The 56,805-nt window shown below is 71.7% G+C and carries 51 protein-coding genes and 1 pseudogene (1 of these 52 only partly in view); 28 read left to right on the top strand and 24 right to left on the bottom strand.

What is annotated here, in order from left to right:
- Positions 1-142 carry the end of a glycosyltransferase family 4 protein gene (locus AB4091_RS17265; protein ID WP_442293234.1) on the top strand. The gene continues 920 nt to the left of window position 1, outside the view, so the window shows 142 of its 1,062 coding nt (coding positions 921-1,062); its start codon lies beyond the left edge, outside the window; the stop codon is at positions 140-142.
- Positions 143-144: 2 nt separating this feature from the next.
- On the opposite strand, the gene AB4091_RS17260 is transcribed toward AB4091_RS17265, so the two are convergent.
- Complete coding sequence (locus tag AB4091_RS17260) at positions 145-789, bottom strand: hypothetical protein (protein WP_442293232.1); 645 nt, start codon at positions 787-789, stop codon at positions 145-147.
- Between the two features lie 66 nt (positions 790-855).
- Between AB4091_RS17260 and AB4091_RS17255 the strand changes: the two genes are divergently transcribed.
- Together AB4091_RS17255 and AB4091_RS17250 are read left to right on the top strand one after the other, a co-directional pair.
- Positions 856-1,746, top strand: coding sequence for a nucleotidyltransferase family protein (locus AB4091_RS17255; RefSeq protein WP_442293230.1), 891 nt, complete (start codon positions 856-858; stop codon positions 1,744-1,746).
- Positions 1,743-2,051: a PqqD family peptide modification chaperone gene (locus AB4091_RS17250; RefSeq protein ID WP_442293228.1), complete on the top strand. Its 309-nt coding sequence runs from the start codon at positions 1,743-1,745 to the stop codon at positions 2,049-2,051. The genes AB4091_RS17255 and AB4091_RS17250 overlap by 4 nt, the downstream gene beginning before the upstream one ends.
- 54 nt (positions 2,052-2,105) lie before the next feature.
- On the opposite strand, the gene AB4091_RS17245 is transcribed toward AB4091_RS17250, so the two are convergent.
- A complete protein-coding gene (locus AB4091_RS17245; protein WP_442293226.1) occupies positions 2,106-3,518 on the bottom strand; it encodes a polysaccharide biosynthesis tyrosine autokinase in 1,413 nt (470 codons plus the stop codon).
- Between the two features lie 109 nt (positions 3,519-3,627).
- Here AB4091_RS17245 and AB4091_RS17240 point away from each other — a divergent pair, with 109 nt between their 5' ends.
- Genes AB4091_RS17240 through AB4091_RS17210 form a run of 7 tightly spaced genes read left to right on the top strand, consistent with a single transcriptional unit; the run spans position 3,628 to position 11,336 of the window.
- Positions 3,628-5,631, top strand: a complete 2,004-nt coding sequence (locus tag AB4091_RS17240) for a glycosyltransferase (RefSeq protein ID WP_442293224.1) — start codon at positions 3,628-3,630, stop codon at positions 5,629-5,631.
- The gene (locus tag AB4091_RS17235; protein WP_442293222.1) at positions 5,628-6,983 is read left to right on the top strand and encodes an O-antigen ligase family protein; all 1,356 of its coding nucleotides are present in this window, start codon (positions 5,628-5,630) and stop codon (positions 6,981-6,983) included. Before AB4091_RS17240 ends, AB4091_RS17235 begins: the two co-directional genes overlap by 4 nt.
- A complete protein-coding gene (locus AB4091_RS17230) occupies positions 6,980-8,134 on the top strand; it encodes a glycosyltransferase family 4 protein (RefSeq protein WP_442293220.1) in 1,155 nt (384 codons plus the stop codon). Before AB4091_RS17235 ends, AB4091_RS17230 begins: the two co-directional genes overlap by 4 nt.
- On the top strand, positions 8,131-9,150 hold the full coding sequence (locus tag AB4091_RS17225; RefSeq protein WP_442293218.1) for a glycosyltransferase family 4 protein: 1,020 nt from the start codon (positions 8,131-8,133) through the stop codon (positions 9,148-9,150). The genes AB4091_RS17230 and AB4091_RS17225 overlap by 4 nt, the downstream gene beginning before the upstream one ends.
- 1 nt (position 9,151) lies before the next feature.
- Positions 9,152-10,309, top strand: coding sequence for a glycosyltransferase (locus AB4091_RS17220; protein ID WP_442293216.1), 1,158 nt, complete (start codon positions 9,152-9,154; stop codon positions 10,307-10,309).
- Positions 10,306-11,061, top strand: coding sequence for a hypothetical protein (locus AB4091_RS17215; protein WP_442293214.1), 756 nt, complete (start codon positions 10,306-10,308; stop codon positions 11,059-11,061). Before AB4091_RS17220 ends, AB4091_RS17215 begins: the two co-directional genes overlap by 4 nt.
- Positions 11,058-11,336: a hypothetical protein gene (locus tag AB4091_RS17210; protein ID WP_442293212.1), complete on the top strand. Its 279-nt coding sequence runs from the start codon at positions 11,058-11,060 to the stop codon at positions 11,334-11,336. Before AB4091_RS17215 ends, AB4091_RS17210 begins: the two co-directional genes overlap by 4 nt.
- Here the strand turns inward: AB4091_RS17210 and AB4091_RS17205 are convergent.
- Positions 11,307-12,335, bottom strand: a complete 1,029-nt coding sequence (locus AB4091_RS17205) for a MauE/DoxX family redox-associated membrane protein (RefSeq protein ID WP_442293210.1) — start codon at positions 12,333-12,335, stop codon at positions 11,307-11,309. The genes AB4091_RS17210 and AB4091_RS17205 overlap by 30 nt on opposite strands.
- A gap of 235 nt (positions 12,336-12,570) precedes the next feature.
- On the opposite strand from AB4091_RS17205, the gene AB4091_RS17200 reads away from it, so the two are divergent.
- The 3 genes from AB4091_RS17200 (at position 12,571) to trpS (ending at position 15,178) form a co-directional block, all read left to right on the top strand.
- On the top strand, positions 12,571-13,116 hold the full coding sequence (locus tag AB4091_RS17200; RefSeq protein ID WP_442293208.1) for a hypothetical protein: 546 nt from the start codon (positions 12,571-12,573) through the stop codon (positions 13,114-13,116).
- Positions 13,117-13,231: 115 nt separating this feature from the next.
- Positions 13,232-14,056, top strand: coding sequence for an exodeoxyribonuclease III (locus AB4091_RS17195; RefSeq protein WP_442293206.1), 825 nt, complete (start codon positions 13,232-13,234; stop codon positions 14,054-14,056).
- Between the two features lie 72 nt (positions 14,057-14,128).
- Positions 14,129-15,178 carry a tryptophan--tRNA ligase gene (gene trpS, locus AB4091_RS17190; protein WP_442293204.1) on the top strand — a complete coding sequence of 350 codons (1,050 nt, stop codon included), beginning with the start codon at positions 14,129-14,131 and terminating at the stop codon, positions 15,176-15,178.
- 26 nt (positions 15,179-15,204) lie between these two features.
- On the opposite strand, the gene AB4091_RS17185 is transcribed toward trpS, so the two are convergent.
- Positions 15,205-16,413 (bottom strand): glycosyltransferase family 4 protein, encoded by a 1,209-nt coding sequence (locus tag AB4091_RS17185; protein WP_442293202.1) that lies wholly within the window; start codon positions 16,411-16,413, stop codon positions 15,205-15,207.
- A complete protein-coding gene (locus AB4091_RS17180) occupies positions 16,410-17,606 on the bottom strand; it encodes a glycosyltransferase family 4 protein (RefSeq protein WP_442293200.1) in 1,197 nt (398 codons plus the stop codon). Before AB4091_RS17180 ends, AB4091_RS17185 begins: the two co-directional genes overlap by 4 nt.
- Positions 17,607-17,736: 130 nt before the next feature.
- Between AB4091_RS17180 and AB4091_RS17175 the strand changes: the two genes are divergently transcribed.
- The 3 genes from AB4091_RS17175 to AB4091_RS17165 are packed head-to-tail and all read left to right on the top strand — an operon-like array spanning position 17,737 to position 20,269.
- On the top strand, positions 17,737-18,267 hold the full coding sequence (locus AB4091_RS17175; protein WP_442293198.1) for a 2'-5' RNA ligase family protein: 531 nt from the start codon (positions 17,737-17,739) through the stop codon (positions 18,265-18,267).
- 3 nt (positions 18,268-18,270) lie between these two features.
- Positions 18,271-19,380 carry a YihY/virulence factor BrkB family protein gene (locus AB4091_RS17170; RefSeq protein WP_442293196.1) on the top strand — a complete coding sequence of 370 codons (1,110 nt, stop codon included), beginning with the start codon at positions 18,271-18,273 and terminating at the stop codon, positions 19,378-19,380.
- 46 nt (positions 19,381-19,426) lie between these two features.
- A complete protein-coding gene (locus tag AB4091_RS17165; RefSeq protein WP_442293194.1) occupies positions 19,427-20,269 on the top strand; it encodes a class I SAM-dependent methyltransferase in 843 nt (280 codons plus the stop codon).
- A 22-nt stretch (positions 20,270-20,291) separates the two neighbouring features.
- On the opposite strand, the gene AB4091_RS17160 is transcribed toward AB4091_RS17165, so the two are convergent.
- The 5 genes from AB4091_RS17160 to AB4091_RS17140 all read right to left on the bottom strand — a co-directional run bounded on the left by AB4091_RS17160 (position 20,292) and on the right by AB4091_RS17140 (position 26,632).
- Positions 20,292-21,818 (bottom strand): D-alanyl-D-alanine carboxypeptidase family protein, encoded by a 1,527-nt coding sequence (locus AB4091_RS17160; RefSeq protein WP_442293192.1) that lies wholly within the window; start codon positions 21,816-21,818, stop codon positions 20,292-20,294.
- A gap of 12 nt (positions 21,819-21,830) precedes the next feature.
- The gene (locus tag AB4091_RS17155) at positions 21,831-23,030 is read right to left on the bottom strand and encodes a glycosyltransferase family 87 protein (protein WP_442293190.1); all 1,200 of its coding nucleotides are present in this window, start codon (positions 23,028-23,030) and stop codon (positions 21,831-21,833) included.
- 165 nt (positions 23,031-23,195) lie between these two features.
- Positions 23,196-23,942: a succinate dehydrogenase/fumarate reductase iron-sulfur subunit gene (locus AB4091_RS17150; protein WP_442293434.1), complete on the bottom strand. Its 747-nt coding sequence runs from the start codon at positions 23,940-23,942 to the stop codon at positions 23,196-23,198.
- A gap of 11 nt (positions 23,943-23,953) precedes the next feature.
- On the bottom strand, positions 23,954-25,975 hold the full coding sequence (locus tag AB4091_RS17145; protein WP_442293188.1) for a fumarate reductase/succinate dehydrogenase flavoprotein subunit: 2,022 nt from the start codon (positions 25,973-25,975) through the stop codon (positions 23,954-23,956).
- Between the two features lie 3 nt (positions 25,976-25,978).
- Complete coding sequence (locus AB4091_RS17140; protein WP_442293186.1) at positions 25,979-26,632, bottom strand: succinate dehydrogenase cytochrome b subunit; 654 nt, start codon at positions 26,630-26,632, stop codon at positions 25,979-25,981.
- Positions 26,633-26,928: 296 nt separating this feature from the next.
- Here AB4091_RS17140 and AB4091_RS17135 point away from each other — a divergent pair, with 296 nt between their 5' ends.
- Entirely contained in the window at positions 26,929-27,420 is a 492-nt protein-coding gene (locus tag AB4091_RS17135; RefSeq protein ID WP_442293184.1) for a DUF4234 domain-containing protein, read from the top strand.
- Between the two features lie 37 nt (positions 27,421-27,457).
- Here AB4091_RS17135 and AB4091_RS17130 read toward each other — a convergent pair whose 3' ends face one another.
- From AB4091_RS17130 to AB4091_RS17115, 4 genes are all read right to left on the bottom strand, one after another.
- Entirely contained in the window at positions 27,458-28,213 is a 756-nt protein-coding gene (locus AB4091_RS17130) for a succinate dehydrogenase/fumarate reductase iron-sulfur subunit (protein ID WP_442293182.1), read from the bottom strand.
- The gene (locus AB4091_RS17125; RefSeq protein ID WP_442293180.1) at positions 28,210-30,141 is read right to left on the bottom strand and encodes a fumarate reductase/succinate dehydrogenase flavoprotein subunit; all 1,932 of its coding nucleotides are present in this window, start codon (positions 30,139-30,141) and stop codon (positions 28,210-28,212) included. The genes AB4091_RS17130 and AB4091_RS17125 overlap by 4 nt, the downstream gene beginning before the upstream one ends.
- Positions 30,141-30,941 carry a hypothetical protein gene (locus tag AB4091_RS17120; RefSeq protein ID WP_442293178.1) on the bottom strand — a complete coding sequence of 267 codons (801 nt, stop codon included), beginning with the start codon at positions 30,939-30,941 and terminating at the stop codon, positions 30,141-30,143. Before AB4091_RS17120 ends, AB4091_RS17125 begins: the two co-directional genes overlap by 1 nt.
- Before the next feature lie 133 nt (positions 30,942-31,074).
- A complete protein-coding gene (locus AB4091_RS17115) occupies positions 31,075-32,274 on the bottom strand; it encodes a glycosyltransferase family 4 protein (protein WP_442293176.1) in 1,200 nt (399 codons plus the stop codon).
- A 106-nt stretch (positions 32,275-32,380) separates the two neighbouring features.
- Here AB4091_RS17115 and AB4091_RS17110 point away from each other — a divergent pair, with 106 nt between their 5' ends.
- Together AB4091_RS17110 and AB4091_RS17105 are read left to right on the top strand one after the other, a co-directional pair.
- Complete coding sequence (locus tag AB4091_RS17110; RefSeq protein WP_442293174.1) at positions 32,381-33,349, top strand: SDR family NAD(P)-dependent oxidoreductase; 969 nt, start codon at positions 32,381-32,383, stop codon at positions 33,347-33,349.
- Between the two features lie 130 nt (positions 33,350-33,479).
- Positions 33,480-33,635: pseudogene (locus AB4091_RS17105) on the top strand (class I SAM-dependent methyltransferase); the annotation flags it as partial.
- 153 nt (positions 33,636-33,788) lie between these two features.
- Here AB4091_RS17105 and AB4091_RS17100 read toward each other — a convergent pair.
- The 5 genes from AB4091_RS17100 to AB4091_RS17080 form a co-directional block, all read right to left on the bottom strand.
- Positions 33,789-34,604: a GNAT family N-acetyltransferase gene (locus AB4091_RS17100; protein WP_442293172.1), complete on the bottom strand. Its 816-nt coding sequence runs from the start codon at positions 34,602-34,604 to the stop codon at positions 33,789-33,791.
- 64 nt (positions 34,605-34,668) lie between these two features.
- The gene (locus AB4091_RS17095) at positions 34,669-36,204 is read right to left on the bottom strand and encodes a hypothetical protein (RefSeq protein WP_442293170.1); all 1,536 of its coding nucleotides are present in this window, start codon (positions 36,202-36,204) and stop codon (positions 34,669-34,671) included.
- Between the two features lie 70 nt (positions 36,205-36,274).
- Positions 36,275-37,363 (bottom strand): mannose-1-phosphate guanylyltransferase, encoded by a 1,089-nt coding sequence (locus AB4091_RS17090; RefSeq protein WP_442293168.1) that lies wholly within the window; start codon positions 37,361-37,363, stop codon positions 36,275-36,277.
- Between the two features lie 105 nt (positions 37,364-37,468).
- Complete coding sequence (locus tag AB4091_RS17085) at positions 37,469-39,070, bottom strand: ABC transporter permease (RefSeq protein ID WP_442293166.1); 1,602 nt, start codon at positions 39,068-39,070, stop codon at positions 37,469-37,471.
- Positions 39,067-40,020, bottom strand: a complete 954-nt coding sequence (locus AB4091_RS17080; RefSeq protein ID WP_442293164.1) for an ATP-binding cassette domain-containing protein — start codon at positions 40,018-40,020, stop codon at positions 39,067-39,069. Before AB4091_RS17080 ends, AB4091_RS17085 begins: the two co-directional genes overlap by 4 nt.
- A 53-nt stretch (positions 40,021-40,073) precedes the next feature.
- On the opposite strand from AB4091_RS17080, the gene AB4091_RS17075 reads away from it, so the two are divergent.
- Together AB4091_RS17075 and AB4091_RS17070 are read left to right on the top strand one after the other, a co-directional pair.
- The gene (locus AB4091_RS17075; protein ID WP_442293162.1) at positions 40,074-40,649 is read left to right on the top strand and encodes a GbsR/MarR family transcriptional regulator; all 576 of its coding nucleotides are present in this window, start codon (positions 40,074-40,076) and stop codon (positions 40,647-40,649) included.
- Positions 40,650-40,940: 291 nt separating this feature from the next.
- Positions 40,941-42,533, top strand: coding sequence for an acyl-CoA mutase large subunit family protein (locus AB4091_RS17070; RefSeq protein ID WP_442293160.1), 1,593 nt, complete (start codon positions 40,941-40,943; stop codon positions 42,531-42,533).
- Positions 42,534-42,579: 46 nt separating this feature from the next.
- On the opposite strand, the gene AB4091_RS17065 is transcribed toward AB4091_RS17070, so the two are convergent.
- From AB4091_RS17065 to AB4091_RS17045, 5 genes are all read right to left on the bottom strand, one after another.
- Positions 42,580-43,290 carry a hypothetical protein gene (locus tag AB4091_RS17065; protein WP_442293158.1) on the bottom strand — a complete coding sequence of 237 codons (711 nt, stop codon included), beginning with the start codon at positions 43,288-43,290 and terminating at the stop codon, positions 42,580-42,582.
- A complete protein-coding gene (locus tag AB4091_RS17060; RefSeq protein ID WP_442293156.1) occupies positions 43,287-45,227 on the bottom strand; it encodes a thiamine pyrophosphate-binding protein in 1,941 nt (646 codons plus the stop codon). Before AB4091_RS17060 ends, AB4091_RS17065 begins: the two co-directional genes overlap by 4 nt.
- Before the next feature lie 222 nt (positions 45,228-45,449).
- A complete protein-coding gene (locus tag AB4091_RS17055) occupies positions 45,450-46,328 on the bottom strand; it encodes a carbohydrate kinase family protein (protein ID WP_442293154.1) in 879 nt (292 codons plus the stop codon).
- The gene (locus AB4091_RS17050) at positions 46,325-47,287 is read right to left on the bottom strand and encodes a pseudouridine-5'-phosphate glycosidase (RefSeq protein ID WP_442293152.1); all 963 of its coding nucleotides are present in this window, start codon (positions 47,285-47,287) and stop codon (positions 46,325-46,327) included. The genes AB4091_RS17055 and AB4091_RS17050 overlap by 4 nt, the downstream gene beginning before the upstream one ends.
- Positions 47,288-47,314: 27 nt before the next feature.
- Complete coding sequence (locus AB4091_RS17045; protein ID WP_442293150.1) at positions 47,315-48,031, bottom strand: (2Fe-2S)-binding protein; 717 nt, start codon at positions 48,029-48,031, stop codon at positions 47,315-47,317.
- A 67-nt stretch (positions 48,032-48,098) separates the two neighbouring features.
- Between AB4091_RS17045 and AB4091_RS17040 the strand changes: the two genes are divergently transcribed.
- The 7 genes from AB4091_RS17040 (at position 48,099) to AB4091_RS17010 (ending at position 56,353) form a co-directional block, all read left to right on the top strand.
- Positions 48,099-49,358: an amidohydrolase gene (locus AB4091_RS17040; protein ID WP_442293148.1), complete on the top strand. Its 1,260-nt coding sequence runs from the start codon at positions 48,099-48,101 to the stop codon at positions 49,356-49,358.
- Between the two features lie 123 nt (positions 49,359-49,481).
- A complete protein-coding gene (locus AB4091_RS17035) occupies positions 49,482-50,546 on the top strand; it encodes a BMP family ABC transporter substrate-binding protein (protein WP_442293432.1) in 1,065 nt (354 codons plus the stop codon).
- A 159-nt stretch (positions 50,547-50,705) separates the two neighbouring features.
- A complete protein-coding gene (locus tag AB4091_RS17030; protein ID WP_442293146.1) occupies positions 50,706-51,896 on the top strand; it encodes an ABC transporter permease in 1,191 nt (396 codons plus the stop codon).
- A gap of 1 nt (position 51,897) precedes the next feature.
- Entirely contained in the window at positions 51,898-52,887 is a 990-nt protein-coding gene (locus AB4091_RS17025; RefSeq protein ID WP_442293144.1) for an ABC transporter permease, read from the top strand.
- Positions 52,884-54,461, top strand: a complete 1,578-nt coding sequence (locus AB4091_RS17020; RefSeq protein WP_442293142.1) for an ABC transporter ATP-binding protein — start codon at positions 52,884-52,886, stop codon at positions 54,459-54,461. The genes AB4091_RS17025 and AB4091_RS17020 overlap by 4 nt, the downstream gene beginning before the upstream one ends.
- Positions 54,462-54,635: 174 nt before the next feature.
- Positions 54,636-55,013 (top strand): cytidine deaminase, encoded by a 378-nt coding sequence (locus AB4091_RS17015; protein WP_442293430.1) that lies wholly within the window; start codon positions 54,636-54,638, stop codon positions 55,011-55,013.
- Between the two features lie 50 nt (positions 55,014-55,063).
- Positions 55,064-56,353 carry a thymidine phosphorylase gene (locus AB4091_RS17010; protein WP_442293140.1) on the top strand — a complete coding sequence of 430 codons (1,290 nt, stop codon included), beginning with the start codon at positions 55,064-55,066 and terminating at the stop codon, positions 56,351-56,353.
- The last annotated feature ends 452 nt before the right edge of the window (positions 56,354-56,805 follow it).

Raw genomic sequence — 56,805 nt, 5'->3', positions numbered from 1 at the left:
CGCAGACGGCGTGCTCGACGTGCTGGCCGGGGGGCCCGCGGTCGAGGCGATGGTCCGACGGGGACTCGAGCGAGCGAGGCGGTTCACCTGGGAGGCGAGCGCCGAGGGGCACGCCCGAGTGTGGCGTTCGGTGTGCGCCTGACGTCAGGTCGAGGGCGCCGGCTCGGGAGTCCTGCGGCTCGGCTCGTCCACGCTCGGTGCGAGGTTCGGGCTGTCGCCGCCGAGCAGGGCGAAGGTTGCCGCGGCCACGACGGCCACGAGCAGGGCGCTGCCGACGACGTCGCGAGGCTGGTGGGCGTGCCACGACACGTTGCCGAGAGCGACCAGGAAGCCCAGCACCCCGAGTCCGACGAGCCAGCGTCGGCTCACCGGCCGTGGCCAGACCACGCCCAACCCCACGAGCAGCCCGATGCCCGCCGCCGCGTGGTGCGAGGGAAAGGCGTCCGTGCCCGTCCCGAGCACGTTCTGCAGCGGCAGACCCAGGGCCGCGACCGTCGCCGCGGAGGGGATGAACGTGGCTGCGACGGCGCGACGCCAGGCTCCGCGCGCGAGCGCCAGCAGGGCGAGGGCGATGACGACCGGAGTGAGCACCACGATGACCAGGGGGCGGGCCGCATCGCTCAGGAGCAGGCGCAGGCCCTCGGGCAGCTCGTTGAGCACCCAGGAGTCGACGGCGCCGTCGAGTGCGACCCCCCAGCCGGTGCGGATGCTGAGGAGGCCGGTGACGGCGAAGGCGCACGCACTCGCAGCAGCGGCCAGCGCCCACCGGAGGCGATCACGTCGCAGCATCGGCGCCTCCACCTGGGCTGTTAGGGTGCGATCGACCAGTCCCTCTGCAGTCTAAAGGGGTTCGCGATGGCAGCCCAGGAGACGACAGAGGACTCCGCCGCCCCGGCGACGGTGCCTCTCGAGGTCCGCATCGGGTTCGCCCACGCCTCCGCGCAGTGGGTCGCAGACCGCCTCGGCCTCGATCTGCTCCACGTCAAGGGCGCCGCACTCGATCCGACCCTCGTGCCGGGCCGCGGCTACTCCGACGCTGACGTGCTCGCTCGTCCCGACCACGTCTCGGCGCTGCTCGACGAGCTGCGCCGCCATGACTGGGAGCTCATCAACTCGTTCGCCTACGGATCGTCCTTCGAGCACTCGGCGACCTTGCGCCACAGGGACTTCGGGCTGCTCGACCTGCATCGCATCTACCCCGGCACCGGGCCGACGCCGGGGGAGGCGTTCGAGACCCTGTGGGCGCAGCGGCAGACCACGGTGCTCGGCGGCCTCGAGTGCGCGGTCCCCTCGCGCGACGCGCAGGCGGTGCTCCTGCTGCTCCACGCCGCCCGGGGTGGCGGCGACCCCAAGGGCCTGCACGACATCGAGTCGGTCTGGACCTCCGCCGGCGGCGACCAGCGAGACCGTGTCCTCGACTGGGTCGGCCGCCTCGACGCCGGGCTCGGCTTCTCCGTCATCACCGGCACGCTCGACGAGCACCGTCACGACCCGGCATACGACCTCTGGCGGGTGGCCTCGCGCGGTGGCACCCGCTGGGAGGAGTGGCGCGCCCGCGTGCGGGCAGCGCAAGGGCTGCGTGCCTCGGCCGTCGTGGCGGCCCGCTCGGTGCTGGTCAACGTCGAGCACCTGACCCTGGTGCGTGGTCGACCCGTCACGCGACGCGAGGTCGTCGCCGAGTTCTTCGGCCGGCCGGCACGGGGGGTGCGCGAGGTCGTGGGACGTCGCGCCGGTGCCGGCCGGTGACCGCAGCCTTCCGCGTGTCGGCCGACGCCGGTGTCACCGTCGCCGACGACGGCGGCACCGTCTACGTGGCGAGCCTGCCCGCCGGGCCGATCGTCGTGCTCGAGGGCGCCGCCGCCCTGATCTGGAGCGAGGCCACGGGCGAGCCCGCCGCCGGGTGGGTCGCACGGGTCGCCGGTGCGGTCGGCCAGGTGGAGGCGGACATCACGGCCGACGTCGAGGCCTTCGTCGACGAGCTGTGCGCGCGCGGGCTGCTGCAGCGGGTGGACGGTCAAGGTCGGGCCGCCGCGGAGCCTCGACGAGGCTGAGCGGCAGCGACCGTCAGCCGCCACCGTCAGGCGCGACCCGTCAGGCGCGACCCGTCAGGCGTGCCGGCTCTCGCGGTGGTGGCGTCGGCGTTCGCCTCGGCTGGGCTTGTGCTCCCCCTCGGAGGGCTGGCCGTAGTAGCCGTAGCGATGGGCGACCGACGAGCCGGCCGACACCATGTTGAGCGCGAAGCCGGCCACCGGGGCATCGACCGTCTCGAGCGACTGCACGGCGCTGGCGAGGTCGCGCTTCTTCGTGCGCTCGGCACCGACCACCATGATGAGCCCGTGGGTCAGCTTGTTGATGAGCACCGCGTCGACGACGGGGACCACCGGCGGGCTGTCGACGAGGATGAAGTCGTAGTCGTGCGACAGCTTGCCGAAGAGCGCCTCCATCGGCTCGGAGCCCAGCAGCTCGCTGGGGTTCGGCGGAACGGGCCCCGCCGGCAGCACGTGCAGCGACGTCTCGCGCCAGCGCTGGATGACGTCCTCGGGTGCGGCCTGGCCGAGCAGCAGCGTTGTGAGACCGAACGATCCGTCGAGGCCCATGGTGCGCGCGACCGCGGGCTTGCGCAGGTCGCCGTCGATGAGCAGCACCTTGGACGAGGCATCGGCCATCGCCAGCGCCAGGTTGATCGTGGTCGTCGTCTTGCCCTCGCCCGGGACCGACGACGTCACGACGAACGAGTGCCGGCCGGTGGTGACGTCGACGAAGAGGATGTTGGTGCGCAGCCGCCGGATCGACTCGGCGTGACGGCCGTGCGGGTCGGTCTCGAGCGAGAGCAGCCCGTCCTTCACCGGCTTCACGACGGGCAGGTCACCGAGGATCGGCCGGCTCGACACGGCTTTGATGTCGTCAGCCGTGCGCACCTTGGTGTCGAGGGTGTGGCGCAGCAGCGCGAGGCCGATGCCGAGCGCAAGGCCGAGCAGACCGCCCAGAGCGAGGTTGCGCTTGGCGTTGGGCGACGTTGGCTCACCCGGCACCGAGGCCGGCACGATGGTGTCTGCCTCGACCGACTGCCCGTTCGAGGCGAGCAGCGGCGAGAACTTCTTGGCCACGTCGGCCAGCACCGGACCCGCCTCGGTGGCGACGCGCGCCACGAGCTGCGGGTCGCCGCCCGTCGCGGTGATGGTCATCATGTTGGAGGTCTGCGACACCTCGCCCGTCACCGACAGCGGAGTGCCGGGGTCGAGCCCGAGCCGCGCGCGCAGCGGGTCCATGACCGACGGTGAGGTCAGCACGTCGAGGTACGTCGCGAGATCGGCTGCCGACACGGCATACGTCGTGACCTGGTTGCCCGTGCCCGCACTCGGCGGCTGCGTCGCGCGGAGGTAGATCTTGGCGCTCGAGGTGTAGACGGCAGGTGTGAGCATCGTCTGGACAGCCGTCGCGGCAACCACGACGAGCAGGCTCAGCGCGATGATCCGCCACCGAGCGCCCAGCACGCTGAGGAACTCTCGAAACGTCACTGACCCCCCCGGCCAACTCGACGGTACGTAGGCGCATCCTCCCATATCATCCAAAGGGTTGTGCCGAGTACGAGACATCGGCCGGGGGACTGGGAGCGGGGTGGGGGTCATGTGGGCTCTGCGGGTGTGCCACAGCGCCGTCGTCGACGCGTGGCGTGAGCGGGAGCGTGCGCTGCGCCGCGTGGGTCACCGGGTCGACCTGGTGACGGCCGTGTCGTGGGCCGAGGGCGGACGTGCCGTGCGCCTCGAGCCGAGGGACGACGAAGACGTCTGTGCGGCAACGACTTTCGGATCGCACCCTGCGCTGTTCCTCTACGACCCCAGGCCTGTGTGGCGTGCCCTCGGGCGACCCGTCGACGTCATCGACATCCACGAGGAGCCCTACGCCCTCGCGACCGCGGAGGTGCTCGCGTTGCGCTGGCTGCGCCGGCAGCGTGCTCCCTACCTGCTCTACTCCGCCCAGAACCTCGACAAGCGCCACCCGCTACCGTTCCGCTGGCTCGAGCGGGCGGCCCTGCGCCATGCCAGTGGCGTCAACGTCTGCAACGCCGCTGCGGGGCGCATCGTCGAGCGCAAGGGGTTCCCGGGCCGCGCCCGCATCGTCGACCTCGGCACCGACCTCAGCCTCTTCAGCCCCTTGAGCACTCCGTATGCCGGCTCGCCGGACGATGCGCCCGTGGTCGGGTTCGCCGGCCGCCTCGACCACGCCAAGGGCGTCGACGTGCTGCTCCGGGCGCTCGCCCTCGATGGCGACCTGCGTGGTCGGCTCGCGGGTGACGGACCCGCCCGGCGCCGGCTCGAGCAGCTCGCAGCCGCGCTCGGCGTGACCGACCGCGTCGAGTTTCTAGGCTCGCTGGAGCCGGAGCGCCTGCCCGACTTCTACCGTTCCCTCGACGTGCTCGCCGTCCCGTCGCTGACGACACCCTCGTGGGTCGAGCAGTTCGGTCGGGTTGCGCTGGAGGCGATGGCCTGCGGCGTCCCGGTCGTCGTCAGTGACAGCGGCGCCCTGCCCCAGGTCGTCGGCGACGCGGCGCTCGTGGTCCCAGAGGGCGACGAGGCGGCGCTGGCGAAGGCCGTCGCCGAGATCGTGCGCGACCCCGATGTGTCACTGCGCCTCCGGGAGGCGGGGCTGGCCCGCGCTGCTGCGACCTCGTGGGACGTCGTGGCGACCGCGCACGACGCCATGTACCGCGCCGCCACGAAGACGTGGGACAGGCCCTCGACCGTGCTCGGCACCCGCGAGCGCCCCCTCGAGGTCGTCGTCGTCGCGTACGGCCAGCCCGAGCTCCTCGCCGGCGCGCTGGCCCCGCTGGCCGACCTGCCGGTCACGGTCGTCGACAACTCCTCGTCGGCCGCCGTGCGAGAGGTCGCGGAGCGGGCCGGTGCCCGTTACGTCGACCCCGCGCGCAACGGTGGCTTCGGGGCCGGAGTCAACGAGGGCCTCCGGTGGGTCGACCCGCGTGCCGACGTGCTGCTCGTCAACCCCGACGCCGTCGTGAGCCCCGAGGACGTCGAGAGGCTGCGCACGGCGATGCTGGCCGCGCCGGACCTCGCGAGCGTCGGTCCGGCACAGGTCGACTCGGTCGGCGACTCCTCGCGGGTCGAGTGGCCGTTCCCGTCACCGCTGGCGACGTGGGTCGACGCGGTCGGCCTCGGTCGCCGGCGCCGGTCGCGCTACGTCATCGGGTCGGTGCTGCTGCTGCGCCGCGAGGCGATCGAGCACGTCGGCGTCTTCGACGACGAGCGCTTCTTCCTCTACGCCGAGGAGACCGACTGGGCCTACCGCGCCACCCGGCTCGGGTGGAGGCACGCCGTCGTGCCCGAGGCGCACGCCATGCACATCGGCGCTGCGACGAGCACCGACCCGACACGACGCGAGGGCCACTTCCACGCGGCCCAGGAGATCTACCTCCGCAAGCACTTCGGCGCAGCCGGATGGCAGGTCGGCCGTGCGGGACAGATCGCAGGCTCGGCGGCGCGAGCCCTGGTGCTCGGCGGCGAGCGGGGCCGGGCGGCGCGCGACCGGGTGCGCCTCTACGTGCGTGGTCCGGCGGCCTCCGAGGTGCGGCCCGCGGACTGGGCCCGATCGGCCGAACCGGCAGGCGTCACGTGACGGGCGCCGTGCAGCACCGCCTGCGCGAGCGGGTGACGAGGGATGCCCTCGTCCGCGCCGTGCTGGTGGCCGGCGGCGTCGTCCTGCTGCTCCTCGTCGGCCGCCTCGCCGTCACCCAACCGGTCGCCGCTGCCGTCATCGCCGTCGCGGTGCTCGCAGTGGGTGTGACCGCCGTCCAGCCGGGCCTCCTGCCGCTGGTCGTGCTCCCGCTGCTCCTCGTCGTGCTGCGCGTCGGAGGGGGTGGGGTGGACCTCTCGATCTCGGACGTCGCCCTCACTGCGGCCGCACTTCCGGCGCTCTTCCTGGCGAGGCGACCCTTCTCACCCGGCCTGCGGCACGTGCTCTGGGCCTCGGCCATCTACCAGTTCGCGACCCTTGCCACCGTGGTCAACAACCCGTACGCCGCCAACGCCGTCGAGTGGGCCCACACCTGGATGCTCGTCTCCGGCTCCCTCCTGGTCGGCTGGGCGGTCGGCGCGAACGGCCATGCGCGCACCGGGATCCGCCTGCTGCTCGCCACGATCGGCGTGCTGGCTGTCATCACGATCGCCGAGGGCGTGGTGCAGTTCGCCCACGGCGACTTCCAGGCGGTCTACCCGTCGTTCCCCTTCTCCATGCACAAGAACTTCGCGGGGACCGTCTGTGGGCTCGGCACCGTCGTGGCCTGTGCCCGGCCCAGCTGGGTGGGCCTGACCCGGCGCGCGTCCTACCTGCTCATGGCCCTCACCTTCGTCGCCGTCCTCTTCACCCAGTCACGTCAGGCCGTGCTCGGCGTCGTCGCCGGCGTCTTCCTGCTGGTGCTCCGCTCCGACGGCGAGCGTCGACGCCCCAAGCTGCTGCTCCTTCTCTTCGGCCCGTTCGTCCTCTTCGTCACCAACCTCGTCCAGGACCAGCTCCAGTCCGACAACCGCTTCAACTCCGTGCTGCAGCGGCTGACCTGGTTCCAGGACTCGATGACCGTCTGGCAGTCCGACCCGTGGTTCGGGGTGGGTCTGCGGTGGTGGTACACCGACCGGTTCCCGTTCTCCTTCCAGCCGCCCAACGCCGAGATCGAGGTGCTCACCTCTGCGGGTGTCGTGGGCCTGGCTGCCTTCGTGATCCTCATGGTCGTCGCGGTGAGGGTGGCCTGGCGCCTCGACCCCGTGTTCGGTTCACTGGCCGTGGCGGTCCTCGCCTCGCGTCTCGTCCAGGGCCAGTTCGACCTCTTCTGGGCGGCCGTCATGGGGTCCCTGCCGTTCGTCGTGCTCGGCATCTGCCTCGGTGCCAAGTGGCACACCGAGACGTCCGCCGGCCCAGGTCTGACGCCTGCGTCGGTGCACCGTCCGCAGCCGGTGTCGGTGACCGCAACGTGACCACCATCGTCCAGATCACCCCGGAGATCGGCCCGGGCACCGGGGTGGGTGCAGTGGCCTTCCACCTCGAGCAGGAGTGGCTCCGGGCGGGGGTCGACGTGCGTCGGTTCACCCTCGACGAGGCCGGGGGCTCGTGGCTGCCCACCGCGAGCGGGGGAGTTGCGGGCCGGCTGTCCCTGCTCGCCCGGGTCGTCTGGTTCTCGACCGTCGGCACCCGCCGGGCCCGCGCTCATCTCCGTGACCACCCCGACCAGCTGTCCGTCTGTCACAACGACGCCCTCGCCGGCGACGTCTACGTCAACCACGGCATCGTCCAGGCGGCCATGCGGGCCCGCGGCCGCTACTGGCTCCGGATGCTGCGCAACCCGCTCCACCTGTTCACCACGACGCGCGACCGTTGGCGCTACGCGGGACACGGCGACCACCGCCTCGTGGTCAACCTCGTCAGCGACGAGGAGCGGCTGCTCCGCGAGACCTATCCGGGCCTGTCCCTCCCCACCGTCGTGATCGGCAACGGGGTCGACGTCGAGAGGTTCCGGCCGCCCACCGCCGTCGAGCGTCGGCAGGCGCGTGAGCGGCTCGGGCTCGGTGCCGGCGACCGCATGGTTCTCTTCATCGGCAACGAGTTCGGACGCAAGGGTCTGCCGGTCCTGCTCGAGGCAGTGGGCCTGCTGGGTCCGGAGGTGCACCTCGTCGTCGTCGGTGGCACACCCGACCTCGTCGCGGTGGAGACCTCCAGGCCGTCGGCGCTCCGACTCGGCGAACGGCTGCGGTTCGCGGGTGGCCACGCCGATCCGCGGCCCTGGCTGCACGCGGCCGACGTGCTCGCGATGCCGAGCGCCTACGAGTCCTACGGCCTCGTCGTGCTGGAGGCGCTCGCCTGCGGAGTCCCGGTCGTCGCGACCCGGACGGGCTGCGTCCCCGACGTCGTCACGGAGGGCCTCAACGGCGCGGTCGTCGACGGCACGCCGGGCGGTCTGGCCGCGGGCCTGAGTCGAGCGCTCGAGCTCGACGCCGACACGTCCCGACCTGCGGCCCGCGCCAGTGCCGAAGCCCAAGCCTGGTCCGAGGTGGCGCGGCGCTATCTCGAGGTCCTGACCGACGCCCACGCGCGGCAACGGGACTCCGTCGAGAGCGGAGGCAGGCGGTGAGAATCCTGCACGCTGTGCGCTCGGATGCCTTCGCCGGCGTCGAGAGCCATGTCGCCCGGCTCGCCCGGGCGCAGGCCGACGCCGGAGACGAGGTCATGGTCGTGGGCGGCGACCCGACCCGCATGGCGTCCGCCGTCGGCCCCGGCGTGCGCACCCTGCCGGCTGGCACCGTGGCTCACGTCCTTGCCGCAGTCCGCAGGTGGGCGCCCAGCTCGGACATTGTGCACGCCCACATGACGGCGGCTGAGATCGCTTGTGCCACAGCGATGCTCGGCGTGGCGACACCACTGGTTGTGACGCGCCACTTCGCCCGTGACCGCGGCAGCAACCCGGTCTCGACAATCGCCGCCGTCGGTGCGGCCCGGCGCGTCTCTGCGCAGATCGCCATCAGCCACTACGTCTCGCGGGCGATCGCGGGCGAGAGCGTCGTCATCCACCCCGGCGTGGGGTCGACCGCGACGACACGCCCCGCCGCCCAGCGGGAGCCCGTCGTCCTGCTGGCCCAGCGCCTCGAGCCGGAGAAGGCGGGCGACCTTGCCCTCCGGGCCTTCGCGCAGTCGGGCGTCGCTGACCAGGGCTGGCGACTCGAGGTCGCCGGCGACGGATCCGAGCGTTCCCGGCTCTGCACCCTCGCCGACGAGGTGGGCATCAGCGGGTCCACCCGCTTCCTCGGGCACAGCAGCGACGTGGCCTCGCTGATGGAGCGTGCGTCGGTCCTCCTCGCGCCGTGCTCCATCGAGGGCCTCGGGCTCACCGTCCTCGAGTCGATGGCGTCCGCGCTGCCGGTGGTCGCCGTGGCTGCCGGCGGACACCTCGAGACGGTCGGCAGCGTGACCGGTGCCGCGCTGCACCCGCCGGGTGACGTCGACCGTGCCGCCGAGCTGCTCTCGTGCCTCGTGTCGGACCCGGGTCGTCGTGACGCGTACGGCTTCCGTCTGCAGCAGGCCCAGCGCACGTCGTTCACGCCAGCGCACCAGGCGCAGGCGACCGCCGACGTCTATGCGACGGTGGTCTGACATGGACCTCGTCGTGACCTCGCTCGAGGTCTGGGACGGCGTCTGGCGCCGCAACCAGCACCTCGTGGCCGGACTCCTGCGCCGCGACCCCTCCCTCAAGGTCCTGTTCGTCGAACCGGCCTCCGACCCCTTGCACGCCGCCCTCGGTGAGGGTGAGCCGCGGCTCGGACGAGGGCTCCGGCCGGCCCCGGCCGTCGACGGCGTCTCGCCCGACGCGCTGTGGCTCTTCGAACCGACCAAGTGGCTACCCCGCCGTGTCGACCGGCGCATCGACGAGAAGTGGGCGCGCCAGGTGCTCAAGTCAGCCCGGTCGCTGGACATGACCGACCCGCTGCTGTGGGTCAACGACCCGAGGGGGGCACTCATCCTCGAGGCCACGTCCTGGCCCGCGCTGTACGACGTCACCGACGACTGGACGCTCGCCGACCGGCCGGCTCCGGAGATCCAGCGGATCAAGGCGCAGGAGGCGGTGCTCCTGCGACGGTGCGACGCGGTCGTCGTCTGCTCGCCGGCCCTCGCGCTGAGCAAGGGAGCCGACCGACCGGTGACCCTCGTGCCCAACGGCGTCGACACGGCGGCATACGCGGTGAGTCACGAACGGCCTGCCGACCTGCCCGGCGGACCGGTTGCGGTGTACGTGGGGACGCTCCACGACGACCGCCTGGACCTCGAGCTGTGCGCCGACACGGCCCGCGCGCTCGCGGGCGTGGGGCACCTCGTCCTCGCGGGCCCCGATGCCCTCTCGGCGGGGCAGCGCTCTGGGCTCGTCGATGCCGGCGTCGTGCTCCTCGGGTCACGTCCGAGCGACGCGGTGCCGGCCTACCTGCAGCACGCCGACGCACTGGTCGTCCCGCACGTCGTGACGCCCTTCACCGACAGCCTCGACCCGATCAAGCTCTACGAGTACCAGGCGGCGGGTCGACCGGTGGTCGCGACACCGGTGGCCGGCTTCCGTGACGCAGACGACGAGCAGGTCACCGTCGTCGACCGCACTGCGTTTCCCGCTGCCGTGACCACCCTGCTCCACAGGAGCGAGGCGCCGGACGCGAGCCACGCGACCCCCGCACCTGGTCGGCGCCTCGCGAACATCGACTGGGCGCGGCGCGTCGACCAGCTGGCCGAGGTCCTGGCCTCGCTGTCCGGCCGGGACGAGCGATGACGACCCCGGCCGTGACGGTGCGGGCGCTCGACGTGGTGGTGCGCATCGATCTCGGTGACCCAGGGCTGCTGCCGGCGATCGAGCAGGCGTGGCACCTGTGCCTGGCCGAGGACCATGAGCCTGACGCAGTGGTCCGTGTGCCGGACCACGACGGCACTCCCGACTCTGTCGCGCGCAGCCTGCAGCTGCTCACCCAGTCCGTGACCCTGGCCGCCATCGGTGCTCGTGCCGGCCGCGACGTGATGCTGCACGCGGGCGGGCTCAGCCACCCCGTCACCGGAGCGTCCATCGCCTACGTCGCGCCGGGCGGCACGGGCAAGACGACCGTCACGACGACGCTGGGACGAGGGCGCGGCTACCTGTCCGACGAGACCGTTGCCGTGAGGTGCGACGGCGCGATCGTCAGCTACCCCAAGCCGTTGTCGATCCGGCGACCCGACGGTGGGATCAAGGACGAGACGGCGCCGGGAGCGCTGGGGCTTGCCGCCGCCTGCCCCGAGCCGTGGCTCGCCGGCATCGTCGCGCTGCGCCGGGACCTCGCCCCCGGCTCCCCGATCGACGTGGTCGACGTGCCGATCCTCGACGCCCTCGTCATGCTGGCGCCCGAGTCGTCGTCGCTCGCGCGCCTGGACGGCCCGCTGCGCCGACTGGCCGACGTGGTCGAGATGGGTGGAGGCCTTCGCCTGGTCCACTTCGCCGAGGCGAGGCAGCTCGAACCACTGGTTGCAGGCGTCCTCGGGAGGTCGCGATGACCGACCCCGTGGTCACGGCGAGCGAGGTCGCCGACGTGCTGGTGGGCGACGACGGCTCCGTCGTCCTCGTCGAGTCGGCTGGCCAGCACCAGGTGCTGCGCCTGTCCGTCCTGGGCCAGGCCGTACGCGAGATCGCCGTCTCCGGGGTCCCGCTCAGTCGCCTGACCGACGAGCTCGTGGCCCGCTTCGGCTCGGCGGGGCCGGACCCTGCTGCAGAGGTCCAGGCGCTTGTGGCGCAGCTGGCGTCAGCCGGCCTCGTGCGCGTGGACGGCTGACGCGTCGTCCAGGGCACCGTGCAGCTCTGCGTCGATCTCCGCGACGAACTCGCGGATGGCTGCGTCGCCGATCACCGGACCGCCGGCGAGGAGCCCGTCGGCGCCGAGCAGCACCGCGGTGGGGGTCATGCCGTAGCCGAACGAGCGCGAGACGTGGAACCGGCTGTCGTGCAACGACTGGGGCTCGTCGGTCGACGTGAGGCTCGTGTCGGCAGGCGGCATCGTGACGAGCACGCGCACGTCGACCTCGGGCAGCTCCTCCCGCCACTCGGGGATCGAGCGGATCACCTCGACGCAGCCCCCGCACGACTCGGAGACCTCGAGCAGCAGCAGCGCGCGCTCGGAGCTCAGCTCGCGGAGGGTCGCCGTCGTCCCGTCAGCCAGCGTGACCGGGACGTCTGGCGTGCGCGTGCGCAGGTAGTCGAGGTCGTCGCTGGCCTCGCCTGCGGCCCACGCGGTGCCGGAGGGAACATCCTCTGTCGCAGGGCGCTCGGAGACGACGAGCACCGTCGTCACGACGGCGGCCGCAGCACCGAGCACCCACCACCACGCGCCTGTCGCCGAGGTCGCGCCCAGGGGTGACCGGTCGTCGATGACGGCGACGGCCAGGGCGGTCACGGCCATCAGACAGAGCCAGACGTTGCGCCACATCGTGCTTCGCGTCACCGGGGCCGCTCGGCGGGCACCGAAGCAGCTGCACTCGACCGGGTCAGGGCAACGCAACGCGACGGCCACCAGTGCGGCATACGCCAACATGAGGGCCAGCACGAGCGCGGCGGCCACGACGTGCGCCGAACCGCCGGTGAGCAGCAGGGCGGCTGCGAGGAGCAGCTCGACGTAGGGGTGCGCGGCCGCGAGGGCGGGGCGCTGCAGGACCTCGGGCACGCCGAGGTCTCGCCAGCCGGTCAGCGGGTCACGATCGCCGAGCTTCCCGACGCCGCTGAGCAGCAGGACGCCCGCGAGGAGTGCGGGGACGACGACGACGAGGGCATCCGGCACAGCGCGAGTCTAACGACGGGGCCGCGTCCATGACCTGAGATCGCCACTCCGTCCCGGTCGCGTCGAGGGCGATGCACCTTTCGGACATGGCATGACATTTCCGGTCACGGAGCCGTCGATTGTGCCGAGACCTGTTGATTGACAGGGGTATTCCCCCTTTCGCGGCCCTTAGTGGGCGATACAGTTCGAGGGTCTCGGGGGGAACTGAGACACACTTCCGTGGGGGGAACCACACATGACTCAAACCGATAGCAGTGCTGCGCCCAGAGTCCGCCGTCGCGCGGTCGTCAAGGGCGCCGCGTGGGCTGCGCCGGCGGTGATGGTGGCCGCGGCTGCCCCGACCGCAGCCGCCTCCGCCCCGATCATCCCGTCGTTCACAACCAGCACCTTCTGCAAGCATCCGGGAAACCCGAAGTACTACCACGGGGTCTTCTGCTTCAGGAACACGACGCTGTCCGCGATCACCGTGACACTTGGCAACATGACAGTCGGCGCCACCGTGAAGCCCGCCTTTGTCTCCTTGTCCACCGGCACGTCATCGAGCTTCTCGGTCCCGGCCAACTCCACCAGGTGCATGTTCGTGGATGCAGGCAAGTTCGGAACGAGTGAGAACGGGACGGCTGTCGTCGACTTCTCCTACCCCTTCGGCACCACGACGATCGCTGACACGATCCAGGGTGGCACCGTCGCCGGCGACAACCTGAATCCTTGTGGCACGGGCAACGGGGCTGCGTCCGACCAGCCAAAGGACGACCCACCGCACGCTACGTCGGGTCCCTGAGGCACGAGTGAGGTGCGTCCCGCCCACAGCGCGGGGCGCACCTCGCGCATGTCGCGGATCCGGCACCAGATGGGCCCGGCCGAATGGAATCGCCGGCCTCCTGCACAATCGGCGCATGCGCGTCATCACGGTCAACGTCAACGGCATCCGGGCGGCCGCCCGTCGGGGCATGGTGCAGTGGCTCGCGCAGGCGCAGCCTGACGTGCTGACCCTGCAGGAGGTGCGAGCCGACGACGCCGAGCTCGGCAAGGTGCTGGCAGACGCGGGGCTCGCGCACTGGTCGGTGGCCCACACCGAGGGCAGCGCCAAGGGGCGTGCCGGTGTCGCCGTGGTCTCGCGCGACCCGCACACGGCCGTTCGCGTCGGCCTCGACGGCGAGTTCGCCGACGACGGCCGGTGGGTGGAGGCCGACCTCGCGACCGCTGCCGGCCCGCTCACGGTCGCGTCGGCGTACGTCCACACCGGTGAGGCCGACACCGACCGGCAGGTCGTGAAGTACGCCTTCCTCGACGCCATCACCCGCCGGCTCGACCGGGCGACCGCAGACGGCGCCGCCATGGTCGTCACCGGCGACCTCAACATCGCCCACCGCGAGGCCGACCTCAAGAACTGGAAGGGCAACCTCAGGAAGAGCGGGTTCCTGCCCGAGGAGCGCGCCTACCTCGACCGGTGGTTCGAGCACGACGCCTGGGTCGACGTGCAGCGGCGCCATGCCGGCGAGGTCGTCGGCCCCTACTCGTGGTGGTCGTGGCGCGGCAAGGCGTTCGACAACGACGCCGGCTGGCGCATCGACTACCAGCTCGCGAGCCGGCCGCTCGCCGCGACTGCGCGGAACGCGTACGTCGACCGTGCCGCGACCTATGCCGAGCGGTGGAGCGACCACGCGCCCGTGGTCGTCGACTACGACCTCACCGCTCTCGACGGCCACGCCGCCGCCTGACGGCCACGCCACCGCCTGACGGCCACGCCACCGCCTGACGGCGGCGAGGTCGGTTGGGGGAGCGGCCGCGGGATGGGCGAGAATGCAGCCATGTCCTCGACGCCCTCCCTCCCGACCACCACGCCCCGCAGCCTCTCGGGCATGCAGCCGACGAGCGACTCGCTCCACCTCGGCAACTACATCGGTGCGCTGGTCGAGTGGGTCCGGCTGCAGGAGACGCACGACGCCTTCTACTTCGTGGCCGACCTGCACGCGCTGACCGTCGCGCCCGACCCCGCGGTGCTGCGCGAGCGCACCCGCATCACCGCCGCCCAGTTCATCGCCGGCGGCGTGGACCCGGCGCGCTCCACCCTCTTCGTCCAGAGCCACATCGCCCAGCACCCTGAGCTCTTCTGGGTGCTCAGCACGCTCACCGGCTTCGGCGAGGCCAGCCGCATGACCCAGTTCAAGGACAAGTCGGCCAAGGGCACCAACACCAACGTCGGCCTCTTCGCCTACCCCGTCCTCCAGGCTGCCGACATCCTCATCTACGACGCGAACGTCGTGCCGGTCGGCGAGGACCAGCGCCAGCACCTCGAGCTCTCGCGCGACCTGGCCGGTCGCTTCAACCAGCGCTTCGGCGACACGCTCGTCGTGCCCGAGCCGCACATCATGAAGGCCACGGCCAAGATCCAGGACCTCCAGGAGCCGACCGCGAAGATGAGCAAGTCGGCGGCGTCCGACGCCGGGCTCGTCAGCCTGCTCGACGAGCCGGCGCGCATCGCCAAGAAGATCCGCTCCGCCGTCACCGACACCGAGCGCGAGATCCGGTTCGACGAGGACAACAAGCCCGGCATCTCCAACCTGCTCTCGATCCACTCCGCCCTGTCGGGCACGCCGATCGCGATCCTCGAGGAGCAGTACGACGGCAAGGGCTACGGCGACCTCAAGAAGGACGTCGCCGAGGTCGTCGTCGAGGCCGTCACCCCGTTCCGCACGCGCACGCTCGAGCTGATGGGCGACCCGGCCGAGCTCGACCGCATCCTGGCCCACGGCGCCGAGAAGGCCCGCGAGGTGGCCGAGGCGACCGTCCGTCGCGTCTACGACAAGGTCGGCCTCCTGCCCTCGTCCGCGCGACCCTGAGCCCCCGCGCAACCCCGTCATTCGGGCTACGGCGCGCCCAGGGCTCGGTCGTAGGCACGCCTGAGCGCCGGCGCCTGAGTCTCCGAGGAGTACGCCGCCGTGAACAGGCGGGAGGCACACGCCCGGGCACGGGCGTGCGCGTCGGGCACGAGCAGCTCCCGCGTGGCGTCTACGAGGCCGGGGACGTTGCCCACCCGGCACACGCGGCCCGCGCCGTCTCGCGCGAGCTCGGGGAGGGCACGGTAGTCGGAGACGACGACCGGGATCCCGAGAGCGAGCGCCTCCATCGGGGCGTAGGGCAGCCCGTCGAAGTGCGACGGGTGCAGCAGGACGTCGATGCCCGGCATCACCGCCGTCAGCAGCTCGGCACGGGGGACGAAGGGCCGCCACTCCACCCCCTCCGGCACGCAGAGCCCCGGTGGGCGCTCACTGCCGACGACGACCAGCTCGAGGTCCGGACAGTCCCGTCGTAGGACCTCGAAAGCGGCCAGGACCTCGGGGCCGCCCTTGGCGGCGAAGTCCTTCGCGACGAAACCCAGCCGTCGCGGCATACGTCCGTGGGACTCCGTCCCACCGGCCTTCGGCGGCGGCGGTGGTTCGACGTAGTTGGGCACGACGTCGATGCGTGTGCCGTCGACGCCACGGTCGATCATCCAGGAGCGGAGGTACTCCGAGAAGGCCACGAACCTCCTGGCTCGACCGAGACGTGTGGCGTGCATCGTCGCATCCAAGGCCGTCGCGAGTCCGGCGTCGAGCCGGTTGGCGCGTCTCACCCGGTCGGGCGACCAGCCCCACGCGTCGCCGTACACCCACTCGAGCGGGCCGGCAGCGCTCATCAGCACGGGTGGGGAGGCGCCGACGAACCTCGTGTTGAAGACGTGGACGTGAACGAGGTCGAACGCGTCGGCGTCGGCCTCCAGCACGCGGACCGGCTCGCGGAAGGCCTGACCTGTCGACCGTACGCCTGCCTCGAACTTCCGCAACGTGGCGGCGCCGAGCCCGCGCAGCACCGGACCGGGGCGGCGCCGGTCGACAGCAGCAGCGAGGTCGCTCCGAGAGCCGACCTCCCGCAGGGTCCCATCCCTCGCAGCGCTGTCGTAGGTCGTGTAGTCGACGCCGGGGGGCGGGTTGGCCAGGAGCTGCTCGGTGTACGTGACGTCTCCCGAGTGCGGGTCCCGGGCCGACACGGCGCTCATGAGCAACACGCGCAGCCGGCCCGACCGCGCAGCCGTCATGCGACACCGGCGGCGCGCGTGCCGAGGGTCGCCATCAGTGACCGGTGGCTGCTGGCCCAGGTGAAGCCGCGCGCGCGGGCCACCGCCCCCGGTCGCGCCGACTCCACGTCGACGCGGCTGAGCCTCGACAGGGCGTCGACCCAGCCCGCGACCGTGGGTGGCACCAGCCGTCCCGCAGTGCCGAGCACCTCGGGAAGGGCCCCGGCGTCGTTGGCCAGCACGTACGCGCCGGACGCCATCGCCTCGAGCGGCACCATGCCGAAGGGCTCGGCCAGCGACGGCACGGCGACGACGTCGGCCCACCGGTAGAGGCGCGCGACCTCGTCCTGCGGCTGGTACGGCTCGAACACCACGGGGCCGGCCACTCGCGCAGCCAGGCCACGGAGCTGGTCCTCGAAGGCCGACCTCCCGTCCGTGTCGCGCAGCTCCGCGCTGCCGACGACGCGGGTCTCGTAGCGTGAGGCGTGCCGGCCCATGGCCCCGAGCGCCGTCAGCAGCAGGTCGACGCCCTTGTGCGGTGCGACCTGCCCCACGTAGAGCAGCCGCAGGCGCGCTCCCGGCGGACGTGTGCGGCCGCTGTCCGTCTCGGCCTCACCGCTCGGGTGGAAGCGGTCGGTGTCCGCGCCGTTGTGCACCCAGGCGACCTTGCGCGCATCGACCCACGCCCGGCGTCGGACACCCTCGGCCATGAAGCTGCTGACGCCGATCACGAGGTCGGCGCTGCGCAGCAGGTGGCTGAGCTCGGGCTGCAGCACCGAGGCCGAGATCGCGTTGTGCACGTGGAGGGCGATGCGCGTCGTCGCGGGCAGCGCACGGCGAAACAGCGGCAGCGCGGTGACGGCGTAGTGGCCCTCGTGCAGCAGCACCCAGTCCGGTCTGACCCCGGCAAGAGCCTCGGCCGCGGGCTCGAACAGCCTTGCCGCGTGGGGCCGCTCGCGCAGCAGGGCGCCCATCGCCCAGTCCGCTCGATACTCGGCGGGCGTGAAGTGCGTGCGGGGACAGTTGCGGGTGTAGTCGACCGGCACGGTCTCGGCGTGCGGGAAGGTCGCGACCCGGTTGTGCGACGTGATGACGGTCGAGCGTCCGCCGCCCAGGGCGTGCTCGCGGGTGAGGGCCCGCACGACGTGCGCGACCGAGCTTCCGTCGCCGGCCAACGGCATCGGGACGTGGGCGAGGTGGGGCAGCGAGGGCATCGGCGTCAGCGTATCCGCGGGTCGGGCCGCGGTCCGGGACTCCACCGAATCCGCACTGCCCCCACCCTCACGGCCAAACCACAGGACCCGCGCCACTCGGCCTCGGTGTGAGTTGGGTACGGTCGGGGTCGTGAGTGTTGCGCGCCCCACGACGATCGGTGTCTCCATCCCGATCCCGGCCCCGCACGGCGACTACCTGCAGGACCGCCGGGCCGAGTTCGGCGACCCCCACGCGCGGCAGATCCCCGCCCACATCACCCTGCTGCCGCCCACCGAGGTCGACGAGGAGGCGTACGCCGCCTTCCGCCGTCACTGCGCACAGGTGGCCGCCGCGCACGACCCCTTCCACGTCGTGCTGCGCGGCACGGGGACGTTCCGGCCGCTCTCCGACGTCGTGTTCATCCAGGTCGCGCGTGGCGTGTCGAACTGCGAGTCGCTCGAGGTGTCGCTGCGGTCCGGACCCGTGAGCCGTGACCTCGACTTCTACTACCACCCCCACGTCACGGTGGCCCACAACGTCGCGCCCGAGGCCCTCGACCGGGCGTTCGAGGAGCTCGCCGACTACTCGATCACCTTCACCGTGGGTGCCTTCCATCTCTACGAACAGGGTACGGACGAGGTGTGGCGCCCCGTCCACACCTTCGAGCTCACAGGAGGCTGACCCGTGCCGGCGTGGTTGAAGCGGATCATCGACCGACTCAAGGCCAGCCACGCGTACTCCGCCTGGCAGCGGTACGGCGCCGCCAACGGAGACCTGCTCGCCGCGGGCGTCGGCTACTTCGCCTTCTTCTCCGTCTTCCCCGCGCTCGCGCTGGCGTTCGCGATCTTCGGCTTCGTGCTGCAGGGGAGACCTGACCTCGTCGAGACGATCGCCGCCTCCCTCGACGGGGTGCTGCCCGGAATGGTGAAGTCGGCAGCCCATCCCGACGGCATCATCAGCGTCGCCGCCCCGGCGAGCCTGACCCTGACGGTGACGGGGGTCGTGTCGTTCGTGACGCTGCTGCTCGCCGGCCTCGGCTGGGTCGGGGCGCTGCGCACCGGCATACGCGGCGTCTTCGGTCTCGAGGCGGCTGCGGGCAACGCAGTGCGCACCAAGGCCCGCGACCTGGTGGTGCTCGTGACGCTCGGGCTGGCCATCGCCGTCTCCGCGATCCTCACGAGCGTCATCGGCGGTCTCGCCGAGCGGGTCGCCGGCTGGGTCGGCCTCGCGGGCAACGGGCTGCTCATCGGGGCGCTGGGGCTGCTCCTGGGCGTGGCGTTCGACTTCCTCATCCTCGTCGTGCTGCTCCGGATGCTGTCCGGTGTGCCGCTGCCGATGCACAACGTGCGCCAGGGTGCGCTCGTCGGCGCCGTGATCCTCACCGTGCTCAAGCTCTTCGGCGGCTTCCTCATCGGTCGCGCCACTGCCAACCCGCTCCTCGGGGCGGTCGCGGTCGCCGTCGGGCTGCTCTTCTGGCTCAACCTCATGTCCAAGGTGGTGCTGCTGTCGGCCGCGTGGGCGGCCAACCAGGTGGACATCGCGCGCCTCGCTGACGGCACGGACGCGGACACGGACACGGACGCGGAGCAGCCGGCCGCTGCCGGGGCCGAGGCGGCTGCTGTGCGTGCCCGTCCTCGGCCGACGTCGCGTGACGGTGCCGCGACCGCGCCCCCGGCGCCGGCCGCCCCGCCCGCAACACGGGCGACCGACCGGGTGAGCATCGCGGCAGGCGTTCTCGTCGGCATCGCGACGACCTTGGGGGCCAGAGGGATTCGAGGGGCACTCCGGCGCTGACGCGCATTCCCGACACACGGGGCCGATCAGTACCTACGATGCGCTGGTGGATGCCTGCCCCTTGTGCCAGGGCGATGTGCGCAAGACGCGGCTCGCCAAGACCTCCGACCGTCCCTACCGCGTGGTGCGGTGCAGGCGATGCGGCACCGCGTCCGTCCTGCCGCGCCCGACCGAGCAGGACCTGGCCGACTTCTACGGCGCGTCCTACTTCTCGGCCGACACCGGGTTCGGCTACGGCGACTACGACGGGGCCAGCTGGGCGGGCGTCCAGGCGGTGCGGGCCTGGGACGAGCTCCAGATGTGGGCTCCGGAGGTCTCCGACGTGCCGCTCCGCCGCATCCTCGACGTCGGAGCGGCGACGGGCGAGTTCGCGTTGCGCGCCGAGCAGGACGGCTGGGACGCGGTGGCCTGTGAGGTCGGCGACACGGCGCGGGCGACTGCCGAGTCCAAGGGCCTCGCGACCGTGACCACGATCGCCGACGCGTCCGGCTCGTTCGGGGTGATCAGCATGTACCACGTGCTCGAGCACCTCATCGACCCGCTCGCTGCGCTCGTCGACGCCCGACGCGTCGTCGACAGCGACGGGGTCCTCGTCATCGAGATACCGCAGTGGAACAGCGCGGGCCGGATCGTGCGCGGCTCCGACTGGGCCCAGTTCCGCCCGCCGGAGCACATCAACTTCTTCAGCAAGCGCAGTCTCGCCGGGGCGCTGCGTCACACCGGCTGGGAGGTGGTCCGCAGCTCGACGCCGTACCCGCACTCGGCCGAGCTCGCCCTGGACACCGTCCGGAAGGGCCGGGTCCGCGAGGCGGCTGCCCACGCCGGACGCTTCGTCCTGGGCTCAGCCGGGCTCGGCGGCTATCTGCGCACCGTGGCTCGGCCGGTCTGACGCCGGGCTCGACGCGTGGCCGTCAGGCGTGTCGGCGCCGGCGCAGCGTGACGGCGAGCAGGATCGCGGCGGTCGTGACGACGAGGCCCGCGGCGGCCACCACGACGAGCGACACCACGCGGTCGTATGCCGTCTCGCGGGTGGCAGGCGCCGCCAGCGGTGCGGGGATCCCCGACGATCCTGATGCACCTGGTGCCGCGTCAGGGCCCGTGCCGTTCGCGACTCCGGTTCCGTCGGTCGGAAGGGCCGGCACGGTGGCCGCCGGCGTGGGCGCAGCGGCTTCGCCGGGCTCCACCAGCCGCCCGACGGGCGTCACGCGGTCGGCGTTGGCGAAGCCCCAGTCGAGCAGCGCCGCCGTCGGCTTCCACGAGCCGGTGACGCTGCCCATCTGCGCGACGACGAGCGTGCGACCGTCGCGGGTCGCCGCGCCGATGAAGGTGTGCTGGGCCCGGTCGGTGCGCCCGGGCTTGATGCCGATGGCGCCGGGGTAGTGCTTGAGCAGCTCGTTGATGTTGTAGACGTGGAATGCGGGCCAGACCTTGCCGTACTTGTCCTTGCCGCCGGGGAACACGGAGTCGCGCTTGGTGATGGCGGCCCGGAACTCGGGAAGCTGCATCGCGTTGCGGCCGATGAGCGCGAGGTCGTAGGCGCTGGAGTGCTGGTCGCCGTCGTCGAGGCCGCTCGGGTCGACGGTCACGGTGTCGTGGGCGCCGATCTGGGCCGCCTTGGCGTTCATCAGATCGACGGTGTGCTGGTAGCCGCCCGCAGCCTCGGCGAGGGCGTAGACGGCGTCGTTCGCCGAGAACATCAGCATCGCGTCGACGAGGTTCGCGACCGGGTAGCGGTTGCCGGCCAGGATGCCGACGCGTGAGCCCTCTGCGTCCTGGGCAGCCTGGTCGGCGACGACGATGCGCCGCGGGTCGAGCCGCGGCAGGAGCGTCAGGGCGGTGAGCGTCTTGAGCGTGCTCGCCGGTCGGAGCCAGGCGTGCGGAGACTTGGCCGCGAGGATCTCTCCGGAGTCGAGGTCGGCCAGCACGTAGGAGACGTCGTAGACCTCGGGCGGCGCGACGACCGACGCCGGGCGGTCCACGACGACACCCGTGTCGGCGAGCCGGGAACCGCCGACGACCGTCTCCGGCTCCCAGGCCGCATGGGGGAACGGGGTCGGCGCGGCGTTGCGGCACACGACGCGCGGCTTGGCGGGGGCCGCCGGCTTGGCCGGAGTCTTGGTCGGCTTCGCCGGCTTCGGCGCGGCCGGGGTCGCGACGGGGGTTCCCCGCTCGTCGCCGGGGAAGACCCGAGGCGTGAGCACGATGCCGGGCGGCACGGTGGTGCTCGTCTGCCACGGCGCGCACGTCGGGACGGCCTGCGGGAGGACCCGTGGTCCGGCATCGACGACGGCCCGCGGGACCAGGGGGAGCGGCGACGCGGAGGCGGTCGAGACGGCATACGGCGTGGTCACGGAGAGCGTCAGCCCGAGGGCACTGAGCGCCGCACCCGCGGCGGAGGTCGTCCACGGGCGACGTCGGGCACGGTCTCTGGGCGTCATCGCCGGGTCAGACTAGCCCGTCTGTGGTGCGATGTCCCTGCTCACCGGGCCCGCGGCGGCGCCCGACTCGTGGACGGGCTGGTGGTCGCGAGCCACGGCGCGCACGTCGAAGGTCACGAACGCGGCCGCGGCCAGGAGGACGACGACGCCCAGGGTCGTCACGTCGGTCGGGACCCAGCCCGGGGTGCCGCACGCGAGGAGGGCGCCGGCGGCGGAGGCCACCGCGACGCGTACCGGCGCGGTGCCGACCCTGAACAGGACCGCGGCGAGCGGGAGGAGCACGAGGCCGTAGGACGGCTGGTTCACCTGGACGACGAGCATCAGCCCGGCGGCCGACGCGAGGCCCACGGTTGCGAGGTCGCCTGGTGGACGGCGGAGCAGGGCGGCAACGACGAGCAGCGCGGTCGCTGCCAGCACGAGGCCGCGTAGACCCCAGACGAGGCTGGCTTCGAGGCCGTGACGTTGGCCGACCGCCCAGATCGACGGGTTGCTCCCCACCCCGGTCGTGGACCCACTCAGCACCCGGGGGAGCACCCGGGTGACGAAGTCCGCGGGATCGCGGAGCAGCGGGATCGTCGCGAGGTTCAGCACGAGCGGGATGGCGGCCGCGAGGACGAGCTCGCGGAACCGCCGGCGCGCCAGGAGCACGAGCCCGAGGGTCACGACCATCGGCTTGATCGCGACGGCGAGGCCGACCATGACCGCCACGAGGACCCAGCGTCCCCGCTGGGCTGCCACGAGTGTCCACCCGGCCAGCGCAGCGATGCTCCAGCTGAGGTTGGAGTAGCCGAGGGTCTCCGTGCCGACGGAGGAGACGACCGTGACGGCGAGCAGGGCCGCCGCCAGCGGGGATCTCCATCCGGCGCCGAGCAGCGACGAGAGCGAGGTCGCCAGCGCGAGCGCCGCCACCATGGTGAGCGCGAGGCCGCAGAGGACGAAGAGCCGGTTCTCGACCAGGGCTGCGGGGGAGAAGAGGAGTGCCGCCGACGGTGGGTAGACGAACGGGCTGTGCCCAGCGACAGGGATATACGGGTCGCCGTGCTGCCAGAGGTTGCGGGCACCGTCCCAGGTGGCCTCGATGTCGGTGCCGTAGTACCAGAACGACCGGACCCGCACGGCCTGCACGAGCAGCACGGCGACGGCCGCCGCCCACGCGGCCCACGTGACCCAGCGCCCCCGGAGCCTGCGTGCAGTGTCGTCGGCGTTCGCCATGTCGTCCCCCTCAACCGTGCGCGACCCCTCGCCCGTCGGAACGTAGCAGGAGAGATGCGGCGCCTTCAGGCTTTTGGTGCGACGGGGACGCGCGACAGCCCGTCCCGGTGTTCCGGAGCGGGCTGTCAGCTGCGTGCGGAGTGTCGACCGGAGTCGACGCGTGCGTCAGTCGCCGTGGCGGGTCAGGGCGTGGCGCAGGTCGCGGTTGAGCTGGTTGATGACGTCCATCGGGATCTCCTTCGGGCACGCGAGCGAGCACTCGCCGATGTTCGTGCAGCCGCCGAAGCCCTCGTGGTCGTGCTGCTCGACCATGCTGATCACGCGGGCGTCACGCTCGGGCTGGCCCTGCGGCAGCTCACCGAGGTGGGTGATCTTGGCACCCATGAAGAGCATTCCGGACGCGTTGGGGCACGCCGCGACGCAGGCGCCGCAGCCGATGCAGGCGGCCGCCATGAACGCGCGGTCGGCCTTCGGCTTCGGCACCGGCACCGAGTGGGCCTCGGGAGCCGCACCCGTGTTGGCGCTGATGAAGCCGCCCGCCTGGATGATGCGGTCGAAGCTGCCGCGGTCGACGACGAGGTCCTTGATGACCGGGAAGGCGTCGGCGCGCCACGGCTCGATGGTGATCTCGTCGCCGTCGGAGAAGCTGCGCATGTGCAGCTGGCACGTCGTGGTCACCTCGGGACCGTGCGCCTTGCCCGAGATCATCAGGCCGCACATGCCGCAGATGCCCTCTCGGCAGTCGGAGTCGAACGCGATCGGCTCCTCGCCGCGAGCGTTGAGCTGCTCGTTCAGCACGTCGAGCATCTCGAGGAACGACATGTCGGGGGAGATGTCGGCGACCTGGTAGGTCACCATCTCGCCGCGGGCGCTCGCGCTGGCCTGACGCCAGATCTTGAGGGTGAGGTTCATGCCGGTGTCGCTCACTTGTAGCTCCGCTGCTTCATCTCGATGGCTTCGTAGACCAGGTCTTCCTTGTGCAGGACGGCGGTCCGGCCGTCACCGCCGAACTCCCACGCGGCGACGTAGGCGAACTCGTCGTCGTGACGCATCGCCTCGCCGTCCTCGGTCTGGCTCTCGGCGCGGAAGTGGCCGCCGCACGACTCGCGGCGGTGCAGCGCGTCGATGCACATGAGCTCGCCGAGCTCGAGGAAGTCGGCGACGCGGCCGGCCTTCTCGAGGCTCTGGTTGAGGGTGTCGGCGGCGCCGAGCACCTTGACGTTGCGCCAGAACTCGTCGCGCAGGCTCCTGATGAGGTCGATGCCCTTGAGCAGGCCCTCCTCGGAGCGCTCCATGCCGCAGTACTCCCACATGATGTGGCCGAGCTCCTTGTGGAAGGAGTCGACCGACCGGTCGCCGTTGATCGACAGCAGCTTCTGCACGCGGGCGTCGACGGAGGCCTTCGCCTCGACGACGTCGGGGTGCGAGTCGGGCAGCTTCTCGAACGGGCCCTTGGCGAGGTAGTCGCGGATCGTGTGCGGCAGCACGAAGTAGCCGTCGGCGAGGCCCTGCATGAGGGCCGAGGCGCCGAGGCGGTTGGCGCCGTGGTCGCTGAAGTTGGCCTCGCCGGCCACGAAGAGGCCCGGGATCGAGCTCTGCAGGTCGTAGTCGACCCAGAGGCCACCCATCGTGTAGTGCACAGCGGGGTAGATGCGCATCGGCACCTGGTAGGGGTTCTCGCCCGTGATCCGCTGGTACATGTCGAGCAGGTTGCCGTACTTCTCGGCGACGGCCTCGTTGCTCATGCGCTTGAGGGCGTCGGTGAAGTCGAGGTAGACGCCGCGGCGGAAGTCGCCGACCTTCGGGCCGACGCCGCGTCCCTCGTCGCAGACGTTCTTGGCCTGGCGGCTCGCGATGTCGCGGGGCACGAGGTTGCCGAAGCTCGGGTAGATCCGCTCCAGGTAGTAGTCGCGGTCCTCCTCGGGGATCTCGCGCGGGTCCTTCTCGCAGTCCTCGGCCTTCTTCGGCACCCAGATGCGGCCGTCGTTGCGCAGCGACTCCGACATGAGCGTCAGCTTGCTCTGGTGGTCGCCCGACACGGGGATGCACGTGGGGTGGATCTGCGTGTAGCAGGGGTTCGCGAAGTACGCGCCCTTGCGGTGGGCGCGCCACGTGGCGGTGACGTTCGAGCCCATCGCGTTGGTCGACAGGAAGAAGACGTTGCCGTAGCCGCCGCTCGCGAGCACGACCGCGTCGGCCAGGTGCGTCTCGACCTCGCCGGTGACGAGGTCACGCGCGATGATGCCGCGGGCCTTGCCGTCGGCGACGATGACCTCGAGCATCTCGTGACGGTTGTACATCGTCACCGTGCCGGCCGCGACCTGCCGCTCGAGCGCCTGGTAGGCGCCGATGAGCAGCTGCTGGCCGGTCTGGCCTCGGGCGTAGAACGTGCGCGAGACCTGGACGCCGCCGAACGACCGGTTGTCGAGCAGCCCGCCGTACTCACGGGCGAACGGAACACCCTGGGCCACGCACTGGTCGATGATGTTCGTGCTGACCTCGGCGAGGCGGTAGACGTTCGACTCGCGCGAGCGGTAGTCGCCGCCCTTCACCGTGTCGTAGAAGAGGCGGTACGTGGAGTCGCCGTCCTCCTTGTAGTTCTTGGCGGCGTTGATGCCGCCCTGCGCGGCGATCGAGTGCGCACGCCGCGGGGAGTCCTGGTAGCAGAAGGACTTCACCTGGTAGCCGGCCTCACCGAGCGTCGCGGCTGCCGCGCCACCGGCGAGTCCGGTGCCGACGATGATGACCGACAGCTTGCGGCGGTTGGCCGGGTTGACGAGGCCGGACTCGAACTTGCGGGTGCTCCACTTGTCCTGGATCGGTCCCGACGGGGCCTTCGCGTCGTGGATCGGCTCGCCCTCGGTGTAGAGGCCGTGGACGATGCCGGCGTTGGGGGCAGGCTGCGTGGCCGCGCCGCCGGTGGTGGCTGCGTTGGTGTCAGTCATCGGTCAGTTCCCCTTGACGATTCCGAACAGGATGGCGAGCGGCGGCAGGGCGAAGCCGACCGACGTGACGAGCGCGATGACCAGGGCGACCAGCTTGGCGCGCTTGCGGGCCCGGGCGTTGCCGGCCCAGCCGAGGGTCTGGGTGGCGCTCCAGACACCGTGCCACAGGTGCATGCCGAGGGCGGCCAGGGCCAGGACGTAGATGAGCACGACCCACCACACCTGGAAGGAGCTGATGACGAGCTTGCCGGGACTGTCGCCGGCGGCGTCCGGGCCCACGTTGAACTTCACGATCGTGAACTGCAGCAGGTGCCAGACGAGGAAGAGCAAGATCGCGACCCCGCCCCAGCGCATCGCCGTGCTCTTCACCGTGGCCTTGGCCGCCTCCTTGGCGACGTAGCGCGTCGTGCGCGCGCCGCGGGCGCGGCTCCACAGGTAGAACGCGGCCCAGACGTGAGTGACGATCGCGACGACGAGCAGGGCACGGAAGAGCCACAGGAACCCGCCGAACGGCAGGATCGGCGTGAACATCGTGCGCAGGTGGTGCGCGTACTCGTCGAACGCCTCGACCCCGGCGAAGATCTTGAGGTTCCCGTACATGTGCGCGAGCACGTAGAACACGAAGAGGGCGCCCGAGACCGCCATGAGCATCTTCATGAAGACGGTGGTCCGGCGAGCCGATGCAGGTCTGTTCGATCCCGTTGCCGGGAGAGTGTTTGTCGCCACGGAGGCACCTTATCCCCGCGGCAGCACGGGCTCTGACGCCTACTCCTCGGTACGCGGCGACTGTGACTATTTCCACTGCGCCGCCCGACCGCCCCCATCGAGTGCCCACTTCCCGACGGGAGCGAGGCGCGGATATCCGCCCCGGTCAGGGCCATTGCCGCAAAACGCTGCGCGACGCTTCGGTCGCTGGATACGTTCTCCCGCGTTCAACTCACAACGGAGGACCCATGACAGAGCCGATCCCGGCCACCGACCACCGCTCGTTCCCGGAGCCGACCCCGGCGCCCGCCTACGCGGTCGCGCCCGTCGCCGCGCCGATGCTGCCTGCGACCCACCTGTATGCCGGCCCGGGCACTGGGCCCATCGGCAAGGTGCGCTCCACCGGCGTCTGCATCCTGCTCTGCATCGTCACGCTCGGCGTGTACTCCTGGGTCTGGTACTACCAGACGCACGAGGAGATGAAGCGGCACACCGGCGAGGGCATCGGCGGCGCGCTGGGCCTCGTCATCGCGTTCTTCGCGGGGATCGTGTCGGCCTTCCTGTCGCCTGCCGAGGTCGGCCGGCTCTACGAGCGCCGCGGGCAGCGTCCCCCGGTCACCGCCGTCACGGGGCTGTGGGCCGTGCTCGGGGTGCTCATCCTCGTCGGTCCGATCGTGTGGTTCGTCAAGACCAACGGGGCCCTCAACGCGTACTGGCGCTCCCTCGGCGCCCAGGGCTGAGTGGAGGGACGGGTCGAGCGACAGCCTCGGCCCGTCCTCAGTCCTTGCGGCGGCCGATCTTGTTGCCGAGCCAGACGAGCGGGTCGTAGCGCTTGCCGACGACGCGCTCCTTCATCGGGATGATCGCGTTGTCGGTGATCTTGATGTGCTCGGGGCAGACCTCGGTGCAGCACTTGGTGATGTTGCACATCCCGATGCCCTGCTCGTCACGGGCGAAGTCGGCGCGGTCGTCGCGGGCGTCGAGCGGGTGCATGTCGAGCTCGGCGGCGCGGATCAGGAACCGGGGACCGGCGAAGGCCTCTTTGTTCTCCTCGTGGTCGCGCACCACGTGGCAGGTGTTCTGGCAGAGGAAGCACTCGATGCACTTGCGGAACTCCTGCGAGCGCTCGACGTCGACCTGCTGCATCCGGTAGTCGCCGGGCGCGACCCCCTCGGGCGGAGCGAACGCCGGGATCTGGCGCGCCTTCTCGTAGTTGAAGGACACGTCGGTGACGAGGTCGCGGATCACCGGGAACGCCCGCAGCGGAGTGACGGTCACCGTCTCGGTCTCGGTGAACGTCGACATCCGCGTCATGCACATGAGCCGCGGTATGCCGTTGACCTCCGCGCTGCACGACCCGCACTTGCCGGCCTTGCAGTTCCACCGCACCGCGAGGTCGCCGGACTGGGTGGCCTGGAGCCGGTGGATGATGTCGAGCACGACCTCGCCGTCGTTGACCTCGACCGTGTAGTCGACGAGGTCGCCGCCGTCGGCGTCGCCGCGCCACACCCGGAACTTCGCGTCGTAGCTCATGACCCGCTCCCGTCGGCCGTGCCCGTGGTGTCACCGGTGGCGCCGACGCCCGCGAGCTCGTCGGCCGTGAGGTACTTTGCGAGCTCGTCGCGCTCGAAGAGGTCGAGCAGGTCGCCGCGCATCGCCGGCATCGGCTGCTCCTCCACGCGTATGCCGTCACCCTCGGCCGAGCAGATGAGGTTGCGGCCGCGCCAGTTGGCATCCATCTTCGGGTAGTCGTCGCGAGTGTGCCCGCCGCGAGACTCCTGCCGCAGCAAGGCTGCTCGGGCGACGCACTCGCTGACGGCGAGCATGTTGCGCAGGTCGAGGGCGAGGTGCCAGCCCGGGTTGAACTGCCGGTGTCCTTCGACGGTCAGGTGCTGGGCGCGCCCCTTGAGCTCCTCGAGCTTGGTGAGCGCGGCCTCGATCTCCTCCGCCTTGCGGATGATGCCGACGAGGTCGTTCATCGTCTGCTGCATCTCCTGGTGGAGGGTGTAGGGGTTCTCGCCACCCTCCTCCTCGAACGGCGCGAGCGCCGTCGTCGCCGCGGCGTCGAGGGCGGCCTGCGGCGCGACCGGTCGGGCGTCGCCGAGCCCGGTGACGTAGGCCGCCGCGCCGGCTCCCGCTCGGGCGCCGAAGACGAGCAGGTCGGACAGCGAGTTGCCGCCGAGGCGGTTCGACCCGTGCATGCCCCCGGACACCTCGCCGGCGGCGAAGAGACCGGGCACCCTTGCCGCAGCGGCGGTGTCGGGGTCGACCTCGACACCACCCATGACGTAGTGGCACGTCGGGCCGACCTCCATCGCCTCCTTGGTGATGTCGACGTCGGCGAGCTCCTTGAACTGGTGGTGCATGGACGGCAGCTTCTTGAGGATCTCCTCGGGGCTGCGACGCGACGCGATGTCGAGGAAGACCCCACCGTGCGGCGACCCACGCCCTGCCTTGACCTCGGAGTTGATCGCGCGAGCCACCTCGTCGCGGGGGAGCAGCTCGGGCGGGCGCTTGTTGTTGTCGGGATCGGTGTACCAGCGGTCGCCCTCGTCCTCGGTCTGGGCGTACTGCCCCCGGAAGACGTCGGGCACGTAGTCGAACATGAAGCGCTTGCCCTCGGAGTTCTTGAGCACGCCGCCGTCGCCGCGCACCGACTCGGTGACGAGGATGCCCTTGACCGAGGGCGGCCAGACCATGCCGGTCGGGTGGAACTGGACGAACTCCATGTTGACGAGGGTCGACCCGGCGCGCAGGGCGAGGGCGTGCCCGTCGCCGGTGTACTCCCACGAGTTGGACGTCACCTTGAACGACTTGCCGATGCCGCCGGTGGCGAGCACCACTGCGGGAGCGTTGAACCGGACGAAGCGGCCCGACTCGCGGAAGTAGCCGAACGCGCCGGCGATGGCGCCGCTCTCGTCCTGGAGCAGGTCGGTGATCGTCACCTCGGCGAACACCTTGAGCCTCGCCTCGGGGTCGCCGGACTCGCGCTCGTCGTCCTGCTGCAGCGACACGATCTTCTGCTGCATCGTGCGGATCAGCTCGAGGCCGGTGCGATCGCCGACGTGGGCGAGGCGGGGGTACTCGTGGCCGCCGAAGTTGCGCTGGCTGATCCGCCCGTCGGGGGTGCGGTCGAAGAGGGCGCCGTACGTCTCGAGCTCCCAGACGCGGTCGGGGGCCTCCTTGGCGTGCAGCTCGGCCATCCGCCACGAGTTGAGGAACTTGCCGCCGCGCATCGTGTCGCGGAAGTGCACCTGCCAGCTGTCGTGGCTGTTGACGTTGCCCATGCTCGCGGCGATGCCACCCTCGGCCATGACGGTGTGCGCCTTGCCGAAGAGGGACTTGCAGATGATCGCGGTGCGCAGCCCGGCCTCGCGGGCGGCGATGGCGGCCCGGAGGCCTGCCCCGCCGGCGCCGACGATGAGGACGTCGTAGTCGTGGGTCTCGAGCTCCGCTGCCATCAGTTGTAGAACCTCAGATCGGTGAGGGCCCCGGAGGCGACCAGGGCGATGTAGAGATCGGTGACCAGCAGGGTGCCGAGGGTGGTCCACGCGAGCTGCATGTGCCGGGTGTTGAGCCGCGACACGATGGTCCAGGCGCGGTAGCGCAGCGGGTGCTTGGAGAAGTGCTTGAGCCGCCCGCCGATGAGGTGGCGGCACGAGTGGCACGACGCGGTGTAGAGCCAGAGGAACGCGACGTTGGTCAGCATGATGAGGGTGCCGAGCCCGACCCCGACCCCGCCGTCCTTGCCGTGGAAGCCGTCGAAGGCGTCGAGGGTGTTCATCGCGGAGACGACGACGGCGGCGTAGAAGAAGTAGCGGTGCGCGTTCTGGAGGATGAGCGGGAAGCGGGTCTCGCCGGTGTACTTCGCGTGCGGCTCGGCCACGGCGCAGGCGGGCGGAGACAGCCAGAACGCCCGGTAGTAGGCCTTGCGGTAGTAGTAGCAGGTCAGTCGGAAGCCGAGCAGGATCGGCAGGAGGAAGAACGCGTACGGCACGAGTGGTGGCATCTCACCGAGCCACGTGCCCAGGTGGCGCGCGTCAGGGTGGCACGAGGCCGTCACACACGGTGAGTAGAACGGCGTGAGGTAGTGGAACTGCGGGACGTAGTAGTCGCGCTGCATCGAGGTGCGCACGAGGGCGTACAGCAGCCAGATGACGATGAGCGTGAACGTCACGGCCGGTGCGAGCCACCAGCGGTCGCCCCTCAGGGTGCGTCCCGGGATCTGCGCCCGACCCGGCGAGCCGACGCCTCGGGCCATGGACCCACCTGATCGGGATCCGGGGTCGGGCGTCGTTCCACTCATCGTGCGAACCTCCACCGTCGTTGGTTGGGCGCGTTCGCACACTCTAGTGTCACGTGCGTCACAGATGGCGTGACTCGCCCGGTACCCCTCAGGCAGCGGGCGTCTCGACCTCGGCGCGACGGAGGGCCCGGCCCGCGATCGCGTCCTCGTAGTGCCCGACCAGCCCCTCGACGACCCGCGCCCACGACCGGTGGCGCACGAGCTCGTGCCCGCGTCGGCCCAGCTCCGCGGCATGGGCCGCCGACGCGAGCACCCGGGAGACCTGACCCCGCAGGGCTCCCGGCTCGCCGGGATCGAAGAGGTAGCCGTTGACGCCGTCGGTGACGAGGTCGACCGGGCCGCCTGCTCGCGGCGCCACGACGGGGAGCCCGCTGGCGCCGGCCTCCTGGATCGTCTGGCCGAAGGTCTCCGCGGTGCCGGTGTGCACGAAGACGTCGAGACACGCGTACGCGCGAGCGAGGTCGTCGTCGTGGCGCGACCCGAGGAAGACGGGCGGCCGGTTCGGCCGTGCCGGGGAGGCGGCGACCGCCTCGGCGAGCGCGGCACCGACGGCGTCGCGCGACGGCCCGTCGCCGACGACGACGAGCCGGGTCCCGGGCAGGTCGGCGAGCTCGGCGAGACGCTCGACCTCCTTCTCCGGGGCGAGCCGGCCGACGTAGCCGAGGAGGCGCTCGCCGCCGGGGGCCAGCTCGCGCCGGAGCGCCTTGGCCAGGGCGTCCTGCCGCCAGGCCGGGTTGAACAGCGCTGCGTCGACGCCGCGACCCCAGAGCGCGGTGCGCGGCACGGCGTGCGCCTCGAGGTCGGCGAGCGCCGCCGACGACGGGGCGAGGGTGAGGTCGGCCCACGAGTGGATCCGCCGGATCCAGCGCCAGGTCGTCGACGCAGCCGCCGCGGCGCCCGCCGCGCCGGGAGTGTGCTGGCGCACGTACGCCGCCATGTCGGTCTGGAAGACGGCGACGGTCGGCAGGCCGAGGCCACGCGCTGCAGCCAGCCCGCGGGCCCCGAGCACGAAGGGGCTGGCGACGTGGACGACGTCCGGGCCGAACTCCTCGAGCACCCGCTCGATCTCGGGCGTCGGCAGGCCGACGTCGAACTGGCGCACGGGCAGGGAGGCGACCCGGTGCACGGGGGCGCCTCCGTACCGAGCCGGTGCGGCAGCTCTGGAGCGCGGCGCGACGACGACCACGTCGTCCCCACGTGCGCGGAGCTGCTCGATGACCCGGCACACGCTCGTGGTGACGCCGTTGACGCTCGGCAGGAACGACTCGGTGACGATGGCGACTCGCACGCGTCCACCGTGACGTTGACGTGCGCTGCCCGGGCGACGCCCCGGGGTGTGTCCGGTGACGTGCCGGTGACGGCCTCGTGCACCGGCGGGCACCTAGGCTTGGCACATGGTGCTCGAGGGTGCAGCGGCGGCGGCCGACTGGCTGATGGACAAGTCCTTGGTGCTCGGCTACACGAAGATCGGACCGGCGGTGCGCCGCGCCTGGTGGCCCGACGACCCGGCCCCGGGCGCGCTCGTCGGTCGTCACGTCCTCGTCACGGGCGCCAGCGGTGGGCTGGGCCTCGCCACGGCGCGCGGTCTCGCGCGACTCGGCGCGACCGTGCACCTCACGGGCCGTGATGCCGGGCGTCTCGGATCGGCACGGGCGTCGCTGCTCGACCAGGAGCCGCTCGCCGAGGTGGCAGTGCACGTCGCCGACGTCAGCGACCTCGCCGGCACGGCGCAGTTCGCCCACGACCTGATGGCGGACGTGCCCCGGCTCCACGCCGTGGTCCACAACGCCGGCGTCATGCCGCCCCGGCGCACGACGACCTCCGAGGGGCACGAGCTGGCGCTCGCGACCCATGTGCTCGGTCCGCACGTGCTGACCCAGGCCCTGCGTCCGGCCCTGGCCGACGGACGCGTCGTCGTCGTGACGTCGGGGGGCGCCTACGGACAGCGGCTCGACGCCACCGACCCCGAGTACGCAGGCGGCGAGTACTCCGGGGTGACGGCATACGCCCGCACCAAGCGGATGCAGCTGGTGCTCACCGAGCTGTGGGCGAGCGACCTTGCGGCAGAGGGGATCCGCGCCCACTCGATGCATCCCGGGTGGGCCGCGACCCCGGGAGTCACGGAGTCGCTGCCCCGCTTCGCCGCGCTCACGGGCCCGCTCCTGCGTGATGCCGACTCCGGGGCCGACACCGCCGTGTGGCTCGTGGCCACGTCCGACGCCATCGGCACCGGCGGTTTCTGGCACGACCGCCGGCGCCGCTCGACGCACTACGCCCCGGTCGGGGTCGAGACGCACGAGCAGGTCGAGCAGTTCAGGCAGTTCGTCGCCGACGCGACCCGTCGGGCACTGTCCACGTCGTGATTCGTCGATAGCGCTCGCGGCCACGCGCGCGCGCCTATGCTCCGGCACATGGACCCTGTGTACTGGCGGCGCGCGCTGACCGCACTGGCCGGTCGGCTCGCGGTTCCACGAGACTCCCGAGGCGCCGCGCATCACCCAGCTGCTGGGTGACAGCACGACCTTCGACTACTCACCGTGGGAGGGCTCTGTCGACCTCGTCCTCGTCGACGCCGGCCACGAGTACGCCAATGCGCGGGCGGACTCGCAGGCAGCCCTCCGGCTGCTGCGACCGGGCGGTGTCATCCTCTGGGACGACTACGAGCCGGGGTGGCCCGGTGTCGTGAGGGCCGTGGACGAGCTGCAGCTCCCGGTCGAGCGACTGACGCACGGACTTGCCGCCTACTTCGACCCGTCGCCGCGCCCGGCCCAGCCCTGAGCTCCTGTCAGCCCTGAGCTCGGGTCACGCGGGTGACTCGATCCGCAGCCAGCAGGTCCACCGCTCGACCCGCAGGAAGCCGAGGCGCTCGTAGACGGGCTGCCCGTCGTCGCTGGCGATGAGCACGGCGCCCTGGTCGGGCCACGTCGTCGTCGCGGCCCACGTGAGCGCCGCCCCGGCGCCTCGCCCACGCGCGCTGCCGAGCACCGCGACGTTCTCGACGACCGTCACGCCGGCCGCGGAGTGAGCGGCCGACGTGGCGACCGGCTGCCCGTCCCGGTAGCCGACGAAGACGCGTGTCGAGGCATCCACGACGTCGGAACGATAGAAGTCGCCGGGAGGGAGGTCGGCCATGTCCGGCATCGGATAGCCTTCCACGAGAACGCGTTCCGCGTCCTGGAGCTCGGTTGGAGTGGTTGCCTGCCGCACCTCGACCGAGGTGGCCGGCGCGGTGCCGCTCGCCGAGGTCGGCCGGAACATCAGGGGCGGGTGACCGACGAGCTCGAAGCCGTGGGCCGTGAGGTCGGGCGCCGGGAACGGGCTGATCACGATCGCCGAGACGTCGTCCGGGTATGCCGCGGACAGGGCTGCCATGGTCGAGGACCAGCTGCGCGGTGGGCTCGTCACGAGCGCCCAGTTGAGCAGGGCGCTCGCCCCACCGCCCCGGCCGGCGCACCATCCGTGGCCCTCGGCGAAGTGCCCGCGGGCTGCCGTCGTCAAGGCCCGCGCCCACGACACGTGCGCGAGAACGCTTTGTCGCACAAGGGAGTCCGTGGCCGGCAGGTCCTCCTCCCAGCCGGTCGTGAGGTACTCGCCCTGCTCGGGCAGCATCGAGGTCATGGCTCCACTGTCGACCTGACGGGAGTGCGTCGGCAGCGATTCCCGCAGAATCCCCAGCGCCTGCTCAGCCGGTGCGCCGCACGCACACCTGGGCGCCTGTTGCGGGCACGCAGTCGTAGCCCGTTCCGACGAGCGTCCTGACGCGCGCCACGTAGGCGTTCCAGGCGGGGGCACCGCCCTCGGGCCGGAGGGAGTCGTCGACGATGATCGCGTCGGCGCGCGGCAGGCAGGTGGCGGTGGCCTCCAGGATTGCCGCCGGCTCGATGGAGTACTGGTGGAAGCGCGGGCAGGCGAGGTCGAGGTCTCGAAGCCCCAGGGCGTGCGCGCTCGTGTCGTTCGAACCGGCCCGCGCACACGTCCGCACTCCCGGCTGCGACGCGAGGGCGACGCTCGCAGGCGACTGCTGCTGCAGCATCCGCAGGCTCGCGGGCACGTTGCGTGCTGATGTGAGGTAGAAGTACGGGTGCAGGGCTCCGGCTGCGACGAAGCCGGCCACCAGCACGAGGGCCACGGGCCGCCAGCCGTGGGCCGTGTGCGAGAGCCTCGCTGACATCAGCGCGAGCACGCACGCGCCGGGCACCGACAGCGTCTGCGCATGGTGTGGCCAGGTCGCCGTGGCCGCGATCACGACCAGAGAGATCCCGAGCGTCGCGAGAGCGAGGTCCCAGAGCGCCGCGGGTGTGATCGTCTGGGGTGCCCCGGCGCCGGCCGGCCGGGCCTGAGTCGTGGCGGGCCCTGACCCCGGACTGCCGGCGGTCCACGAGCGGCGGATCGCGAGGAGGGCCACGAGGACCGCAGCCACTGAGACGGCGCCGCCGCCCCGGCCGTCCTCGGGGAACGCCCGCAGGAGGTGCCCCACGACGGAGCCGTACTGCGACCGGGCCAGATCACCGTCTGCATAGTCGGCGTTCAGCCTGAAGTTGTCGAGCCAACCCGGGAGCTCGCCGCGGGCCCACAGCACGGCGAGCCCAGTGGCCAGGGCCGCGGTGGCGCTCGCCGCTGATCGGGTCAGCCCCCACAGTCCGCCTGACCGGCGGCCGTGAGCGGCGATGACCACCAAGGCGCAGACAGCCACCGGCGTCACGATGAGCTTCGTCAGCAGCAGCAGCCCGACGAGGATCCCGGCGAGCACCCACCGCGACCGGACCGCGCTCGCGACGGAGAGGAGCAGGAGCGCCAGGCCCGGGAGGTGGGTCATGCCGGTCTCGTAGGCAGGGCCGGTCAGGAGCAGCGGGGTGGCTCCCAGCCCGGCGACCACGGAGATGTCGCGGGAGGCACCGGCCGCGCGGGCCATGACGACGACGGCGATCCCAGCCAGGACGACCCAGAGGACCTCGACGGCGATGTCCGACAGGGGCGACACGAGCCGACCCACGGCCAGCACGTAGTAGAACAACGGGTCCTTGTTGTCCCACACGTCGACGTAGAGCCGGTCACCGGCGAGGAGCCGCTCGGCGACGGACGCGTACGTGCCGTGGTCGCCGGTCGTGCTCGGCACGAGCCGGGGAAGGGCGGCGAACCACGCCACGATCACGGCCGCGGCGACGACCACCCTCCGCGCCCGCCGCACTCCGAACGACGCAGTTACGCCGGTCTTCACGGCAGGTCTCCCGCCCGCGTGCTGATCCGGCGCGACCGGAACCGCGCTACCGCGGGTCTGCGTGGCCAACTCAGGTCAGCTCGGTGCGGTTCTGCGCCGTCAGCATCTCGACGACCTTCTTGACGTCCTGCGCGCGGTCGGGGCGGGTGATGAGCAGCGCGTCCTGGGTGTCGACGACGACGAGGTCGTCGACCCCGATGAGGGCCACGAGCCTGCCGCCCGTGGCCACCATCGCCGTCGAGTCGATCGCGATGATGTCGTCCTCGGGTCCGATCGCCGTGATGCCCGGCAGCGCGGTGGACTCGGTGACCAGTCGGGTCAGGGATGCGAAGTCGCCGACGTCGTCCCAGCCGAAGGACGCCGGCACGACGGCCACCCTGCCGGCCGCCGCGGCGGGCTCGGCCACCGCGTGGTCGATCGCGATCTTCTGCAGCGACGGCCAGAGGTCTCGCATCCGTCGCGGGTCGGCGGCGATGATGCGGAGGCTGTCGACCATGTCGGCGTGGTTCACGGCGAGCAGCTCGAGCAGCGTGGTCGCGCCGACCACGAACATGCCCGCGTTCCAACGGTATTCGCCGGTCTCGAGGTAGCTCGTCGCCGTCTGGCGGTCGGGCTTCTCGACGAACTCCTCGACCCGCCGTGCGCTCGGGGCGTCCTCCGCGCCGAGGGCCTCACCGACCTTGATGTAGCCGAAGGCCGTCGAGGGCTCGGTCGGCTCGACGCCGATGGTCACGAGCTCGCCGCGCCGAGCCAGTCCGGTGGCCTCGGTGACGGCGCGGTGGAACGCCTCGGTGTCACCGACGACGTGGTCGGCGGCGAAGGAGCCGAGCACCGCCTCCGGGTCGCGGCGCTCGAGGATCGCGGCAGCGAGCCCGATGGCGGGCATCGAGTCACGCGGTGAGGGCTCGGCCACGACCGCGTCGTAGCCGAGCATCGGCAGCTGGCGGCGGACCGCGTCCTCGTGCGCGGCGCCCGTCACCACGAGGATCCGGTCGCCGACGAGCGGAGAGAGCCGATCCCACGTCTCACGCAGCAGCGACTGGCCGGAACCGGTGAGGTCGTGCAGGAACTTGGGGGAGTGGCGGCGCGAGATCGGCCAGAGTCGAGTGCCGGACCCCCCGGCGGGGATCACGGCCCAGAGCCCGGGGATGGCGGTCATGCGCACACGGTACAGATGGGTGGGCCGCCGTCCGGTGGAACCGCCGTGACTGGCCGGGTGGGCTTGGGTCCGCGCGCGACGGCATACGCCCCCGGTCGTATGCCGTCAGGCGATGACGTCGCGCCGGCGCAGGCCCACGAGCCCTGTCGCCGCCACGATGGCCGCCACCACGGTGAGCAGGACGAGCGGCAGGACCCGGCCGTCCTCGGCGGGCATCGAGGGCACGTGGCCGAAGGGGGAGAGGTTCGTCATCCAGGCGGGCAGCCCCAGCACGGGGACGAGCTCGCTGAGGAGGAGGAAGGTGATGAGCGCGGCCCAGGCGAGCCCGGTCAGCCGGGGCACCCAGCCGACCAGCAGCAGGGCGACGGCCACGGTCACCCAGATGGCGGGCACGGTGACGAGGGCTGCGGGGACGAGCCGGCCGATCGACGCGCCGAGGTCGTGCGAGCGCTGCGCGTCGGCGGCCCCCGCGACGAGGCCCACGAGGGCCATGACGACGGCCGTCGAGGTCAGGGCGATGACGAGGTGCGAGGCCGCCCAGCCGATGCGCGACGTCGTCGTGAGCAGCACCTCGGCCCGCGACGAGGTCTCCTCCGTCCTGAGCCGGGTCACGATCGAGATGCCCATCGCCGCGACGGCCAGGGCGATGATGTGCAGCTCGGTGGTGAAGAAGACGTTGATCAGCGACACCTGGCCGTCGGCACCCGACAGCTTGCGCAGCAGGTCGAGGGTGGTGTCCGAGCTGCTGAGCGACTCGAGGTTCGCCGCGATCGAGCCGACGACGGCCCCGATGACGACGGCGCTGAGGCCCCACCCGATGAGCGTGCCGCGGGCCAGTCTCGTCGTCAGCGCGCCCACGCTGCGCATCGAGCCGCGTGGACGGCCGGGCCGGCTCGGCAGCAGACCCGCACCGAGGTCCCGGCGCTCCTGCAGCCGGTAGGCGAGGGCGACGAGCAGGACGTAGGCGACGAGCCCGAGCCAGATGGGCCACAGCTGGTTCTCGCCGTAGGGGGAGACCCGCTGGCCCCAGCCGAGCGGAGAGAGCCAGGACAGGAGGCGGGCCGGGTTGTCGGCTCCGGCGGTGTCGCCGAGGGCGCGCAGCAGGAACGCGGCGCCGAGGGCCCCGAGCGAGATGGCCGCGGTGCCGCGAGTGGTCTCGGTGAGCTGCGCCGCGACGGCCGTGATGCCGACCCAGGAGAGGCCCATGATCGTCCAGCTGACGGCGAAGGCCACCGAGCCGCGCCCGTCGAGGCCGACGGCGGCGAGGGACGCGGCGGCGAGCACGGCCGTCGCGACCACGGTGGTGGTGGCGAGCAGGATCGCGGCCGTCAGCGGCGAGCGGCGCTCGATGGCGCCGGCGCCGAGCAGCTCGAGTCGACCCGACTCCTCCTCGGTGCGGGTGTGGCGGCGCACGACGATGTACGCGAGCAGACACACGAAGACGCCGCCGAGCAGCACGGTCTTGAAGACGGCGAACGAGTCGAGGCTCAGGCTCGTCATCGGGCCGTAGAGCGCGACGCTGGCCGGGTTCGCGACGAGGGGACGGATGATGTCGAGCGCGCTGGCCAGGCTCGGGTAGAGGTCGATGGTCGCCCGGGCCGACCCGGCCGCGAAGGCCACCAGCGCGAGGATGCTCACGGGGATCAGCACTCGGTCACGACGCGAGGCCAGGCGCACGAGCGACCCGGTGCCGGCGAAGGTGCTCATCGCGATGTCGCCGACTCGGCCGGCGTGCTGGTCGTGGTCGAACCTCTCTGGGCCGCAACCGGCTTCGTGCGGTACTGGTCCATGAACAGCTCTTCGAGCGTCGGCGGCGCGCTCGTCAGCGTCAGGATGCCGTGCTGCCCCAGCAGCACGAGCAGGTCGCCGAGGTGCTGTGTCTCCACGGCGCAGACCACGTGCTGGTCGGTGACCGAGACGTCGGCGAGTCCGGGCACCGCGCGCAGCTGCTCCGCGGTGACCGGCCGCGACAGCGTGGCATCGACGGTGGTCCGGGAGAGGCTGCGCAGCTGCTCGAGCGTGCCGGACTCGACGTTGCGCCCCTCGCGGATGATGCTGACGCGGTCGCACAGCGACTCGACCTCGCTGAGGATGTGGCTCGACAGCAGGATCGTCGTGCCCTGCTGCCGGCGCTCGCGGGCCGCGTCCTTGAAGGCGGCCTCCATGAGCGGGTCGAGGCCTGAGGTCGGCTCGTCGAGGATGAGCAGCTCGACGTCCGAGGACAGCGCTGCGACCAGGGCGACCTTCTGCCGGTTGCCCTTGGAGTAGGAGCGCCCCTTCTTGGTCGGGTCGAGCGAGAAGCGCTCCAGCAGCTCGGCGCGGCGCTGCTCGTTGAGGCTTCCGCGCAGCTTGCCGAGCAGGTCGATCACCTCGCCGCCCGTGAGGTTGGGCCAGAGCGCGACGTCGCCGGGCACGTAGGCGAGCCGGCGGTGCAGGGACTCGACCTCGCGCCAGGGGTCGCCGCCGAGCAGCGTGGCGGTGCCGCCGTCGGAGCGGAGCAGGCCGAGCAGGATGCGGATCGTCGTGGACTTGCCGGCGCCGTTCGGACCGAGGAAGCCATGGATCTCGCCGGTGGCCACCTCGAGGTCGAGCCCGTCGAGGGCGACGGTGTGGCCGAACGTCTTGCGCAGGTCGTGGACCTGGATCGCTGAGCTCATGAGATCGACAATACACAACATTCACGATTTACTGAATGTTGTGACGGATGGGTATGGTCTCCACAGAGCGCGCCGAGACCCGGGGCGCAGCGACCGGCGAGAGGTGGTGGGGGCCGATGGCCAAGGCGCGACAGGCGACCCGTGACGACCGTGCCGTGTCGACGTACGTCGAGCGCTTCGGCGACACGCTGACCGACGCCGGCATGCCCCGCCTCGCGGCCAGGGTCTTCGCCCAGCTCCTCGCCGACGAGGACGGGCGGATGACCGCCGCCGAGCTCACCGACGCCCTCGACGTCAGCCCCGCCGCCATCTCCGGGGCGGTGCGCTACCTCACCCAGACCTACCTGATCGGCAAGGAGCGCGAGCGGGGCTCCCGCCGCGACGTCTACGTCGTTCAGGCCGACGCCTGGCACGGTGCGATGCTCTCGCGCGACCGCGTGCTCGCCCAGATCGAGACCAGCCTGCGGGCCGGCGTGCCCGCCGTCGGCGGCCTCGCGACTCCGGCCGGGCGCCGGCTCCAGCTCTCGGTCGCCTTCCTCGAGTTCCTCGGCGACCGGCTCGGCGCGCTCGAGGGCGAGTGGGACGCGTACAAGTCCACGGTCACCCGCGGCTGGCCCGACGATGCCTGACCAGCACCCCCACCCACCCCTCTCACCCCACCCACCCCCAACCGTCGAGAGGCCAAATTTCGCGCCCTCCCGCACGTCGAGAGGCCAATTTTCGCGGCCTCCCGCACGTCGAGAGGCCAAGTTTCGCGGCCTCCCGCACGTCGAGGGGGCAACGTATGCTGCCTCGCCGGCCGGGAGGCACCCGGGCACCCGGGCGCCCGCGCGACGGCATACGCCCTCGTGAGGGTGAGATCGGCGACGTTCGTCACGGGAGCGCCGAACGCCCGCCCGGGCGCCGATACGCTCGGCACCATGGCTGACAGCACTGGCGCGCGCTCCGAGTCCGACCTGCCCATCGAGCCCGTCTACGACGCCTCGGCCCTGGCCGGCTTCGATCCGGACACCAAGCTCGGCGCCCCCGGCAGCTACCCCTTCACCCGCGGCGTCTACCCGTCGATGTACACCGGCCGCCCGTGGACGATGCGCCAGTACGCCGGTTTCGGCACCGCCAAGGAGAGCAACGAGCGCTACCACCAGCTCGTCAAGGCCGGCACCGGCGGCCTGTCCGTCGCGTTCGACCTGCCGACCCAGATGGGCTACGACTCCGACGAGCCGATCGCGCACGGCGAGGTCGGCAAGGTCGGGGTCGCGATCGACAGCCTCGACGACATGCGCACCCTCTTCGACGGCCTGCCGCTCGACAAGATCTCCACGTCGATGACCATCAACGCGCCCGGCTCGACGCTGCTGCTGCTCTACCAGCTCGTCGCCGAGGAGCAGGGCGTCGCGAGCGACAAGCTGACCGGCACGATCCAGAACGACGTGCTCAAGGAGTACATCGCCCGCGGCACCTACATCTACCCGCCGCGTGAGTCGCTGCGCCTCATCGCCGACGTGTTCGCCTACTGCCACAAGGAGATGCCGCGCTGGAACACCATCTCCATCAGCGGCTACCACATGGCCGAGGCCGGGGCCACGCCCGTGCAGGAGATCGCGTTCACGCTCGCGAACGCCATCGAGTACGTCCGGGCCGCCCAGGCCGCGGGCCTGCACGTCGACGACTTCGCACCTCGCCTGTCGTTCTTCTTCGTCGCCCGCACGACGCTGCTCGAGGAGGTCGCGAAATTCCGCGCGGCCCGGCGCATCTGGGCCCGCATCATGAAGGAGGACTTCGGCGCCCAGAACCCGAAGTCGATGATGCTGCGCTTCCACACCCAGACGGCCGGCGTGCAGCTGACCGCGCAGCAGCCCGAGGTCAACCTCGTCCGCGTCGCCCTGCAGGGACTCGGGGCGGTGCTCGGCGGCACCCAGTCGCTGCACACCAACAGCTTCGACGAGGCCATCGCACTGCCCACAGAGAAGGCCGCCCGGCTCGCGCTGCGCACCCAGCAGGTCATCGCCTACGAGACCGACGTGACGAAAACCGTTGACCCGTTTGCGGGTTCGTACGTCGTTGAGTCGATGACCGATGAGATCGAGGCGGCAGCCGTCGCGCTGATCCAGGCCGTCGAGGACAAGGGCGGCGCGGTCGCGGCGATCGAGCAGGGCTTCCAGAAGTCCGAGATCGAGCGCTCCGCCTACCGCGTCCAGCTCGAGATCGACGGCGGCGAACGCACCGTGGTCGGCGTCAACAAGTACACGGTCGACGTCGAGGACAAGTACGAGCCCCTGCGCGTCGACCCGACCATCGAGGCCGACCAGCGCGCCCGCCTCGAGGCCCTGCGCGCCGACCGCGACCAGGCCGCCGTCGACGCCGCCCTGGCGCGGCTCAAGGACGCCGCCCGCGGCACCGACAACGTCCTCTACCCGATGAAGGACGCCCTCGCCGCCCGCGCCACCGGCGGCGAGGTCGCCCACGCCCTGCGCGAGGTCTGGGGCACCTACCAGCCCCGCGAAACCTTCTGACAGAAGGCAGTTCGGCCACGGAGCCCGCTGCGGGCGGCTGTCCGGGTCAGCTCTCGTCGCCCGCGAGCAGGCGCGTCCCCTCCGCGAAGTACGCGCGCACCGCGGCCGCGTCGCGCAGCGCCCGCATGGGCCGGGCCGACCCGAAGGCGACGTTCCAGAACGGCCCGACGGGAACCGGCCGGACGCTGACGTACGCGTACGGCTCGCTCACGTGACCGTCGCCGGGGGAGACCCCGTAGGCCACGTCGCCGACCGTGATGCCGATGTCGAAGTGCTCGGGCCACAGCACCGGGCGCGCCTCCGGAGCGAAGGCGCGCAGGGCCGCGGCACCCCGGTCGTAGCACTCCGCCACCCACCGCGCGTCGGCCGCATCGGCGTCGAGCGGCTCGTCCGGCGACCCGTGGGACCCGTCACCGTAGAGCCCAGCCGGCTCGCCCACGTCGACGCCGGCGGCGGCCGCGAGCGCGGCGGCCGTCGTCGCCCGTATCGGCCAGCGCCCGGAACCCGACACGAGCTCGGACCCCTCCACCCACAGGTCTGGGGCCGCCGTCGTCCCGAAGCCGCCGGGCCTCACGCCGAGCTCGATCGACCCGCTCGCGCGGAACTGGGGTCCGGCTAGCACGAGCTCGGCCACGACATGCAGCGCGCGGACCGTCGTCGGCAGGGTGGCGCTCCGCGTCCCCCCGGGCTGGCCGGCGTTCGTGGCGCCCACGCGCTCTGCTGGGATCGACGTCGAGGCGTCAGGTTCGATGTTCACAGCAGCTCCACGTCCTGTTCGACGGCCAACATGGCCGGCCCCGACGTGTCGAAGAGCTCACGCATGGCGGCGTCGAGCTGGTCGGCGCGATCGACCGCGAGACCGACCGCACCGCACAGTGCCGCGAAGCCCGCCCAGTCGGGGTTGTGCAGCGAGGTGTGCCAGACCGGGAAGTGCTCGGCGACCTGCTCCTTGCCGATCTTCCCGAGGGCGTGGTTGTCGAGCAGGACGTGCTTGACGGGGATGCCGTACTTCACGGCCGTCGTCAGCTCCATGGCGTACTGCCCGAACCCGCCGTCTCCGGTGACCGCGACGACGGGCCGGCTCGGGTCTGCAGCCCAGGCCCCCAGCGCCGCCGGGTAGCCGAATCCGATCGAGCCCAGATATCCCGACATCAGCACCGGCTGTCCCTTCGACTCGAGGTAGCGCCCGAGGGAGTAGGCGTGGTTGCCGACGTCGACCGTCACCACGGCGTCCTCCGGCAGGTGGCGCGACAGGGAGTCGAAGACCGCGGCAGCGGAGACGCCTCGGCCGCGGTCGTCACCGACCCGGCGCGCCTTCTCGGCGCGCCAGATCTCCCAGCGGGCAGCCACGTCGCCGCGTTGGTCCTCGGCGCGCACCTCCTCGCGCGCCACGTCGAGGAGCTCGAGGATGCCGCGCAGTCCGAGGGCGGCGCCGGCGAGGACGTGGTCTCGGACGGGGTCGAACCGCCCGATTGCCGAGGGCTCGTCGTCGACCTGCACGATGTCCTTCCAGGCCGCGATGCCGGTGTGGTTGGAGAACGACGCGCCGACCACGACGAGGAGGTCGGCCTCGTTCATCAGCCAGCTGGCGACCGGCGTACCGCTTCGCCCGAGAACGCCGGCGCCGAGGGGGTGGGTGTCGGGAACGAGGCCCTTGGCCTTGAAGGTGGTGAGCACCGGCGCACCGAGGCGCTCGGCCAGCTCGAGCGCCTCAGCCCTCGCGCCACGTGCGCCGTGCCCGACGACGACCACGGGTCGGGTGGCGTTCGCGATCCGTGCGGCCGCCCGTGCCAACGCCTGTTCGTCCCCTCGCCCGAGCCGTGGGGCGACGCGCCCGGCGGGCGTGCCGGCCGGCGCGTCTGAGGGCTGGACCTGAACCTCGTCGGGCAGGACGAGGTGGGCCACGCCTCGGCCATCGACCGCGCGCTTGACCGCGACCGCGGCGAGCTCGGCGTGGTTGCTCCCCGCGTGCAGGGTCGCCGTCGACAGCGTGACGTCGGCGAAGACGGCCGACAGGTCCACGTCCTGGAAGGCGCCGCGCCCCCGGACCGAGCTCGGCACCTGGCCCGAGATCGCGACGACGGGCGAGCCGTCGAGCCGGGCGTCGTAGAGCCCCGTGAGCAGGTTGGTGGAGCCCGGTCCCGCGATCGCGAAGCAGGCCGCCGGCCGTCCGGTCAGCTTGCCGTAGGCACTGGCCGCAAATGCTGCCGCGCCCTCGTGCCGGATCCCGATGTAGGTGAGGTCGCCGCGCTCCTCGGCCCGCCTCATCGCGTCGGCGAACCCGAGGTTCGAGTGCCCGACCATGCCGAAGACGTGCCGGATCCCGAAGTGCACCAGGGTCTCGACGAGCACGTCCGAGACGGTGCGACGGTGCGGCTCGAGGTCGGGCAGCTGCACCCACGTCCCGTCGGCGCGGACCTCGACCGGATGCGCGCGCGGCGCGTCCGAGAAGCCTTCCGGCGGTGTGCCGGTGATCGGGTCGTAGTCGTAGCCGTGCCACGGGCAGCGCAGCCAGCCCTTCTCGATCGAGCCCTCGCCGAGCGGGCCGCCCTGGTGAGGGCACCTGTTCTCGAGGGCGCCGAGCGTGTCGCCGCACCGGCTCAGCGCGACGCTGCGGCCGTCGACCACCAGGCTGCGGACGCGTCCCTCCCCGGGCAGGTCGCCGTCGTCGATCCGGTGCCATTCGCCTGACATGAGGCCTCCTCGCGGCCCGCTGTCGGAGCCGCGGGCGCCGCCACCTCACTCGATCGTAGGGACCGGTAGCGCGTGCTGCAGCCGTTTGGCGGCAGGGCCCGGAGACGTCCGGAACGACCCGCACCACGGTGCACTCGGCACCGTGACGGTGCCCGCGCGTGCGGAACGACCCGCACCACAGTGCACTCGGCACCGTGCCGCGACCTCCGAGGGCGTATGCCGTCAGGCCGGCCGTGCGCCCACGCGCGCCGCCGCAGCGCTGCCGGCGGAGACCCCGGCGCGGAGGGCCGCCGACCGGTTCTCGCCGCGCAGCCACGCGGACAGGAGCCCGGCGTTGAACGCGTCCCCGCACCCGGTGGCGTCGACGTTGTCGACGAAGGGTGCCTCGGCGGTCTCGTCGACTCCGACCCCGACCCAGCGCGCCCCCGCGGCGCCGTAGGTGGCGACGACCTCGTGCGTGTGCTCGAGGATGGCGCGCATCCCGCCAAGGGCAGCGACCTCGTTCTCGTTGGGCAGCAACAGGTCCACGCCCGCCACCCACGACAGGAACGTGTCGGCTCCCTCGCGCTCGATGAGAGCCGGTGACTGCGGGTCGACCGACGTCGACCACCCCAGGGCACGCGCCTGCCGCAACGACTCGAGCCCCGCGGCCCGAGAGCCGGCGTCGAACAGCACGTAGCCGCTCAGGTGCAGGTGCGGCCGCGGCTCGGCGGGCAGCCCCAACGACGCGAGGTCGACGTCGCCCACCGAGAACGCTTTGTTCGCCCCACGGTCGGGGAACATCGTGCGGTCGCCGTGGGCGTCGAGCAGGATCACGACCATGCACGTCGGCAGGGTCGGGTCGACGGCGAACGCACACGTCACCCCCGCGGCCTCGAGCTCGTGACGACACGTGGATCCCGCAGCGTCCGAACCGATGCGCGCGACGAGCGTCACCGACGCCCCGAGCCCGGCGAGCCACGAGGCCGAGTTGCCACCCGCGCCACCGGGCACGAGAGCGACCGCGGACGGCGTGTCCGAGTGCCACTGGATCTCGCCAGAGGGGCGGGTGATCACGTCGAGCCCGACGTCACCGACCACGACGACCGGACGAATGCTCATGCCTGCCAAGCCAGCTCGTTGCCGCGGGACAGCCGAGCGAACTCTGCTGCGACCTCTCCGGCGAGTCGCGCGTTGGCCAGCACGAGCTCGACGTTGGCCCGCAGCGACTCGCCACCGGAGTTGTCGTGGAAGAACTCGAGCAGTCGCGGCGTCACGTCCTTGCCGTGCACGCCCTCGCGCTCGAGCAGCGCGAGTCCCTCGGTGACGAGGCGGTCGTGCAGCTCGCGGTCGACCTGCCGGTCGGCGGGCAGCGGGTTCGCGAGCACGACACCGGCGGCGTCGGTGCCCAGCCGGTCGCGGGCAACGACGACGCGCGCCGCCTCCTCCGCGGACTCCACCCGCCAGGGCACCGTCTGCCCCGAGTCCGAGAGGTAGAAGCCGGGGAAGGCGTCGGTGCGGTAGCCGAGGACCGGCACCGACAGCGTCTCGAGGGTCTCGAGGGTGCCGGCCACGTCGAGGATCGACTTCACCCCGGCGCACACGACGAGCACCGGCGTCGAGGCGATGACGCCGAGGTCGGCCGAGACGTCGAACGTCTCGGAGGCGCCGCGGTGCACGCCGCCGAGGCCGCCGGTCGCGAAGACACGGATGCCGGCGAGGTGCGCCAGCGCAGAGGTCGACGCCACGGTCGTCGCACCCGAACGCCCCAGTGCCGCAGCGACGCCCACGTCGCGCACCGACAGCTTCGCGATCTCGGGGTCGGTGCAGACGCGCTCGACCTGGGTGGCGCCGAGGCCGACGTGGACCACTCCGTCGAGCACGGCGGTGGTCGCGGGCACCGAGCCCCCGGCGCGCACCGCGTCCTCGATCTGCCCGGCGATCTCGATGTTGTCGGGGTGGGGGAGCCCGTGGGCGAGGATCGTCGACTCGAGGGCGACGACGCCGACGCCCGCGTCCAGGGCGTCGCGCACGTCCTCGTGCACGACGACGAGCTCTGACGAGGGCAGGGGCGCAGACATGGCGGCCACCCTAGTTCCGCTGACGCGTCACGCGCTGCGGGGGCAGGAGGCGCACACGCGCATCCCCGGCAGCGCGTAGATGAAGCAGCACGACACCCTCGTCGACGCCGGTCCGACGTCCTCGCCGGCCGCGCCGTGGGCCAGCCGCACCGCCGTGTCCCACATGTCCGACACGACCCCCCAACGCTGCCGCGAGCCCATCCGCACCTCGGGGGCGTACGCCGCCACGACCTCGGAGACGAGCCCCAGGTATGCCGTGTGGCCGCGTTCCAGACGGCGCGCCCTGTCGGACTCTGCGACGAGGTGGGCCTGTCCCGGGTCCACGACCACCCGGTGAGGGTTGAGCCCGGCCGCGAGCTCGAGACCCAGCCCGGCGGCCGACGGCGCGAGGACCCACGGCCCCAGCACGGCGGCATACGCGATCGGGGTGGCCGCGACCTCGCACCACCACTGCAGCACGAAGGCCGCGGGCACGTGCGGTCGCACGTCGACCGCGTGCCGGTGCGACATCTGCGCGCTCAGCGCGTCGCGCCACGGCCGCAGGGGGTCCGAGCCCGCGCGCACGTGGGCGAGCACGTCGGCGAACCACACCGTGGCGGGCGAGTCGGCGCAGGTGGCGGTCATGAAGGGCAGCGCGCGGTCGACCTGCGCGACGACGTGTCGCACCGCGTCGGCACCGAGCGAGGGCCCGACGTGCTCGGACCCAGGACCACGGTCCGCACCAGCCTCCGCACCAGCCTGCACGCGGCCCTCCCGCCTCGCCGTCGACCCCTCTCGGCGGGGACCACGCCCATCCTCTCGCTAGACTCCCGTGCTCGTGACCGACCGCTCCCTCTCGCTGCCCTTCGAGGCCGTCGCCCGAACCGTCCAGCAGCATGCCCAGGAGCTCGTCACGATCCGTCGCGACCTGCACACCCACCCCGAGCTCGGCCGCGGCGAGGTGCGCACCACCGCCGTCGTCGCCGAGCGCCTCGAGCGCGCCGGCATCAGCGTGCGCCGACTGCGTGGCACCGGCCTCGTCGCCGACCTCGGCGCGCCAGAACCGGCGCACCGCATCGCGCTGCGGGCCGACCTCGATGCCCTGCCGATCCGCGAGCAGACCGGCCTCGACTTCGCATCGCAGACCGACGGCGTCAGCCACTCGTGCGGCCACGACGTGCACACGAGCGCCCTGCTCGGCGCGGCACTCGCACTCAAGGCCACGGAGGACCGCCTCGTCGACGCCGGCATCGGCGCACGGCTGGTCTTCCAGCCCGCCGAGGAGCTCATGCCCGGCGGCGCCGAGGACGTCGTCGCGCAGGACGGCCTCGTCGGTGTCGACCGCATCTTCGCGCTGCACTGCGACCCCAACCTCGACGCCGGCCAGGTCGGCCTGCGGGTGGGCGCCATCACCGCGGCCGCCGACCAGATCGAGGTGACCCTCTCCGGGCGGGGCGGCCACACCTCGCGGCCCCACCTGACGCAGGACCTCACCTACGCCCTCGCCAAGGTCGTCACCGACGTGCCCGCCGTGCTCTCGCGACGCCTCGACCCCCGCGCGGGCGCCGCCCTCGTCTGGGGTTCGATCCACTCGGGCGGTGCGCACAACGTCATCCCGTCGTCGGGCAAGGTCGGCGGCACGCTGCGCATGCTCGACGCCGGCATCTGGGAGGGCGTCGAGCGACTCCTCGAGGCCGTCGTGCACGAGGTCGTCAAGCCGTATGCCGTCCAGGCCGACGTGACGATCACCAAGGGCGTGCCGCCCGTCGTCAACGACGCCGGCTGCATCGACGCGCTCACCGCGGCCGTGACCGGCACCGGCGCCTTCGTGGCGCCGACGCCGCAGTCCCTCGGCGGCGAGGACTTCGCCTGGTACCTCACGCACGTGCCCGGCGCGATGGCCCGTCTGGGCACGCGTTCGCCCGGCGGCCCGACCTACGACCTGCACCGGGGCGACCTCGTCATCGACGAGGGCGCGATCGTCGTCGGGGCCCGCACACTGGCCGGCGTCGTCTTCTCCGCGGCAGCCCAGCTGGTGGGCACACCGGCCCTCGGCGGCGTAACTCCGCTGAGTGCGGTCGCGGATCGATAACACTTCCTGCGACTTGCTCCGAGGCGCTCAGATCTTGTCGTGACGGGGTCTACAGTTCCGTGCTATCTGGGCCGATGTCGTCGTCGGCCCGACGGACTGAAGGAGAGCGCCTTGCGTTCACATGTGAAGTTGAGTGCGGTTGTCGCGACCGGACTGGTCGCCGCACTCGCTGGTTGCGGTGGGTCCACGGGCCCGTCCACCGGCTCCGGCGGTGGGGGCACCAACACCGCCGCCTCGGGCGACTGCTCGAGCGCTTCGGTGTTCTGCGTCGGCCTCGTGACCGACGTCGGCAAGGTCGACGACAAGGGCTTCAACCAGGCTGCCTGGGAGGGTGTCGAGCAGGTCAAGGGCGAGCTGGGCGCGCAGACGAAGTTCGTCGAGACGACCGACCCCAAGGACTACGCGAAGAACATCAAGCAGTTCACCGACGCGAAGTACGACGTCATCGTCACGGTCGGCTTCCTCATGGGTGACGCGACGCGCGCCGCCGGCAAGCAGTACCCCAACACGAAGTTCATCGGCTTCGACCAGTTCCAGGCCGACCCGGTCGTCCCGAACGTCACCGGTCTGATCTTCCACGAGGACCAGGCCGGCTACGCCGCCGGTTACCTCGCTGGCCTCATGACGAAGTCGAACAAGATCGGCGTCGTCCTCGGCCAGGAGATCCCGCCGACCCAGGCGTACGCCGCCGGCTACGAGAACGGCGCCAAGGCCGCCAACCCGTCCGTCTCGGTCTCGAAGGTCTACCACCCGGCCGGCCAGACCGCCTTCAACGACCCCGTGTGGGGTGCAGGTGAGGCCAAGAAGATGCTGGCGCAGGGCGCCGACTTCATCTTCGGCGCCGGTGGCGGCACCGGCAACGGTGCTCTCCAGGAGGCCGCGAAGACCAACGGTGCGGGCGACAAGGTCTTCTGCATCGGTGTCGACCTCGACCAGTGGGACACCCTGCCTGCCGCGCACCCGTGCCTCATCACCTCGGCCGAGAAGCACGAGAAGGACGGCATCGGCGAGCTGCTCAAGGCGATCAAGGGCAACACGATCAAGCCGGGCAACTTCTTCGGCACCGCCGGCATCGCGGCGTTCCACGACTTCGACAGCAAGGTCCCGGCCGACGTGAAGACCAAGGTCGCCGACGTCGTCAAGAAGCTCGAGGACGGCTCGCAGGCAACCGGCTACAAGGCCGGCTGAACCGAAGGCGCATGACCCCCGACGGGGTCGGCACTAGAGTCCCGTCATGACGAACGTCGAGCGGGTGCTCCACAGGGGCACCCGCTCGACGTCGTTCTGCGCCGGAGATCGGCGCGCAGCACCGAGAACTGGTCCACACAAGGAGTCGAGAGGTCCGAGATGGCCGATTCGAGAGATGAGCCGTCAGGCGCCGACAACGTCGGCACCGTGACCACCCAGCCGACCGCTGAGGCGACGCCGCCCCCGGTCGTGCCCGAGCGGGGAGCTCCCCCGCCACCCACAGGAGTGCTCGGGGTGCTCGTGCGCGAGCAGTCGATCATCGTGCCGCTCGTGGCCGTGGTCGCGGCTCTGGTCATCGGCGGCGTGCTGATCCGCGCCCAGGGCGTCAGCCCGACCTACGCGTACCAGACGCTCTTCACCTACTCCTTCCTGACGGCCGACGGTCTCCAGGGCACCTTCGAGAAGATGGTGCCGCTGATCCTCTGTGGTCTCGCCGTCGTCATCCCGCTGCGCGTGGGCCTGTTCAACATCGGCGCCCAGGGCCAGCTCATGGCCGGTGCCATCGCGGCCGCAGCCAGCGCGCACATCATGCGCGACGCCCCAGGTGTCGTCGTCGCCGTCGTCGCGATGGTGGCCGGCATCCTCGCCGGTGCGATGTGGGCCTCGATCGCTGGCGCCCTCAAGGCCACCCGCGGCGTCCACGAGGTCATCTCGACGATCATGCTGAACTCGATCGCCGCGGGCCTCATCGACTACCTGGTCAACGGCCCGATGAAGGACCCCGCGTCGGCCTACCCCGCGTCCTTCCCGGCACCCGAGGGCTCGCGCTTCGTGCCGTTGGGCGTCGTGCCGATCGGCCTGCCGATCGCCCTGGTGCTCGCCCTCGCCGTCGCGTGGATGCTGCGCCGGACGACCCTCGGGTTCCAGTTCGAGACCATCGGCCGCAACCGTCACGCCGCCTCGTACGCGGGCATCAAGCTGAGCGGCATGATCGTCCTCGCGATGGCGATCGCCGGTGCCCTCGCCGGTCTCGCGGGCTCGGTCGAGTACCTCGAGATCGACCCCTACCGCTACCAGGACGGCATCGCGGGCTCGCTCGGCTTCGACGGCATCACGATCGCCCTGCTGGCCCGGTCCAACCCGCTCGGCACCATCCCGGCGGCGCTGCTCGTGGGCGCGCTGCGGGCGGGCTCGTCCAACCTCATGTTCAACACCGGCATCCAGCCCGAGATCGTCGACATGCTGCTGGCGATCACGCTGCTGCTCGTGTCGCTGCCGATCATCGCGAAGCTCATCTTCCGCAGGCACACCGCCAAGTCGTCCGCTCTCGCGAGCAGCTGGGGGTCCTGACATGGAATGGGTCAAGCGCAACCAGGTCGCGGTCGGCTCGGCCGTCGTGCTGCTGGTCGCCGCCTACGTCTTCTTCGCGATCAACGACAACGTCGCGACGTCCATGTTCAAGGGCGCGTGGTTCTTCGCGGTGCCTCTCGTGCTCGGCGCCCTGACGGGTGTCGTCGGCGAGCGGTCGGGCGTGGTCAACATCGGCATCGAGGGCCAGATGCTCGTCGCCGCCTTCGCGGCGTTCTTCTCCGCAGCCGCCAGCGGCTCGCTCATCGTGGGTGTGCTCGTCGGCATGGTGGCGGGCATCGCGATGGGCGCGTTCCTCGCCCTGACCACGGTCAAGGGCCTGATGGACCAGATCATCGCCGGTGTCGTCATCAACATCGTCGCGACCGGTCTGACGTCCTTCTTCTACCGCCCCGGCAAGGTCCTCTCGGCCAACATGCCGCAGTGGGACATCCCGCTGCTGTCGCAGATCCCGCTCATCGGCGACGTCTTCTTCCAGACCGGGCCGATCGCGCTGTTCGCGCTCCTCGCCGTGCCGGTGGTGCACTTCGCGCTGTTCCGCACCCGCTGGGGCCTGCGAACCCGATCCATCGGCGAGTACCCCTCGGCCGCCGACACCGCAGGCATCGACGTCATCCGGATGCGGCTCGTCAACGTCACGATCGGCGGCATCTTCGCCGGTGCGGCGGGCGCGTTCCTCTCGATGGAGGCCACGGCCGGCTTCGAGCGCGGCATGACCGCCGGCCGAGGCTTCCTCGCCCTCGCCATCCTCATCTTCGGTGGCTGGCGACCGCTGCGCGTCTTCGCGGCCGCGCTGTTCTTCGGCTTCACCAACGCGCTCGCGTCGCAGCTGCAGGGCGTCATCAACATCCCGCAGCAGTTCATCACCCTGCTGCCCTACCTGCTGACCCTGGTCGTGCTGGCGGTCGCCGCCGGCCGCGTCCGGGCGCCGGGAGCCGTCGGGCAGCCGTTCGTGAAGGGAGAGGGTTCGTGAGCGAGCAGCCGACCGCCACGGTCCAGCCATCGGCCCCGTCGTCCACGCAGCCGTCCGCCGACAGGGAGGCGGAGCGACTGCTCGACATCTCCGGACTGTCGAAGTCCTACGGCACGGTGCGCGCCAACCGCGACATCAGCCTGCACGTCCGGCGGGGCGAGATCGTCGCCCTGCTCGGCGAGAACGGCGCCGGCAAGTCGACGCTGGTCAAGCAGATCTTCGGCCTCGTCAAGCCCGACGAGGGCACGATCACGATCAAGGGTGACGCGTCCCCGGTCAAGGACCCCCGCGACGCCATCCGCCGCGGCATCGGCATGGTCCACCAGCACTTCCAGCTGGTGCCCGTGATGACGGTGGCCGAGAACATGATCCTCGGCCACGAGACGACCAGCCGCGGCGTGCTCGACATCGAGGGAGCCCGCACGCTCGTGCGCGAGCTGTCGGCCAAGCACGGCCTCAAGGTCGACCCCGACGCCGAGATCGAGGACCTCCCCGTCGGCACGCAGCAGCGCGTCGAGATCCTCAAGGCGCTCTCGCGACGCGTCGACCTGCTCATCCTCGACGAGCCGACGGCCGTCCTGACTCCGCAGGAGACCGACGAGCTGCTCTCGGTCATGAAGGAGCTCGCCGCCAGCGGCACGTCCATCGTCTTCATCACCCACAAGCTGCGCGAGGTGCTGGCCGCGGCCGACCGTGTCTACGTGCTGCGCCAGGGGGCCGTCGTCGGCGAGGTCGCCACGGCCGACACCGACGCACGGGGGCTCGCCACCATGATGGTCGGCCGCGACGTCGTGCTGCGCGTCGACAAGGACGAGGCGACCCCCGGTGCCGACGTCCTGTCGATCAAGGACCTCGTCGTGCTCGACGACCGCAACCTGCGAGCCGTCGACGGCTTCACCCTCGACGTCCGGGCGGGCGAGATCGTCGGCGTGGCCGGTGTCGAGGGCAACGGCCAGCGTGAGCTCGTCGAGGCCATCGCCGGCATGCGGCCGCCCCAGTCGGGCAGCATCGACCTGCTCGGCAAGGACATCACCAAGGCCAACCCCCGCGACACGCACGTCGCCGGCGTCGGCCACATCCCCGAGGACCGCGAGCGGCACGGCCTCGTCGCCTCCTACTCGCTCGCCGACAACCTCGTGCTCAACCGTTTCTCCGAGAAGCCGTTCGCCAACGGGTTCGTGCGCGACTTCGACGAGGTGCGCAAGAACGCCGAGGCGCTCTTCCAGGAGTTCGACATCCGTGCCGCCGGTGTGGGTGCCCCGGCGGGCTCGCTCTCGGGCGGCAACAAGCAGAAGGTCGTCGTCGCGCGCGAGATGAGCTTCGGGCCCAAGCTGCTCATGGCCGCCCAGCCCACCCGTGGTGTCGACGTCGGCTCCATCGAGTTCATCCACCGCCGCATCGTCGCGGCCCGCGACGAGGGCGCCGCGGTGCTGCTCGTCTCGGCCGAGCTCGACGAGGTGCTCTCGCTCGCCGACCGCATCGCCGTCATCCACGGCGGCAAGGTCGTCGCCGAGATGCCCGGCAGCGACGCCGACCGCACCGAGATCGGCCGGCTCATGGCGGGTGACCACTAGGTGTCACCCGTGTCCGAGGGGGCTGTCCCCGGCGCCGCCGAGCCGTATGCCGCCGAGGCACGTGTCACCGAGCCGTATGCCGCCGAGCCCGCTGGGCCGCATACGGCCGGCGCCGCTGCGGTCGGGTCCCAGGACGACCCGGACGGTTCCGGCGCGCACGTCGACTGGGAGGCCCTGCGCCTGCGCGCTGTCGAGCTGATGGAGCGCGCGTACGCCCCGTACTCGCGGTTCAGGGTCGGGGTGGCGGGTCTCGTCGACGACGGTCGCGTCGTCGCCGGCTGCAACGTCGAGAACGCCGCCTACGGCGTGACGCTCTGCGCCGAGTGCGGCATGGTCTCCGAGCTGCACGCCACCGGCGGCGGGTTGCTCACGGCCGTCTTCTGCGTAGGTGGCGACGGCCGGGCCCTCATGCCGTGCGGTCGGTGCCGGCAGCTGCTGTGGGAGAACGGCGGCCCAGGCTGCCTGCTCATGACCCCCGAGGGAGTGCTCCCGATGTCGGCGGTGCTGCCGCAGGCGTTCGGCCCCGAGAACCTGCGCCACGCCGAGGGCTGAACGCTCCCGCCGGTGGCCCGGCGACGCGTGCGCTGGGACATGATGGTCCGGTGAGCGAAGCCTTCGATGCCGTAGACGTCATTTCCGCCAAGCGCGACCGGGCGGAGCTGTCCGATGCCCAGATCGACTGGGTCATCGACGCCTACACCCGAGGCGCTGTCGCCGAGGAGCAGATGTCCGCCCTCGCGATGGCCATCTACCTCAACGGCATGAACCCTCGCGAGATCGCGCGGTGGGCCGACGCCATGATCCGCTCGGGCGAGCGGCTCGACTTCTCGGGTCTCTCGCGCCCGACCAGCGACAAGCACTCGACGGGGGGAGTGGGCGACAAGATCACGCTGCCCCTCGCGCCGATCGTGGCCGCGTGCGGCGTGGCGGTCCCGCAGCTCTCCGGTCGCGGGCTCGGCCACACCGGCGGCACGCTCGACAAGCTCGAGTCGATCCCGGGTTGGCGTGCCGACCTGACGAACGAGCAGATGATGCACCAGCTCGAGGACGTCGGTGCGGTCATCTGCGCCGCGGGGTCCGGTCTCGCCCCCGCCGACAAGAAGCTGTACGCGTTGCGCGACGTCACGGGCACCGTGTCCTGCGTGCCGCTCATCGCCACCTCGATCATGAGCAAGAAGATCGCCGAGGGCACTGGCTCGCTCGTGCTCGATGTCAAGGTCGGCTCCGGGGCGTTCATGAAGGACCTCGGCCAGGCTCGTGAGCTCGCCGAGACCATGGTGCGCCTTGGCAAGGACGCCGGCGTGCACACCGTCGCGCTGCTCACGAACATGGAGACCCCGCTCGGGCTCACGGCCGGCAACGCCCTCGAGGTGCGCGAGTCGGTGGAGGTGCTGGCGGGCGGTGGACCCGGTGACGTCGTGGAGCTGACCCTCGCCCTGGCCCGCGAGATGGTGGCCGGCGCGGGCAAGGACGACATCGACCCGGCCGACGTGCTCGCCGACGGCCGGGCCATGGATGTGTGGCGCAGGATGATCCGGGCGCAGGGTGGAGACCCCGAGGCCGAGCTGCCGACCGCGAAGGAGTCGCACCACGTGCTCGCCCCCGCCGACGGCGTGCTCGTCCACCTGGATGCACTCGCCGTGGGTGTCGCGGCCTGGCGGCTCGGCGCCGGCCGGGCGCGCAAGGAGGACCCGGTCCAGGCGGGGGCGGGTGTCGAGCTGCACCGCAAGCCAGGGGCGACGGTGCGCGGGGGCGAGCCGCTCATGACGCTGCACACCGACGAGCCGGAGCGCTTCGCCCGGGCGCTCGAGGCGCTCGAGGGCGGGTTCACCATCGCTCCCGAGGGCTCGCGCCCCGACCTGCCCCCGATCGTCATCGACCGGGTGTCCTGAGCGACATGTCCGCAGGTCAGAGTCCTGCGGGGGCACTCAGGCAGGGCCTCGTCGGGGTCGATTATGAGATCCCGGGAGGTCCATGTAATGTTCTCTTCGTCAGCCCGACAGGGAGGAACGGACGCCACCGCGGCGGTGAGAGATCACCCAGCGAAGTTGGCCGGTCCCGGGGTTGACGAGCACGGTCCGAAGCACTCCGGTTGATCCGGTAGAGTTTCGGTCGGCCCCGGAGCGAGACCGAGCGATCGGCTCTCTCACCGGGAGCTCTGAGCCACCCCCGAGAGATCGGGACCGGCCCGGAGCGGTCCGAAGCACACTGGTTCGTCCGGTAGGCTTTGGTGGGTAGGAACCGCTGACACCAAGCGGGTTGAATCTGGACGGTCTGAAGGCTGGTTCGCGGGTTTGACTCCCAAGCTTGAGGCGGGTAAGTTTGAAGGGTTGCCCCGGAGGCC

This window comes from Terrabacter sp. 2RAF25 (assembly GCF_052115265.1).
Classification (GTDB): domain Bacteria; phylum Actinomycetota; class Actinomycetes; order Actinomycetales; family Dermatophilaceae; genus Terrabacter.
Note: the sequence above shows the minus strand (reverse complement) of the source record. Positions and strands in the feature narration are given on the sequence as shown.

Bases quoted from the DNA above. Each gene is read 5' to 3' on its own strand.
- AB4091_RS17025 (WP_442293144.1), top strand. From the start codon at position 51,898: ATGGAATGGGTCAAGCGCAACCAGGTCGCGGTCGGCTCGGCCGTCGTG.
- AB4091_RS17160 (WP_442293192.1), bottom strand. From the start codon at position 21,818: ATGACGCCCAGAGACCGTGCCCGACGTCGCCCGTGGACGACCTCCGCC.
- trpS (WP_442293204.1), top strand. From the start codon at position 14,129: ATGGGCGAGAATGCAGCCATGTCCTCGACGCCCTCCCTCCCGACCACC.
- AB4091_RS17120 (WP_442293178.1), bottom strand. From the start codon at position 30,941: ATGGCCCGAGGCGTCGGCTCGCCGGGTCGGGCGCAGATCCCGGGACGC.
- AB4091_RS17195 (WP_442293206.1), top strand. From the start codon at position 13,232: ATGCGCGTCATCACGGTCAACGTCAACGGCATCCGGGCGGCCGCCCGT.
- AB4091_RS17085 (WP_442293166.1), bottom strand. From the start codon at position 39,070: ATGAGCACCTTCGCCGGCACCGGGTCGCTCGTGCGCCTGGCCTCGCGT.
- AB4091_RS17100 (WP_442293172.1), bottom strand. From the start codon at position 34,604: ATGACCTCGATGCTGCCCGAGCAGGGCGAGTACCTCACGACCGGCTGG.
- AB4091_RS17060 (WP_442293156.1), bottom strand. From the start codon at position 45,227: ATGTCAGGCGAATGGCACCGGATCGACGACGGCGACCTGCCCGGGGAG.
- AB4091_RS17210 (WP_442293212.1), top strand. From the start codon at position 11,058: ATGACCGACCCCGTGGTCACGGCGAGCGAGGTCGCCGACGTGCTGGTG.
- AB4091_RS17255 (WP_442293230.1), top strand. From the start codon at position 856: ATGGCAGCCCAGGAGACGACAGAGGACTCCGCCGCCCCGGCGACGGTG.
- AB4091_RS17180 (WP_442293200.1), bottom strand. From the start codon at position 17,606: ATGCCCTCGCTGCCCCACCTCGCCCACGTCCCGATGCCGTTGGCCGGC.
- AB4091_RS17220 (WP_442293216.1), top strand. From the start codon at position 9,152: ATGGACCTCGTCGTGACCTCGCTCGAGGTCTGGGACGGCGTCTGGCGC.
- AB4091_RS17240 (WP_442293224.1), top strand. From the start codon at position 3,628: ATGTGGGCTCTGCGGGTGTGCCACAGCGCCGTCGTCGACGCGTGGCGT.
- AB4091_RS17080 (WP_442293164.1), bottom strand. From the start codon at position 40,020: ATGAGCTCAGCGATCCAGGTCCACGACCTGCGCAAGACGTTCGGCCAC.
- AB4091_RS17200 (WP_442293208.1), top strand. From the start codon at position 12,571: ATGACTCAAACCGATAGCAGTGCTGCGCCCAGAGTCCGCCGTCGCGCG.
- AB4091_RS17130 (WP_442293182.1), bottom strand. From the start codon at position 28,213: ATGAGCTACGACGCGAAGTTCCGGGTGTGGCGCGGCGACGCCGACGGC.
- AB4091_RS17145 (WP_442293188.1), bottom strand. From the start codon at position 25,975: ATGACTGACACCAACGCAGCCACCACCGGCGGCGCGGCCACGCAGCCT.
- AB4091_RS17070 (WP_442293160.1), top strand. From the start codon at position 40,941: ATGGCTGACAGCACTGGCGCGCGCTCCGAGTCCGACCTGCCCATCGAG.
- AB4091_RS17155 (WP_442293190.1), bottom strand. From the start codon at position 23,030: ATGGCGAACGCCGACGACACTGCACGCAGGCTCCGGGGGCGCTGGGTC.
- AB4091_RS17135 (WP_442293184.1), top strand. From the start codon at position 26,929: ATGACAGAGCCGATCCCGGCCACCGACCACCGCTCGTTCCCGGAGCCG.
- AB4091_RS17140 (WP_442293186.1), bottom strand. From the start codon at position 26,632: ATGAAGATGCTCATGGCGGTCTCGGGCGCCCTCTTCGTGTTCTACGTG.
- AB4091_RS17260 (WP_442293232.1), bottom strand. From the start codon at position 789: ATGCTGCGACGTGATCGCCTCCGGTGGGCGCTGGCCGCTGCTGCGAGT.
- AB4091_RS17055 (WP_442293154.1), bottom strand. From the start codon at position 46,328: ATGAGCATTCGTCCGGTCGTCGTGGTCGGTGACGTCGGGCTCGACGTG.
- AB4091_RS17185 (WP_442293202.1), bottom strand. From the start codon at position 16,413: ATGACGGCTGCGCGGTCGGGCCGGCTGCGCGTGTTGCTCATGAGCGCC.
- AB4091_RS17030 (WP_442293146.1), top strand. From the start codon at position 50,706: ATGGCCGATTCGAGAGATGAGCCGTCAGGCGCCGACAACGTCGGCACC.
- AB4091_RS17150 (WP_442293434.1), bottom strand. From the start codon at position 23,942: ATGAACCTCACCCTCAAGATCTGGCGTCAGGCCAGCGCGAGCGCCCGC.
- AB4091_RS17050 (WP_442293152.1), bottom strand. From the start codon at position 47,287: ATGTCTGCGCCCCTGCCCTCGTCAGAGCTCGTCGTCGTGCACGAGGAC.
- AB4091_RS17125 (WP_442293180.1), bottom strand. From the start codon at position 30,141: ATGGCAGCGGAGCTCGAGACCCACGACTACGACGTCCTCATCGTCGGC.
- AB4091_RS17075 (WP_442293162.1), top strand. From the start codon at position 40,074: ATGGTCTCCACAGAGCGCGCCGAGACCCGGGGCGCAGCGACCGGCGAG.
- AB4091_RS17090 (WP_442293168.1), bottom strand. From the start codon at position 37,363: ATGACCGCCATCCCCGGGCTCTGGGCCGTGATCCCCGCCGGGGGGTCC.
- AB4091_RS17110 (WP_442293174.1), top strand. From the start codon at position 32,381: ATGGTGCTCGAGGGTGCAGCGGCGGCGGCCGACTGGCTGATGGACAAG.
- AB4091_RS17215 (WP_442293214.1), top strand. From the start codon at position 10,306: ATGACGACCCCGGCCGTGACGGTGCGGGCGCTCGACGTGGTGGTGCGC.